Source organism: Shewanella sp. JNE2 (genome assembly GCF_023159115.1).
Classification (GTDB): Bacteria; Pseudomonadota; Gammaproteobacteria; order Enterobacterales; family Shewanellaceae; genus Shewanella; species Shewanella putrefaciens.
Genome location: NZ_CP096169.1, coordinates 749,728 through 807,398, shown reverse-complemented (window position 1 = coordinate 807,398; position 57,671 = coordinate 749,728). Strand labels below are relative to the sequence as shown.

Genomic DNA, 57,671 nt, shown 5'->3' with positions numbered 1-57,671 from the left:
GCTCATTGCCCCAACGGCTAGGCTTAAACCAAGACATTTCACCTGATTTACACTGCTTTGCTTCTTCATCAGTACTATAAATACACATCTTAGATTGATCTATTTGAGCCTTTTGATTACAACCTACTAAAGCAATTGCAGCCAATGTGATGAATGCTATTTTCTTCATTTTAACTCCATGTGGTGATTTAGCATTTGACGCCGCCAGTGCGTGCAACTTTGTAATGGAGGCGAAACTGCAACGGAAAAGATGTCACAGTGCATCGCTGTGTTATCGCTTTTTGATTTCACTGAACGAACCTGCCAATTGCTGGAGCTCTCCCGTTTCATGCAGCCATAAATACACAGTGTCGCCAAACGATTCGCCTTCTTTCAGAAAAACCATTTGATCTCCAAACCCATTACCTGCAATGGTGATCGCACTTTCTGGAAAGTAGCCGAAACCTTGGCATGACTCGGTTTCATTAATAATGTGGTTGCAAGTACGCGATAACCTTTTCCTATTCGAGATATCTTTAATAGGATAAAACTCCCAATCGTCTTCTTCTGTAGACGCCTCGCCTCCGTTATCTATTTTCATCGCTTCACGGTATTCGTGAGGCAATTTTGCTCCCAACTCTTCCTCGGTTCGCTTTAGCTGTTCTTCGGACAAGTCAAACGCCACTGCACTCTCCTTAGCTATAACACTTATATAATGTACAAGCTCATCTTTCACCTCAGTTTAGTGAAATCATGCTCATTAATTTTTTGATAATCTAACACTTAGCCAATATTGTCTAGTTCAATTTACCGTCCAAAGCACGCCTATTGTAGTGATAATATTTACGGGTAAGTTTCGATAATCAGACTTATAAGGTATGCCATTTGCTCTATCGAGGAGCGGCGAGGTGGGGAGATCTGCTGCTTTAAAATAATCACGCGACCAATAATAAATCATTAATCGTTAACTGAATTTGGCCACGACTTTAGGATCTAACCAAAAGCTGGATTCCCGCTCAAAAGCATTGCGGGAATGACGGTTCATGAATAGTGGATAGTGGACAACAAATAACGAATAACGAATAACGAATAACTAATAACTAATAACTAATAACTAATAACTAATAACTAATAACTAATAACGGCTCACAATGTAAACATCTTCATTAAAAACAAGGGCGAATTACTCCGCCCATTTGCCCATAGTGCATCTATCATTGCTGCCAAAATCACGCACTGTGGCGACATTTTCATAACCCAGTTCGATTAACTTACCTCTGAGTTTTACGGCCTGTTCAAAACCATGCTCGAGTAGGATATAACCATTAGGTTTTAAATAATCGCGGGCAGTTTTGGCGATATAGTAGAGATCGGCAAAGCCTTCCTCTGCGGCGGTTAATGCACTTTGCGGCTCGAAGCGTACATCGCCTTGGTGCAAGTGTTCATCGGCCTCATCGATATAGGGTGGATTTGAGACGATTAAGTCAAAATCCCGCGACTTTACGGCGCTAAACCAATCGCTCTGGAGGATTTCAACCTGCGGCAACTTTAAGTTTTCACGATTTGCGATAGCCAACGCGACAGCATCATCGACCTTATCGACAGCGGTAATTTCCCATGACTCACGCTCGGACGCCAATGCCAGTGCAATCGCGCCAGTGCCTGTGCCTAAATCGAGCACTTTAGCATAGGTCGATAGGGGTAAATTTAGCGCGGTTTCTACCAGAATTTCGGTATCAGGACGCGGGATCAAAGTAGTGTCGTTGACAATAAAAGGCAGCGACCAAAACTCACGTTCACCCACAATATGCGCAACGGGCACGCCTTTTTGGCGTTTTAGTACCATTTGCTGAAAGCGTTTCCACTGGTCAATCGTCAGGGCCTTTTCAGGCCAAGTATAGAGATAAGCACGATTTTTATTGAGGCAATATAGCAGAAAAACCTCTGCATCCAGATGAGCGGATTCAGAGGTTGATGCTAACTGCACATAGGCCCATTGTAGGGCTTCAGCGATGCTAGATTGATCGGACAAAGTTACCCCTGCTCGTCAGCCAGTGCGGCTAACAGATCGGCCTGATGCTCTTGCATCAGCGGTGTTAAAATCGCATCTAAATCGCCTTCCATCACTTCATTTAAGCGATACAAAGTGAGATTGATACGATGCTCACTCACGCGGCCTTGGGGGAAGTTGTAGGTACGTACACGCTCGGAACGGTCACCACTGGCAACCAGACTACGGCGGGTCGACTCTTCAGCACTACGACGTTTTTCATCCTCAACCGCTTGAATACGTGCAGCCAACACACTCATGGCTTGAGCACGGTTTTTATGTTGCGAACGTTGATCTTGGCACTCGACCACAATCCCCGTTGGAATATGGGTAATACGAATAGCCGAGTCAGTTTTGTTAACGTGTTGACCACCCGCACCCGATGATCGGAAAGTATCGACTTTAAGATCGGCAGGATTGATTGAAATCGCTTCAGCTTCTGGCACTTCATGCATTACCACTACGGTAACAGCCGAGGTATGCACACGCCCTTGTGATTCGGTTTCTGGCACACGTTGTACGCGGTGACCGCCCGACTCAAATTTCAGCTTACCGTAGGCACCTTCACCGCTGACTTTAACGATGATTTCTTTAAAGCCACCGTGCTCACCTTCGTTACAGCTCATCACTTCCATCTGCCAGCGATTGGCTTCGGCATAACGGCTGTACATACGGAACAGATCGCCCGCAAAAATCGCCGCTTCGTCACCACCGGCACCAGCGCGAATTTCGATAAAGGCGTTGGTATCGTCGTTAGGGTCTTTAGGGAGAAGCAGGATCTGCAATTCGCTTTCAAGGCGCTCTAATTCTGCTTTGGCAGCCTTCATTTCTTCCTGCGCCATCTCGCGCATTTCAGCATCATCTTCTTCCAACATTTCCTTGGCGGAATCAAGATCAGCCTGTGCTTGTTGGTAAGCTTTAAAGCCTGCAACCACTTCTTCTAACTGAGAATATTCTTTTGATAATGCACGAAAACGGTCTTGATCAGCGATAACAGATGCATCACCAAGCAAGGCCAAAACTTCTTCATTACGCTCGAGCAAGCCTTCCAGCTTGCGGATAACGGATTCCTTCATTTAACTCGCTAACCTTAGTTTTTATCTAATCCAAGCGCTGTTCTTAACTGACCTAGTGTATTCAAATCACCCTGACGGCTCGCCGCAGTGAGGGCTTGGGTTGGTGCGTGAATAAGTTTGTTCGTCAGGCGATTGGCTAATTCAATCAATACCTGCTCAGTATCGCCCCCTTGAGCTAATTTATTCAGGGCGCGTTCTACTAACTCATCTTTTATCGCCATACTCTGATTGCGATACTCGCGAATACTGTCGACCGACTCTAAAGAACGTACCCAATCCATAAACAGGTAAGATTGTTCTTCAGTAATTAATTCAGCTTGCTCGGCGGCTTCTTTTCGAGAAGCCATATTCTGTTCAATGATGCTATGCAGGTCGTCCACTGTATACAGAAACGCGTCATCCAAATCGGCGACTTCCGGCTCAATATCCCGGGGAACTGCTATATCAACCAATAACATAGGTTGATGGCGACGCTGCTTTAGCGCTTTTTCGACCATGCCTTTACCAAGGATTGGTAGCGGGCTGGCGGTAGAGGATATCACGATATCGGCTTTAGGGAGATAATCTGGTATTTGCGCCAGCGTAATTGCAGTCGCACCAAACTCTTCACACATGCCCTGAGCACGCTCTAAAGTACGGTTTGCCACCACCATGGAGGCCACACCATTATCTTTTAAATGCTTGGCTACCAATTCTATCGTTTCACCCGCACCAATCAACAGCACCTTAGTGGTCGACAGTGAGGAGAAGATATGCTTCGCCATACTCACAGCGGCAAAAGCCACCGACACAGCAGCAGCGCCAATTTCCGTTTCGGTGCGCACTTTTTTGGCAACGGAAAAGGTATTTTGGAAAAGGCGATCTATGGTTAAAGCAACTGTGCCCGCTTCCTTGGCTTTCGCGAAGGCTTGCTTCACCTGCCCTAGAATTTGCGGCTCACCTAAAATTAACGAATCAAGCCCTGAAGCAACACGCATCAAATGCTTAACCGCTGTTTGGCCGTGGTAATTGTATAGGCAAGGCGCCACATCTTTATGATCTAGGCCATGATATTCTTCAAGCCATTCAATGATGTCAGCCTCATCGCCATTGTTGCAATACAACTCAGTGCGATTACAGGTCGAGACAATAACGGCTTCACCCGAGCGCGTACGACTGGCCAGACTCTTCATGGCGTCATGAATTTTGTCTGGAGAGAAGGCAACTTTCTCACGCAGGTCTACCGTGGCTGTTTTGTGGTTAATACCGATTGCTACAAGGCTCATCTGACTCTTTCTAGATTCTTGGCGTCTATCTTAATAAGGGCATTCTACTGAATTGGCCCAACTAAAAACAGAATACGCTTAACAAAACCGAATAAAGGTCTAACTTGTTACCTAAATTTTCTATCAATCTAGATAAACATGGATTGGCGCTAAGAAGCGAATCCTAAGTGACCGCCGATGGAAATTTTACGATTGGCATTGGTATTATTCCCAAGCCCTCGTATCATAAGGACTTTGGTATATCAGTCATAGATGAATAATTTGAAGCGCTTCACAGAATCCATTTTCTCTTGTATTGCCTTGAGCACCCTGCTCTTTTTGGGTGGCTGCCAAACGCTGCCTCCTGCTGATGACTTAACCCCCATCACAGTAAGCCACCCAGACCAAGCAAAAGCATGGGAATTACAGGGCAAACTTGCCATAAAAACCCCTGAAGATAAGCTCAGTGCCAATCTTTATTGGCGCCATAGCGAAGAGCGTGATGAACTCACGCTCACGACAATGCTAGGCACAACGGTGTTAACCCTAGAAGCGACACCTAACTCCGCCCATTTACATATTGATGGCAAAGACTTTAAAGACAATAACGCCCAAGATTTACTTGAGCGCGTCAGCGGTTGGTCGATCCCCTTAGCTGATTTGCCACTTTGGATAACAGGCCAAATCGGCTCGCAGGATCGCGTGTTAAGCCGCGATAGTAAAGCGAATCCTAAACAACTGATTAATGATCAAACGCCACCCTCTTGGGTCGTCGAATTTTTAAGTTGGCAATTACAGAGCGGTGCTCATATCCCTCATCAATTAAAACTTGAACGCGGTGATTTACAACTCAAACTACAAATCAATCAATGGCAAGCCCTTGGCAAGGCCACAATAATGATTGGGGAAAAACCTTAGCATGTCAGCAGCTATCTCCCGTAATTGGCCCGCGCCAGCCAAACTTAATTTGTTTTTGCACATCAATGGCCGCCGCACCGATGGCTATCATGAGTTGCAAACCTTGTTTCAGTTTATCGATTACTGCGACATGCTGGATTTCAAGGTCACTGACAGCTCTGAGCTGATTTTGCATTCGAATATGGCTGGCGTTGTCGCAGATAGCGATAACTTAATTCTGCGAGCCGCAAAATCATTACAACAAATGACAAGCTTTAAAGGTGGAGCAGAAATCTGGCTAGATAAACGTCTGCCGATGGGTGGCGGTTTAGGCGGCGGTTCATCGGATGCTGCCACCACATTAGTGGCACTAAACACGTTATGGAACACCCAATTATCGACCGAAGAACTGGCTAAAATTGGTCTTAAATTGGGTGCCGATATTCCTGTTTTTATTCATGGTTTCGCGGCTTTTGCCGAAGGTATCGGTGAACGCTTACAAGTGGTATCACCACCAGAGCCTTGGTATTTAGTTATTGCACCAGATGCCCACGTTTCCACCGCTGAAGTGTTCCAAGATCCCCTTTTACCACGTAACACCCCAAAACTTGCCATCGATACTTTGATGAGTCAGGCGTGGATAAATGATTGCCAAAAACTGGTCGTATCTAAATACCCTCAAGTTGCCAAGGCCTTGGGCTGGCTGCTAGAATATGCGCCGTCGAGAATGACCGGAACAGGCGCATGCGTGTTTGGGGAATTTACACAACAGCAACAAGCTCTCGCAGCCTTGGCGAAATTACCGTCTGATATGCAAGGATTTGTTGCAAAAGGGATGAATATTTCGCCGCTTATCACGCGGCTCAATCATCCGTAAACTACTTTCTTCTAGGGTAACCACATACGATAACGCCTCGGGTCCTCCCGTCCCTACATCGTCGTTACTCTAGCCACTAAAATATAAAGCAAACGCCTGAGGTTCATACAGTGCCCGACATCAAGCTCTTTGCTGGGAACGCCACCCCCAGTCTCGCTAAAAAGATAGCCGATCGTCTATTTTGCAAACTCGGAGACGCAGTGGTTGGTCGTTTCAGCGATGGTGAAATCAGTGTCCAAATTAACGAAAATGTACGTGGAGCCGATGTGTTCATCATCCAATCCACTTGTGCGCCGACCAACGATAATCTGATGGAACTCATCGTTATGGTTGATGCTCTGCGTCGTGCATCTGCCGGTCGTATCACCGCCGTAATTCCTTACTTTGGCTATGCACGTCAAGACCGTCGCGTTCGTAGCGCACGTGTACCTATTACTGCAAAAGTGGTTGCCGATTTCCTGTCAAGCGTCGGTGTTGACCGTGTTTTGACATGTGACCTGCACGCTGAGCAAATCCAAGGTTTCTTCGATGTTCCTGTTGATAACGTATTCGGTAGCCCTGTGTTACTGGAAGATATGTTAGCGAAGAAACTCGATAATCCAGTGGTGGTTTCACCCGATATTGGCGGCGTTGTTCGCGCTCGTGCGGTTGCCAAACTGCTCGATGATTCCGATCTGGCGATTATCGATAAACGTCGCCCACAAGCGAACGTCGCTCAGGTTATGCACATCATCGGTGATGTTCAAGGCCGCGACTGCATTATCGTTGACGATATGATCGACACAGGCGGCACTCTGTGTAAAGCGGCAGAAGCCTTAAAAGAACATGGTGCAAACCGCGTATTTGCTTACGCAACCCACCCTGTGTTCTCAGGCAAAGCGGCTGAAAATATTACCAACTCAGTGATCGATGAAGTTATCGTTACCGATACAGTTCCTTTAAGTCCAGAAATGTTAAAAGTGGCTAAAGTCACTCAGTTGACAATGTCTGCGGTACTGGCAGAGGCTATTCGTCGCGTAAGTAACGAAGAGTCTATCTCTGCGATGTTTAGCCATTAATCTGGCGACTTGCAGTAAAAGAAACGCACTCATTTGAGTGCGTTTTTGTTTTCCCCAAAGGTTTAGATTTTAAAATTGCTTACTGCGCGATAGAGATACTCAGCCTGGGCCTTAAGCTCATCGGATGCTGAAGCGTTAGCATCAGCCGCTTTTGATGATTCTTCAGCAATATCACGGATCACGACGACGTTTTTGTTCACTTCAGCGGCAACCATACTTTGCTCTTCGATAGCTGCCGCAATTTGCGTGCTCATATCCATAATATTACGCACATCATTATTGATAAGTTTCAGCAGTGCACCGGCGGCGGCTGCCTGCTCCGCACTTTCTGTTCCTTGCTTTTGGCTGGCATCCATAAGCTGCACAATAGAACGGGTACGGCTCTGTAAGGTTTGGATAATATTGGCAATTTCCTGAGTCGATGATTGAGTTCGCATCGCAAGACTACGCACTTCATCAGCAACCACAGCAAAACCTCGACCTTGCTCACCAGCACGTGCAGCCTCAATCGCAGCATTTAGCGCGAGGAGATTGGTTTGCTCGGCAATGCCACGGATCACATCGAGCACACTGCCAATCGTTTCACTGTCACGCTCTAATTCATCCACAACCGATGCAGAACTATTGAGCTGCTCGGCCAGAGACTGGATCTTATGTATGGTTTGCTCAACTTCCAGTTGACCACTCTGCGCATTATCGTGGGTTTTACCCGCCTTAAGTGCGGCAAGCTCAGTGGTTTTGGCAATTTCATCTATGGTTGCCCCCATTTCAGTTATCGCTGTTGCTACCATATCGGTTTCATTGAGCTGCTGTGCTACACCTTCAGAGGCGAGCATGGCATTTTCAGATACGTGCTTACAGGATGTATTGATGGTCGCAACAGACTCAATAACTTGCTCGATCAACTGCTGAAAGCTCCCCACCATACTATTAAAATGTTCAGCTATCTTACCTAGTTCATCTTGGGTCGAAGCGTCACATCTTAAGGTCAAATCCTTGCTCTGCTCGATGCGAGAAATGACCTGAGTAATGCGCTCAACAGGGGTGATAATACTGCGGATAATCAGATAGGTGATAATAGACAGTAATGCTGTTATTAATAAAAACACCATCATACCAAGATTAACGCTGCTGCTCTTGGCTACCTCAATCGCTTTAAGTGCCAGACGATGCAACTCCTCGGCGCTTGCTTCGGTTAACTTATTTGCCTCAATCATCTGCGCCATGGTCCCATCTTGTTCTGTTAAACCAAGCTGTTGTTCTTTATTAACTAACACTTTGAAATCTTTTTGATATTGTTCAATAAGAACGGAAATTCTACCTTGGATATCGCTATCTAAGCCTGAAGAAAGCAAGCTATTGTTAAATGAAACAATATTGGTATCAAAGGTTTCCACATAGCGGAGTTCGCGGCGTAACATAAAATCTTTTTCATTACGTCTTAATTGCAGCATTGCAACCGCGAGAGATGCCTGCTCATATTCCTTCAGCAATGATTCTACGTTATGGACAGCAGTCCTTAGCGTACCGTAAAGTCCCGTTTGAGGGGTTAAACCTATTTCTTGCTGTAGTTTTACCACCTCGCTAAATGTTGACTGATATTGATTTAAGTGACGATAAAAATTATCTAAAGATTGCGTCGGGACATCATATTTTTTGAAGATTTGTTCCAATGCGGGGATAGATTGACTTATCTGACCATAAACCTGTTTATGGTTTTCAACATACTTTAAATCCTTACGAACAAAGAAATCCTTTTCATTCCGACGAAGTATAAGCGTGTCTCGTTCTAATTCGAGTATATTTTGCGCCAAATGGGAAAGCTCCGATTCGACAGAATTAGAATGAAGTTGCAAGCCAAACATCGCAATTAATGCCGAAATGGATACTGCCGCACTGAGTAACAACTTTGAGCGGATTAACATAAAAGTCCCCGATATCATTATTTTCTTCAAGGTATAAAAGCTCAGCCTATAAAAGCTGAACCATATACAATCATCACTTGTGGTGCCTATTCTGATGTCGGTATTCACACTCTTAATCAGCATTACCGCTTGCAATAACAAACCAGTATTCTTTTGAAAGTGGTGACATAGATTGCGCCTAAGAAAGTATAGTTCGAGTTTAATTGGCAGACAGCTTGAATAACGGCGAAAAATTAAAAATATTACTTGGATGTCATCATGTTATATGACACTTTTATGACAAAATAGCCAAATTCCCTATTAGTAAGACTCGCTGATAGCGGCTTAGATAAAATTTTTTCACTGACTCCAAACCTTTTGCACCCCTCAGGGCGTCAAATCTACAACATTCAATCAGCATGATAGGAAAGTACAGTGACGGCAGGGATACTCCCACTCAACAGCACAATGTCTGACTTTGATCTTGTCGCCCTCGCGAGCCAAGGAAATCGTGCTGCATTTAAGCAACTGTACGTAAACCATCATCAGCGTATTTATGCTCTGGCTTTACGCCTGTGTGGGCATGTCGCTCAGGCTGAAGAAATTACCCAAGAGTGTTTTATCCTCGTGTGGCAAAAATTGCCGCAATTTCGGGGGGATAGCCAATTTTCAACTTGGTTACATAGCATTTGTGTGAATCAAGCTTTAAGCAGTATTCGTAAACAGAAATCCTTTTGGGCGCGTTTTATTCCCATTGAAAGTGATATCGAACCCCATAGCACAGATGAAGGGTATCAAGGTTTGGATAAACTTATCCTCAAACTACCTGAACGGGCTCGCATGGTGTTCGTACTTTGCGCCATAGAAGGATACCAACATGAGGAAATCGCCAAGCTGCTTGGGATTGCCGTTGGTACCAGTAAAACGCAATATCACAGAGCGAAGCAATTACTACAGGAGATGCTGTAATGTCGTTACCACCGCGTTCCCGTGAAGAACAGCTCGAACAATTGATTGCTAATGCCCCTAAGGCGTTAGTACCCAAACAGGATCTTTGGCAAACAATTGAAAAACGTATGGATAAACCATTGCACCTTAATGTGAATACCCCTACGCCAACACGGCACCTATTGCCGCAATGGGCAATGGCGGCGGCAATGTTATTAGCCGTATTTTGGGGCTTCCAATACCAAAGAGAGGCACCAAATGCACCACTCACCGCACAGAGCACAAGTGCAGAAAGTGATAAAGCATTACAAACCCTACTGACACAAATTGCTGCCACACACCAAGGGCAAGTCGATGCTCTTGAACACTCAGTAAATGCCCCCCTCTGGCAAACGAGTCACTTTAGTGCACCGTTAGAAAAAGGGCTCGCAGAACTAAGACAAGCAGGTCTACAGATTTACCAGGCATTACAAGCAAATCCAACCGATAAACAGTTATGGCAACTCTGGCTTTGGGTGCAACAACGTGAACTCGATCTATTGCAACAAGGCCAAAAACTCCCTATTCAAAACTCAACACAAGGAAACACCCTATGAGCAACATTAATCTGACAAAAGCGAGCCTATTAGCTTCAGCACTCTATCTCGGTTTAATGGGCACTGTATTTGCGGCCCAAAGTGTGGACAAACAATTGAGCATAACTAGCGGTACCCAACTGCAAATTAAAGTCCAACGTGGTGATCTACAAATCCAGACTTGGGATAAAGATGAAGTCAGCGTAACAGGTACGCTCGACGAACTGAGTGAAGGTTTTGTTTTTGAACAAAAAGGCAATAACTTAACGATTGAAGATAAAATGCCTCGCCACTACAACGGCAGTGATGATAAAGGCTCAAAACTCACGATAAAAGTGCCTAAAACCGTCAAACTTAACGCTGATACTATCTCCGCAAATATGCAAATAGCCCAAGTCAAAGGTGAATTGGATTTAAATAGTGTCAGTGGCAATATTACCGCCGATGGTCTTGGTGGCAGTCCTTCGTTACACACAGTATCAGGTGACATCACCACGAAGGGGCTGGAAGGTAAAGTCATGTTAGAGACAGTTTCAGGAAAAATTCAAGACACTGAAAGTCAAGGTGAAATCAAGTATCGACTCGTGAGTGGTGATCTAAACAGTCAAACACTGGCCGAGAAAGTTAAAGTAGAACAAGTATCTGGTGAAATTACTGCTGATTTTAGTAAAGCAAAAGAGATTAGTGTCAGAACGGTAAGCGGCGATACTCAAATATCATTGGCAAAAACCTTCGATAAAGCCAATGTTGACAGCGTCAGCGGCGATATTACGCTTACCTTCCCAGAACAACCTGATGCCAACTTTGACTTAAACGGTGGCCCAAGTGGAAAAATCAAAAATGGCTTAAGCCAAGATATGCCTCAAAAACAAAAATACATATCAAATGAGTCACTCAGTTTCCAAACAGGTGCAGGTACTGCGGAGGTAAAAATGAACTCTATTAGCGGTAATCTTATCCTCAAAACACGTTAATCCCCTCCCGTGAACAACAATGCCGCCCACAGCTGGGCGGCATTGTTATGGAGTACTTCAGTTTATGGAGTATTTCAGATTGAAGCGATCTCTTCAGCGGTTAAGTAACGCCACTCACCTAGGGCTAAATCTGGATCTAACTCAATTTGCCCAATACGTTCACGGTGCAATCCCACCACAAGGTTACCAACAGCGGCGAACATACGCTTCACTTGGTGATATTTCCCCTCGGTAATGGTTAAACGAACCTGTTGCGGATCAATAATCTCTAAGACCGCAGGTTTTGTCAGACCATCTTCATTACGCAGTGCAACCCCTTTCGCAAAGACCTCAATTAGGCCGTCATCCACAGGGTCGGCTAGTTGCACTAAGTAACGCTTACCGCATTCTTTTTTAGGCGATGTGATTTTGTGTGACCACTGACCATCGCTGGTGATCAACACAAGTCCCGTCGTATCAGCATCTAAACGACCGGCAATATGCAAGGTTTCAGGCTTCGGGATATCGAGCAGACTTAACACTGATGGATAAGCCTCATCGATGGTTGAACAAATCGTATCAACGGGTTTATTGAGCATCACATAACGCTCACCCACTAAAACAATGGGTTCTCCCTCAAGGCAAATCTGCATTCCCTCAGTGACTTTAAAACCAGCGTCTTTAATAACCACGCCATCACAGGTGATATCACCGCGGTGCAACGCTTTTTTGGCCAATGAACGGGTGAGAGAGGTACTTTCACAAATAAATTTGTCTAAACGCACGTTAATACTCAACTTCAATAAAGAAAACTGCCGTATTATGAGGCCGATGACCTTAAAGGGCAATTCAACTGATTTAATGTTCGATACCCAACCTATCTCTACTCCTAAGTTTCAATATGTTAAGTTTATTTGCCTTTACCTATAAACAGAACTAAGTGTTCACTAACTTCAAAAGGCTTGCATACGGTAAGTTTGCACTTTTAGGCTATGTGACACTCGGTAGTAATTTTTAGTTACATATCACTGATAATAAATCTCACCTAAACCGTGTAACCACCTTGTTTCGCTTCCTAGTAAAGCATTAACATACATCTCGTTGCGCCTGAAGCGATCCCATTTAGACCAATAACAGCCCCAGATATGGGCACAATAATAAACTCGAAGGAAATGACATGAGAAAAGTACTCATTGGGGGACTTTGTGCCTCATTAATTGCAGGTCTGACTGCCTGTAATGATAAAACGGCTGAAGTTAAGACACCTGAACCCACCCAAACAGCCACTGCCGCCGCCGTCACTAAAGCCTTAGGCTCAGGTATTGAATTTGCTCATTTTGATAAAGCGGTTCGTCCACAGGACGATTTCTATAAGTATGTAAATGGCACTTGGTTAAAAAACACAGAGATCCCAGGGGATCGCACTAGTATTGGTGCCTTTTACGATCTACGTGAAAAATCCCGTGACGATGTAAAAGCCATCATCGAAGAAGTGGCTGCAACACCTAATTTAGCCGCTGGTACAGACGAGCAAAAAGTGGCCGATTTGTATCGCTCATTTATGGATACAGCCACACTCAACAAACTGGGCGTGACACCAATTCAGGGTGAATTGGATGCCATTAATGCTTTAAAAGATAAGAATGAATTAGTGAAATACTTCGCCCACAGCCAAATCGCTGGTGCGGGTACCCCTATGGCATTTTATATCGATATCGATGCTAAAAACTCTAGCCGCTATGCTACTCACCTATGGCAATACGGTTTAAGCCTGCCAGAAAAAGACTACTACTTTAACGAGTCAGAGCGTTTCGTGAATATCCGTAAGGCGTATTTAGCTCATATCGAAAAAATGTTTACCCTAGCTGGTCTTGCGAATCCTAAGGCTAGTGCAGAAGCTATCCTCGCCCTAGAAACGGCCATTGCTGCTAAACATTGGGATGTGGTCGAAACCCGCGATAGCACTAAAACCTACAACCTATATCAAGTGAAAGATCTACCAACATTAGCGCCAGATATTGATTGGGCTGGTTACTTAGCCGCTTTAGGTGCCGATAAGCAAACCGATATTATCGTTAATCAACCTAGCTATATCCAAGGTCTAAACGACATCCTCAAGACAACGGATCTCGCCACTTGGAAAACCTATATGCAGTGGCAAGTGCTAACACACGCTGCTAGCAATTTAAGTGAAGAACTCGATAACGAAAACTTTGCCTTCTTCTCTAAAACCTTGAACGGTCAAGAAGAACAAGAACCTCGCTGGAAACGCGGTGTAGCAACGGTTAACAATATTTTGGGTGAAGTCGTCGGCAAAGTGTATGTAAAACGCCATTTTGCCCCAGAAGCCAAAGAACGTATGCAAGCACTGGTTGAAAACCTACGTGGTGCATATGGCGACAGCATCAAAGAACTCACTTGGATGAGCGAAAGCACTAAAGTGGCTGCGGCAGATAAGTTAGCTAAATTCAACCCTAAAATTGGTTACCCCAACAAATGGGAAGATTACAGCAAACTGACCATCAAAGCGGATGACTTAGTCGGTAACGCTATGCGTGCCAGTGAAGTTGAACATGCCAAGTCATTAGCGAAACTGGGCGCGCCAATTGATAGAGACGAATGGCATATGACCCCACAAACCGTTAATGCCTACTACAACCCAACCATGAACGAAATCGTGTTCCCTGCGGCTATTCTGCAACCGCCATTCTTTAACATGGAAGCGGATGATGCCGTCAATTACGGTGGTATTGGCGCGGTTATCGGCCACGAAATGGGCCATGGTTTTGACGACCAAGGTGCTAAGTTCGATGGCGAGGGCAATATGCGTGATTGGTGGACAGAGCAAGATTTGAAAGAATTCTCTGCTCGCGGCCAAGCACTGATCGCACAGTACGATGGTTACGCAGTGTTTGACGATCTACACGTCAACGGCAGCTTAACTTTAGGCGAGAACATTGGTGACTTATCCGGTGTGACTATCGCTTATCGCGCTTACAAAAAATCGCTTAATGGTAAAGAAGCTCCCGTTATTGATGGTCTAACGGGCGATCAACGCTTCTTTATCGGCTTCACGCAAATTTGGCGCGCAAAAGCCAAAGAAGAAGCCATGCGTAACCGCGTAGCGACCGATCCACACTCTCCAGCAGAATTCCGCGCACTGGGTGCACTATCTAACATGCCAGAGTTCTACAGCACATATGATGTAAAACCCGGTGATGCCATGTATATCGCCCCAGAAAAACGCGTAAAAATTTGGTAAGCCAAATTTAAATCATTGCTCAACCATCTTGGCTGAGCCACTAAATGGCGCAATCTGTAATAGATAGCGCCATTTTTATTACCTAAAACTACTAGACGATAAATATGAACCGATGCGCAAGATGAACAAGTCTTCATGGTTGGTTCAGCTTTAATTAAGCAATAGAAGCCTATGGTGGATGCGTGACCTGTATAACTCACCCATAAGGAAGTAGGCCGCATGACTAAGTTATTTCGTACTTTTTTTATTTTTCTACTTTTATTATCAAGCCGAGCTACCGTTGCAAGCGCCTTAGATATCAATGACACGAAAACAGACCGCAGCAATTACAGTGCAAGACAAGTACAAAGTCATGATCTTCAAGGTCTGTATGCTCTAAGCAGCCAAACCTTCGATATACCACTCCAGACCTCAAGCAACCTAGCAAACTTATATTCACAGGCCCATAAAGCTCAAGCCGAGTTGAGTCAATTACTTGAGCAAATTACAACGCAATCTCAGGCACATATCATTATTCCTGAAGTCAAAAGTTATCAACGCGCGGCCGATAAAGTGGCGACAAAATTTAGCGGTGATGCCCGTAAAATTACGGATCTTGCCAGAGCCAGTATTGTTACCGATAGCATCCAAGAGCTTATGCAGGTTTATCAAGTATTGAGTGAACAAACCCAAATTGTTCAACAAAAGAACCGCTTTGCCACACCAAAAGCCTCTGGCTATCGTGACCTAAACTTATTAGTACGCTTACCCGAATCGGGCATGATTGCAGAAGTGCAATTACACCTACAGGATATCGCCGATATCAAAAGTGGTCCTGAACACAAGGTATATGAAAAAGTGCAGATGATTGAAGCCAATGCCATCAAACAACAGCGTCCATTGAGCGAGTTTGAGTTAGCGCAAATTGCCCAGCTGCGCCAAGAATCACACAAGCTTTATCATAAAGCGTGGCTTAACTATAAACGAGTCGATGAAGCCAGTTTATTAAAAGTCGCCGTAGCCTAACTCAAAAACAGCTTCCACTCTTGCGCTGGTTACCTGTAAAGGTGCCAGCGCCTTTTTATCTATTGATACCAACTGTGGTATAAAGCCGCTTTCTCGCATCTTCAGGTTGTTTGGGTATATAATCCCGCGCCATAGCCCTAACCGCAGGAAATGCCATGCACGACATTATTGAGCAACTCCAAGAACGCAGTGAAAGCGTGCCCGTTCCGCTCGAATTACCCACATTTGAACAACTCGTTGAAGTGGAAGAGCAGATCCTCATTTCATTGCCAAGGGAGCTAAAAGAATATCTACTTTACGCCAGTGATGTCATTTATGGTGCAATTGAACCGGTTACCGTTGCCGATCCCTATTCACACACTTATCTCCCCGAAGTGACCTGTTATGCTTGGTCAATCGGCATGCCAAGGGACATGATTGCCATTTGTCAGATGGGTGATGACTTTTATTGCATCGACCAAGAGGGTCAAGTGCACTTTTGGAAAAATGGTGACTTTGCCGATATCTATTGGGAATCCTTCTGGGAATGGGTTGAAGATATTTGGTTAAAAAACAAATACTAATTTTTTATTATCGAACTTGAGAACCGCATTATGTCTAAAAATATTGGCTTGAACGCCATTGAAATGAGCTACTTACGCCAATCGCTTAGCCTAAGCCCTGCTCAAGTAGGTCAACTGACTAATCATACTGAAGCCGACGTCTTAGCCTGGGAGAATGGTGAATCAATGGCGCCAGAGCTTGCCCAGAAGAAGCTGTTAGAAATCGACGATATTATTGAGATGCAAGTGCTCAATACCACTGATGGTATTGAAGCCTTGTTTAAAAAAGAACCTAAGCGCCAACTCGCCTTTGTGGTATATCCAACCCAAGCCATTTATAGCCAATATAATCCAGAATTTTTAAGCTCACTCCCACTGACGGAACTCTACAACACATCCGCATGGCGCATTAAGAAAGAGTGCAAACTGGTACTCGAAGTAGATGTCAGCTTAATCCCACTCGATGTTGAAGCCTATAAAGCCTACCGTGAGCAGCATGGTATGAGCGAAAGCCGCGAAAGCCGTGCAAAATGGGCAGCGACACAGCTTTAAAACCCAAAAACACACGAGACCAAGGGCAGATCTTGATATCTGCCCTTTTTATTTTTGAAGTATTCCCTCACAAAAGTCTTTCAAAACAACTAATACCAATCACATTAAATATCTAATCAGTTCAGAGCCTCACAGGCATCTCAATCCAAGGCGCATTGACGCAAAAATGGTCATTCCCTTTTAAGTTAATGCAACACGGGAGTGGGATGCCTGTGTGGCCCCGAAGGGCGGGTTTCAACGCGCTTTATACTGCGTTTAAGGCTTTTGACAGAGACCACTATGCCTTCAAGCCTTCGCCTTGTCTAAAGCGCGTTGAACTCCCGCTGAATGAACAGATATTTAATACGATTGGTATAGGTTGCCAAACCATAGGATAAAAAAGAATATCCTAATATGTTAAAAATCTGTATTTTCATTGAGAGATAACCCAAGATAATCATCCTTGTATAGCAGTACACACCACAGCCATATCATAAGCTTGAATAACGGGATTTATGGAGAAAGTATGGAAGACAACATCATTCACCAAGCTAAGTTTGCAGACAATTTAGGCTTATATTGGCTGCTATCGGGCGCCGCATATTTTAGCCTGAGTATCATAGGTATCCCCTTGTTATTGCTTTGGTTTCCAATTGGATTGTGGGGGACTCGTCGCTATATTAACAATATGAGTGCCCAGCTTACCCATAACAAACTTATCGTACGTCGCGGCATATTAACGCGCACCGAAAACACTGTGCCTTTAGATAAAATTACCGATATGGCGTTGATCCAAGGTCCAATTATGCGCTTATTTGGTTTACATAAGCTCACGGTTGAAACCGCTGGACAATCGGGTGCTGGTGCCCTAATTAGTTTAGTTGGCATTGTTGATGCACCTCAGTTTAGAACCCTTGTTCTTGAACAAAAAGAACGTCTTAGCCATCATATCCCCCAAGCACATTCACCAGCACAGTTGGACACTATCCTTCTACAAAATGTGGTCGAAATTGCTGCCAGTCTAAAACGAATAGAAGCCTTACTCGGTCAAAAATGAAATAAATAGCTTGAGTAAAATATTTTAGTTCAATACGTTAGGTCTTTTTGATAACAAGATGACAGAATCCTCAGTAACCTCCACATCATCCTCTTGGATGACACATCTGATGCTCGGCATTAAAGCCATGGGGCCCGGTGTTCTTATGGCTGCAGCCGCGATTGGGGCTTCCCATTTAGTTGCATCCACTCGCGCGGGCGCCGAATTTGGTTGGCAATTAGCTTGGGTTATTCTGGGGGTAAATTTACTTAAGTACCCCTTCTTTGCCGCTGGCGCCCGCTATACGGCCGCCACAGGGGAAAGTCTGCTACATGGTTACTTAAAACAGGGCCGAGGTTACTTACTGCTGTTTACTGGACTCAATGTTATCGCCGCCATCGCCAGCACAGCGGGCGTTTGCATGTTAACGGCGGCGATGTTGACCCAGTTTATTCCGCTGCCCATTGATTGGTTGGCCCTACTGGTATTGCTAAGTTCCTTGGCTTTACTGATTTTGGGTCATTATCAACTGCTCGATAGACTCACTAAGATCATCATGTTCGCCCTCACCCTAACCACTTTGATTGCCGTGGCTTTAGCTTGGGATCATGCTCAACCATTAGCGAGCAATTTTGTCTCTGCTTCACCTTGGCAATGGGCTCATGTGGGATTTCTCGTCGCCATGATGGGCTGGATGCCAGCACCGATTGAAGTCAGTGCTTGGAATTCTCTCTGGTTACTCGAGAAACAAAAGACCGAAAAAGTGACTCAATTCCAAGCGCTACTGGATTTCAACTTAGGCTATCTAGTCACCGCCATCCTCGCAATTGTATTCCTCGCACTTGGCGCATTGGTCATGCACGGCAGTGGAGAGCATTTTTCAGATTCGGGTGCGCAATTTGCGAATCAATTGATTAATCTTTACAGCCAAGTGATGGGCGGCGAGAGTCGTTATCTTATTGGTATTGTCGCGTTCCTGTGTATTTTTAGCACAACAGTAACAGTGATCGATGGTTATAGTCGCACCTTAGATATGGGCTGGCAGTTATTCACCTCAAAGACCTGTTCAGACAAACGCCTCACAGGGATCATGCTCGCCATCAGTGCCTTTGGCTTATTGCTGATCCTCTTCTTTAAAGGTGCACTCTTACCGTTACTCGAGTTTGTGATGATTTTGGCCTTTATGACCACCGTCATTTTTGCTTGGTTAAATTACCGCTTAATGACCAGCAAACAGCTCCCCGAGGCCGATAGATACGGCGCGAAGATGAAACTCCTCTCTTGGTTTGGCCTGAGTTACCTACTGATTTTTGCGGCACTGTTTATCTATTGGTACAACGTCATAAAAGGGTAATGAGTCAAATGGCCAAACTGCAACCAAGGCTTAAAAAAACATACCCAGTCAACGGCGCTAAATTCCCACTGAATTCTGCTTTTTGAAGCGCTTTGGGTATATAATACTGCCTCTTAAACCAGACCGCGCAGCCGCGCCAAGAGATGACCATGATTAATAATGATATTTTGCGCCGTTTGCGCTTCGTGTTTGATTTTAGCAATGCAAAAATGATTAAAATTTTTGCCAAAGCTGGAAGAGAAGTGCCTGTCGAAGAGATGATTGATCTTCTACGTAAAGAAGAGGAAGAAGGTTATAAAGCTTGTAACGACACGACCCTATGTCAGTTTTTAGATGGTCTTATTATAGAAAAACGCGGTTTACGTGAAGGTGCAGAAATTCCCGCCCCCGTTTCACGTTTAAACAACAACCTCATCTTTAAAAAGCTGAGAGTGGCTCTCGAAATGCGTGAAGAAGACATAGTCGCTACTTTGGCATTAGCCGAAGTGCAAATGTCAAAATCAGAGCTAAGCGCCCTGTTCCGCAATCCAGACCACAAGAATTTTAAAGAGTGTGGCGATCAAATACTGCGCAACTTTATTCGCGGCTTATCACTTAAGTATCGCGGCGTATAACGCTAAATCTATGACATCAAACGCAGCTTAGGCTGCGTTTTTTTTACCTCTACGTTTATCTATACTAAGCTTGCTTGGATACACACAAGCGCATCGCAATTCCACTTCAACAACCTCAAAAATCCTGTTTTAAACAGCGAACTTTTTTGCTGCTGTAAAAAAAACCACAAATACAGCTTTCCGCGGACAACAAAGATCACATTTCATGGTAACCTTACGTGACTTAAAGCACGTATTAACCACTTAAACAATAACTCAAAGGTTACCCATGGACGATAATAAACGCCCCCTCTATCTTCCGTTTGCAGGACCTGCCATTCTTGAAGCCCCACTGATTAACAAGGGCAGTGCATTTTCTGAAGAAGAGCGAATTTTCTTTAACCTCGAAGGCTTAGTCCCCTACGCCATTGAAACGATTGAGGAGCAGGCTTCTCGCGCCTACGATCAATTTAGAAGTTTTAATAACGACTTAGACAAGCACATTTACCTACGGAATATTCAAGACACAAACGAGACCTTATTTTATCGTTTAGTGCAAAATAACATCAGCGAGATGATGCCCATCATCTATACGCCGACAGTCGGTTTAGCTTGTGAGCGTTTTTCGAAAAACTATCGCCGCAACCGTGGTTTGTTTATCTCCTATCCGAACAAAGATAGGATCGATGACATCCTCAATAACTCGACTCGTCAAAAAGTTAAAATCATAGTAGTCACTGATGGTGAACGTATTTTAGGCCTTGGCGATCAAGGTATTGGCGGCATGGGGATCCCTATCGGTAAGCTGTCACTCTACACTAGCTGTGGCGGTATCAGTCCGGCTTATACTCTGCCCATTACCTTAGACGTAGGCACAGATAATCCGCAGTTGTTAGAAGATCCTATGTATATGGGTTGGCGCCATCCACGCATCGGTGGCGAAGAATATGCCGAGTTTATCGAAGCCTTTATGCAAGCCGTCCACGTGCGCTGGCCAGATACTTTGATCCAGTTCGAAGACTTTGCCCAAAAGAATGCCATGCCGATCCTAGAGCGTTATAAGGATCGCTATTGCTGCTTTAACGATGATATTCAAGGTACTGCTGCGGTTGCCGTTGGCTGTTTGCTCGCTGCGTGTAAGGCTGCGGGCACTGAATTAAATCAGCAACGTATCGCCTTCCTTGGTGCTGGTAGCGCCGGTTGCGGTATTGCCGAAGCTATCGTGGCACAAATGGTGTCTGAAGGGATCAGCGATGAGCAAGCTCGCACTCAAGTGTGTATGGTTGACCGTTGGGGCTTATTGCTCGACAACATGCCTAACCTGTTGCCATTCCAGCAAAAATTGGCGCAGAAATGCACCAACATCCAAAATTGGAGCAATTTCAGCGACAATATTTCACTGCTCGATGTGGTTAACAACGCCAAGCCGACAGTGCTGATTGGGGTATCTGGCGTTCCGGGTCTCTTCACCGAAGAAATCATCCGTGCTATGCACAGCCATTGTGCTCGGCCGATTATTTTCCCTATGTCGAACCCCACCAGCCGCGTAGAAGCGACACCTAAAGACATCTTGCATTGGACTTCGGGCCAAGCATTAGTGGCGACAGGCAGCCCGTTCGAGCCAGTCGTTGTCGATGGTGAAACCTATGAAATTGCCCAGTGCAACAACAGCTTTATCTTCCCCGGCATTGGTTTAGGCGTATTAGCATCAGGCGCACGTCATGTATCCGATGCCATGTTGATGGCGTCAAGCCGCGCACTTGCCGAATGTTCGCCACTGGCAATCGATGGTACAGGCCCATTACTGCCTAAACTGGAAGATATCCATGCGGTGAGTAAGCATATTGCTTTCGCAGTAGGCAAAGTCGCGGTAGAACAAGGGTTAACGCTGCCAATGAGCGATGAGATTTTGCAGCAGTCAATTGAAGGTAATTTCTGGAAACCAGAATACCGCCGCTATAAACGCACCTCATTCTAAGGCTGACCATTGCCGCTGCGCTCGTTGCGGCAAAACAGCTTAACTGAGTTTGTGCAAACCAGTAAAAAGCCCGCTACTTTACAGTAGTGGGCTTTTTAACTTCAGGCGCAATGTTAATTTCAACACTAGGTTAATTTCAACACTAGGTTAATTTCAGCACTAGGCTTGATTTCAGTGCAACGCTATGGCGCCATCACTTGCTTAAAGCTATTGAGCATAGAACGATCGGTGCGGGCTTTCTTTAATTTACGCAGGCTTTCTTTTAATGACTCATTAGCTAAACGCGTAAAAATACCATTGTATTCTTGCTCTTGGATTGCACTATCGGTATCGGCTTGCTCAGAAATCTCTTGGGCGACACGGCTTAATTGCAACCAAGCATTGGCAATATAGAAACCGTGGAATGCGGCTTGTTCCATCAAATTACGCGCACTGGCGGGTAAAGATGCCCACGCTTGGTTAAATTTACCTTCTCGGTCTTCCAAGAGTTCAGTGTATAAGCCTTGGTAAGCCTCCAACAAACTCTCTGGCAATGTCGCCATAGGGAGTACTTTATTGGCGACATTGAAAGAAACTTGCTCCGCAGTTTTGCGGTAACTATCTGATAAATAAATCATGCAAACTCTCTAATCAATGCGGTAATAACTTTTATGGCTAAAAATGACGGCAATATGCGAAAAATATCAGGTCGATAATAGTGTCATAATATGAAGAGGTTTATACCTTGATCGCCCTCTGAATGCAAAGTGACATCTTCTGGAGTTCCAAACGGCTTGAGTTAACTCACCGCATTGAGCGTAAAACTGGTATCATATTGCCACCTTACAATGCCATTTCACTATTTCCATGTCGCCCAGTATTTATCCTAAGTCCAATTATCCCGATGCCGCGATACTCTCTCGACTTGCGCAACAAATTAAAGGTTGGGGAAAAGCATTAGGATTTGCACGGGTTGGTATTTGCGATACTGATTTAACGAGTGAAGAAATTAAGCTCCAGACATGGCTAGACAAGGGTTATCACGGTGAAATGGCCTATATGGCTAGCCACGGCAAGATGCGTGCGCGCCCTCAAGAATTACATCCAGGTACAGTGCGTGTGATATCAGTGCGTATGGATTATTTGCCACCTGAAGCTGGCTTTGCAACCAACCTCACCGATCCCAACTTAGGTTATATTTCCCGTTATGCGGGTGGCCGTGACTATCACAAATTAATCCGTGCGCGACTTAAAAAACTCGGAGATCATATCAGTGCAGAGTTAATTGCACTGGGTTTTGATGCCGCTGATTTTCGTCCCTTTGTCGACTCTGCGCCGGTACTTGAGCGCCCCTTAGCCGAAAAAGCGGGTATTGGTTGGACAGGTAAACACTCTCTTATCCTCAACCATGATTCGGGAAGTTGGTTCTTTTTAGGAGAACTCTTTATTAATCTACCTCTACCCGTGGATATTCCTATTCAGGAAGCATGTAACACATGCGTTGCCTGTATGACCTCCTGTCCTACTGGGGCAATTGTAGAACCCTATGTCGTCGATGGCAGACGCTGCATTTCCTATCTCACCATTGAGCTACAAGGTGCTATCCCAGAAGAATTTAGACCGCTGATGGGAAATCGAATTTATGGCTGTGATGATTGCCAACTTGTATGCCCTATTAATCGTCAAGCGCCACTCACAACCGAAATCGACTTTCATATTCGTCCTCAGTTAAAACAACCTGATCTCCTTAGCCTTTTTGCATGGAGTGAGGCCGAGTTTCTTAAACAAACAGAAGGAAGCGCCATTCGCCGCATTGGCCATAAACGCTGGCTACGTAATATTGCTGTAGCACTGGGTAATGCACCTGCAAACCCCATTATTTTAGAGGCACTGACTAACCGTCAGGAAAGTGCCGACGTGGATGAAATGGTACTGGAACATATTCAGTGGGCCATCGATGCGCAGCAATCACGCCTTGCTGCCAGTAGCACTCTAGTGCAACAAAAATCACGTCGTCAAACAGCACGAATGGTACGAATTATTGAAAAAGGCTTACCCCGCGACGCCTAAGCGGAAGGAAAACTTAAGGTCAATCAGCCATGCGCTTTTAGCGCCTAGAAAATCTAGAAAATAAAAAACCTACTGCAAGCAGTAGGTTTTTTTATCAATATCAATTAACGATATTAGAAATCGTAACGTACACCGATAGAAACAACATCATCTTCAATTAGATCTTGTTTAACACCATTTTGTTTGAAATCACCTTCATAGTGTGCATAGTGTGCAAACAACAAGGTTGATTTGACTAAACGGTAATCAGCACCGATAGTGATTTGATCAACATTAACGTCATCCAAATCTACGGTCATATTGTTGTTAAGACCTGATGCATTTTTGAAGTAGCTACCGAAACCAGCTTCATCTTTACCGTATTCGGCTTTCAGATTCACACCGTTTTGTAGTTTGTACACTACGTTCACAAAGTATGAGTTACCATCACGGTTATCATTCACAATGCTTTCTGCATGTTGGAATAAACCGCCAACAGTAAAGTCACCAAACTTAGCCTGAGCCACACCACGGTATGCATCTACGCCACCAATAGCTTTGTTATAAGCAGCCGCTAAATAATAGTTTTGCTCTTTAAATGCTTTATCACCTAAAGTCGCACTTACGGCATACATGCTGTCTGAAGTGCCATAGTTATCATCAAATAAATAAGTCGCGTTCAGAGTCACTAAATCAGCAATTTTAGGTGAGTAGTACCATACGCCATCACCACTACGACCAGCAGCCGCTTGAGCGCTCACTAAACGGTCGATATCGGCGTTGGTGTTACCAAACACGTCAACATTACCTTCAGCTTGTTTAAATACGGTATCATTACGACCCGCTAACACTGTACCAGCAACCGTTTTAAAACCTAAGAAAGTGTTACGAGCATTGAATGTATCACTAGAGTTAGTAGTGTTATCAACACCAAACTCCATTTGGTAAACAATGTCTACGCCATCGGCAACTTTTTCAGAGCCTTTTACGCCTAACCATGAGAAGTTATTCTCAAGATAAGTACCGCTATCGCCATAATTTACAGGATTCTTTTTGTTAGTACTACCTTGTAGAGTAGTGCTTGAATCAGTAGTGGTCACTGCTAGATCTAAGCGACCATAGAAGCTTGGGCCTTCGGCTAGCGCACCGAATGAAGCCAATGCCAATACTGATGCAACTGATGCAGAGATGAATGTCTTTTTCATGTTTTGTGCTCCCTCGAACCTAAGTTCTTATCCATTTTTCATGGTTTTTGTGTGGTTTTACACATTTGTTACTGGTTATCGGTAACAAAGTTGCCGCCGATTTTTACAGTTTTACGACTTGCAGGCTGTGTCGTAGATCAAGTTTTTGGTTCTCCTTGCCTTTATTCAGACTTTTTTAGGATATTTCCCCATATCTTGACCACAATTTGGCATGAAAGCAGTAAAACAGCATATTTCACTTACTACTTAAGAGGTATAGCAGACGCATAGGCCTAAGTGAGTCGGCGACGCTAACTGTAGCATATACTAATGTTGTAGCAAGTTTGTCATAAAGCAGGTCTATGTATGTTTTTTAGCTATAAGTGGGTAAAAAAAGCGGTAGAAACAACTATTTTCACCTCAAACACAGTTTTAAAAAACTGAACAATTCAGTTTAAAATCAACATATAAACCTACAGTACATCCAATATCAGCTAAGCCCTATTTCGCATCAATTAACATAAGATTGCCGCTAAAACAGGTGGAGTAGCATAGACCATAGTATTAGAACTCAGACGCTAATTAACTCACACTGAACTAGCGATATTGCGCGGCAGAGTTTGCATAGACGGGATAAAGTAAAATGCGATACAGATCACAAACACTTAAAATGGCATGATTTTCATCATATTGATTTACATATTGAAAACACTATTTTGATACCTTTATTCAATAGTATGATCACAATATTCAGTTTACCTTCTTTATCATCAACTTATTAACATTCAAATCTTCATCAATACCGCTTTACAAGGGCTGAGATTGATTTCGAATTTTAGGCTAAATCGTTTAGAATCCACGACGCATTTTTAATGTTCAGCAATGACCTGTATCTTGGCCTTACCAAAGCCTTGATAGGGAGAGCGCTTTTTTAACGTCTTATAGAAGGTAAGTATTGATGACTGAAGCCTATCAGAATCGCTTTGGTGGAATTGGCCGTTTATACGGGCAAAAGGCGTTAGCAAAATTTGCCCGTTCCCATGTGGTGGTGGTTGGTATTGGTGGCGTAGGAACTTGGGCCGCAGAAGCATTAGCACGCAGTGGTATAGGGCAAATTAGCTTAATTGATCTAGATGATATCTGCGTGACCAACACTAATCGCCAAATTCATGCATTAACATCGACGATTGGTCGCTCAAAAGTTGCAGTAATGGCACAACGGATCCGTGATATTAATCCTGATTGCCAAGTTAATGAAATTGAAAATTTTATCACTATTGATAACCTAGGTGACTATTTACTTGGCGCCAAAGAAGGCGGCAACATCGATTATGTTATTGATTGTATTGATGCGGTGAAACAAAAAGCGGCCCTTATTGCTTGGTGTAAACGGCAAAAGATCAAGATAGTGACAGTCGGTGGCGCGGGTGGTCAAACCGATCCTACCCAAATTCAACTCGCCGATCTCGCTAAAACTTATCAAGATCCTCTGCTGGCTAAAGTGCGTAATATTTTACGCCGTGAATATCACTTCTCTAAAAACGTGCAACGTCGTTTTGCTATAGATGCCGTATTTTCCAGTGAACAGTTAGTGTATCCCCAAGCAGATGGTTCGGTATGTAACGCTAAGGCAACCGCCGATGGTAGCATGCGAATGGATTGTGCTTCCGGCTTTGGTGCTGTCACTATGGTCACAGGCACCTTTGGTTTTGTCGCTGCAAGCCGAGTATTATCAAGGTTGGCACACATTGCCAATGAGGCCGACCAATAAGATAAGCTAAACATCGCTTATATTTGAAACTCGTGATACTGATTAAGCGGAGCTAAGTCACATTGAGTAAAAGGAAGACTGATGTTGAACTGCGCACCACCTAAAGAGGCATCGGCTTGGTAACTCATAGTGCCATTTAATAAAGTTGCCGCATTAAATGCGGCTGATAGCCCTAATCCCGTCCCGCCCTTACTTCTACTCGTTGTAAAAAATGGCTCGAACATATGCTCTGCAACTTCTGGCGGTATTTTTACCCCATTGTTTTGTATGCTTATATGAACAAAACCTTCATCAATGCTCGCATCTATTTGAATAAGATTATCCTGTACGAGAGCAGCTTCTCGAGGTTGGAATGCATGGGTAAACGCATTGGAGAGAATATTGCTGACCATTTGATTAAGTAAACTTATGTTTGTTTTAATGTTTAACTCCGGCTCAACAAGGATATTTGCTTTAACCTCGATATTGGGATGCATCAGCAATGACGATTCAAAAATCTCATTAAGCTGCTCATGTAAGTTAAAGCATTGATGTTCTTCTTGACTGCGATCAATTGCAATCGTCTTAAATTTTTGGATCAAACTGCTTGCTTTGCTGATATTGCGAACAATCAACTCACAGCTCTGTTGGTATTCATCCAAAATGGCATTGATTTCATCCAAGGTTGCGTGCTCACTATGGATCAGTTCAATAAGCTCGTCGATATGACTAAGTTGTGCGCTCGCGGCAGTAAGACAAATGCCAATCGGTGTATTTATTTCATGGGCAACACCTGACACTAATCCTCCCAATGCCGCCATTTTTTCTTGTTCAACCAATACCTGCTGCGCACGTTTTAATGCTGCAAGGGATTGTTCTAATTCGAGGGTTCGTTCTTTAACTTGCCTTGCGAGTTCTTCTTTGTAACTACGTTCCAGTTTGAGGAGTCGCTCTCTATCTTCTAAGGCAATTTGTAAGTCGGCTTTAGAGTTTTTAAGTGCATCAAAGGAATGCCTCAATTGGTTCTGCATATTATTGATAGCATCAGCAACCTACTTAAACTCATCAGCTTTTTCTTTTCGATCAAATTGGAGGGGCTCATATTCAACGTCAAGGTTGATCTGCTTACAGTAATGACTCAATTTATCGAGATGTTTGGTTATGTTGTACCACACTAAGAAAAGAATAAACCCAGCAACTAAGAAGGTCTTAATGCCATTAGACAATAGGATAAGGATTGCTTTGTCATAGAGGCGCTGAAAAATCGCATCCATATCCACTTGAACTTCTAGCATACCAACATTGATATTTTCAGTTGGTGATTTGTAGACTAAAGGAAAAACCCTATCGAGGGACTGCTCAGACTGCCGTGTTCCAGAACTCCAAGACTGGCCACTATCATCCCTAACCGAAATATAGTTAATATCAGGCAATTGGATAAGCCCATTTAACTGGGTATTAATTAACCGCTCATCTATCACCCACACACTTGCAGCCAACACATCTAAATTGGCCTTTTCAATGTTAGAAAAAACTCTATCGATACGATGAATATCACCTTGGTAATCGTTTACCAGTTGATAGGCTGTCGTCACTAAAGTGATCAAAGAGCTAAAGAGGATGATAGACAGAGTAAGATGCCTGCCTATCGGGCTTTTGATTAATTGGCTAAAGAATGTCAGCATCTTAAATTTTCTATGCACGAGAGCGGCTTGAGATGTTTATAAGCATAGACCCGATGCTTTAAATTGTGCATTTTATCCACCGTAAAAATCCATCAATTACATTCCAACAAATGGCATTGAATTTGCTTATTAGTCAACAAGTTCAATTTTTTGTCACTGGGATAATGCTATGTTAAAACTCAAACTTGATTCAGTTAAGTTCTTTAGCCCTAAGAAAATGATGTTCAAAATCATGCTGTGGTTAATGGTGAGTTGTGTCGTTTTATTATCTATTCCACTCAATGTGTTAGAAATACTGGCACTTGATAAATTTGTACCTGAACACGCGCATTTTGTAGGTTTAGGACTCATCATTTCTATTGCTTATTTTTTAAGCCAATTGCTGAACTTAGGGCTAGATGAATCGATTCGCCATTTGAGTGATAAGCGTATTACCGAAACTATAGAAGCTAAAGTGAATTTGCTTGACCGCGCAGAGCGAGCACTTTTACGTGAGTTCTTCTTACAAGGTGCCACTATTTTGACTCTACCGCAAAATGAACCTGCTGTGAAAAGTTTGCTAAACGCCTGTATCTTAGAAAACCTTGGTAACGAACGTCATTACGCCATTCAAGGCCCTACGGCTGACTATAAAATTTCGATGAAAGCGCGCATCTATTTAAATCGTGATGTACTTCGGCTACCCGCAGGCGAACCAAGCCAAGAAGAAATGCAGCATTTGATCAAAGCAAGACCACAATTTTTGAATGGTCTAGTACAAAATCGTAAACATGCTATCTAGCACCAACAAACAATGTGTAGGTGTAGATTACGGACATAAAAAATGGGGGCTATCTAAGACCCCCATAATAATGTGCAATTTGTGACAAAGAATATAATAAACAATGGAAGCAAAAACTACGGCTGTTGTGCTGACTTCACAATAAACATCCAAGTGATATAAGAAATTATCCCTATTGTGCTAAAGATAACAATCATTGAGAGTAAACCGATAGGGTTACCAAACATTAAATCTAACCAAAATGCCATGACTGAGATCCTCGTTCCTGTGAAGTCCCCTCTAAACTAGCTTTCCTTATTTAACTAAACACTGATCCTGATCAATAAAAAACCAACATTGCCATACAAAACGCTAATCTTGGAAAAATTGTGTGACACGAATCAAGTTTGACCAAGAAAGTATTTAGTCATAGATCAAGGTATTACCTTTGTTTCTTATTGCGTTAACCGCTAGGATTAACTATCTCAGCCATCGAGATGCTAAAGAGACTGGTTCTGACACATAGATTCTCTCATTTCCGCCAATCAGTCCCATTTTTGAAGGAGCCAAAAATGACAGTTCAAAAGAACACGATCATATATCGTTCAACCTTCTTTCCTCTGTTGCTACTCGTTTATCCCCTTTATTGTCTAATCATAGATCGACATATCATTGCTACACTCTGCCTACTCCTGCTTGCAGCAGTATTATTTTTTTATATTTATAAACTGTTTAATAACCTAAGCAAACTTGAACATGCGGCCCGTCATCTAGGAGATGGGGATTTAAGTTACCAGGTAGATGAAAAAGATGCAGGCGTGTTTATCAAGGTTGTGCGTAGTATCAACCGCATGGGAGAAGACGTTAGTCGTACTATTTTGTCTCTGTCAGATACCTGCGAAGGAATGAAAAATGTTGCCTCAGATATCAAAGTTATCAGTGAGCAAGCAAAACAAGGCGTATTAGAGCAAGAACATCAAACTGAGCTCGCTGCGACAGCAATAACACAAATGGTTTCAACGGTACAAGCCGTCTCACAAAACGCGGCCAGCACAGCTAAGGCCGCTGATATGGCTCAGAACTCAGCCAAACAAAGTGATCACATCATGGGAAATATTGTCCATAAAATTAATGGAATGACAAAGCAACTCCATGACACTAAAAATGTTATTGAAAATTTAGCCGCCGATACAAATAACATCAGCAGTATTATCGAAACCATTTCACAAGTCGCAGAACAGACTAACCTACTCGCTTTAAATGCTGCCATTGAAAGTGCGAGAGCAGGTGAGCATGGCCGCGGCTTTGCCATTGTCGCAGATGAAGTGCGTAATCTTGCAAAGAGAACTTCAGAAGCCACGGTCGAAATTCAGCAACAGATTGCAGGATTACAAAAAGGAGCCCATAGAGGGCTTGAAGTCATGTTGCACAATGTCAGTCTTGCAGATGAAACAGCATTGATGGTTAACCAAGCACACCACGCCCTCAATGATATTGCCGTTCAAGTTAATACTATTACGGATATGTCTCACCAAATAGCCACTGCCTCTGAAGAACAATATAAAGTTGCAGAAGAAATTAATAACAATATCTGTGCTGTAGCAAAACTCGCTCTAAACAATGCACATCGTACAAATAACACGAATTTATCAAGTCTTAAGGTGTATAACATGTCGCAGGAAATTGGCTCGTTACTACATCGATTCCATGTGGATAAAGCGTTATTTAATTCAAACCAAGCATTAAGTAAGTTATTTGTCACATGGGGGCAAGAACTTGATATAGGTATGCCAGAAATTAACCGTCAACACCAAAGGTTAGTCTCACTTATCAATGAATTACATAGGACATTAAGTGAAGATTATGGCCTAGAAGCAATAAAACGCATAGTACAAGGATTGGTGGATTACACTGCAAACCATTTTTCCTATGAAGAAGAACTATTTGAGCGTTTTGGTTATCCTCAAAGTGAAAGTCATAAAGAAAAACACGGGCAACTTGTGGGCCAAGTTCTTGATTTTCAGAAACGTGTAGGAAAAGGAGAAGATGTTGCCGATGAGCTAATGTCTTTCTTGCGATCTTGGCTCGTTAATCACATCCAAAAAAGTGACAAGGAATATACGACATTTTTACTCTCACATGGCGCAGAATAATCTCAAGAGCATGATTTTTGAGCGGTTAAATCTAATTTATATGTTTGCCTAGGTAAAAGGCTTGCCATTGTCATGGGCAAAGGTATAATTCCCAGCACTTAGCGGTAGCAAGATATTGTTGTCTCTAAGTGTAATAATGCCAGTGTGGTGAAATCGGTAGACACAGCGGATTCAAAATCCGCCGCCCTTAAAAGCGTGCCAGTTCGAGTCTGGCCACTGGTACCAATTCTTCATTAGAAGAATATAAAACCGACTAAGCGTCGGTTTTTTTGTATCTAAAATTCAGCTAATAATAGATGCGAATCCAGTGGTTGACTCACTTTCTCGCTTGATGTTTACTGCGACATCTTACGCATTTATAAAATGAGTTTATTAACATCTATAAAAAAGCCACCGAGCAGAAATAGCGTCAGTGGCCCTCGAATATACACAATCATTAGATGCTAAGTGATGGTTCTCCACCCTCACCTAATTCAACACTATCAACACGCTGCAAGCCACGCGGTAATTTAGCCCCACGACGACCACGTTCCCCTCGATAGTGTTCAAGATCACTCGGCTTTAAGGTCAGTTTTCGTTTACCCGCCCAGAGAGTCACAGAAGTATCACTCGGCACGAGTTGTAGGTGTGTCATTAGCTCATCACGACTCTTCGCACGCTCAGAGGGGATACCGATAATCTTATTGCCTTTGCCCTTAGATAACTGCGGTAATGCCTCAAGGGAAAATAACAACATGCGTCCTTCGTTAGTAATCGCAAGGAGTGACATTTCCCGATTGCGATCGATTAACTTAGGCGTCAATGATTTAGCATTCGTTGGCAGGCTCAGTAATGCTTTACCTGCTTTATTACGTGACACCATATCGTTGTAGGTACAAATAAAACCATAACCCGCATCAGTGGCTAGCAGATAACATTGCTCCTCTTCACCCATGATCACGTGTTGCATCGTTTCACCAGGCGCCATATTAAAGCGGGTGGTGATTGGCTCGCCTTGGCTCCGAGCCGATGGCAGAGTATGGCTATCCGTTGCAAATGCTCGCCCTGATGAATCAATGAATACGGCGGCCTGATTGCTGCGACCCATGGCACTACACAGATATTGATCGCCTGCCTTATAGGATAAGGATAACGGATCGATATCATGCCCCTTAGCACAACGCACCCAGCCTTTCTCAGATAATACAACGGTTACAGGCTCACTCGGCGTTAGCTCTTGCTCGGTTAAAGCCCGTGATTCATGGCGCTGCACTATGGGCGAGCGACGATTATCACCATAGGTTTCAGCATCTTGAATTAATTCTTTCTTGATCAAGGTCTTTAACCGCCGCTCAGAACCTAATAACTGTTCCAACTTTTCGCGCTCAGCTTCGAGTTCATTCTGCTCGGCAGTGATCTTAAATTCTTCTAACTTGGCTAAATGGCGTAACTTTAATTCGAGGATCGCTTCTGCTTGCTTATCAGTTAGCGAAAAACGCGCCATCAACTCGACTTTTGGTTCATCGTGGAAACGAATGATTTCAATCACTTCATCGATATTGAGGAAAGCGATCATCAAAGCTTCGAGTATGTGTAACCGAGAAAGCACTTTATCTAAGCGATATTCAAGCCGGCGTTTAACCGTGTCTACGCGAAATTCTAGCCATTCGGTTAAGAGTGTTTTTAAACCTTTCACCCGTGGGCGACCGTCTAGGCCAAGTACGTTTAAGTTCACTCTGAAGCTTTTTTCTAAATCTGTGGTGGCAAATAAATGTGCCATTAGCTGATCACAATCGACACGGTTTGAACGTGGCACCACCACTAAACGCACTGGATTCTCGTGATCCGACTCATCGCGTAAATCGGCCACCATAGGCAATTTCTTCGCCTGCATTTGACCTGCGATTTGCTCTAAAATCTTGCCGCTACTGGCTTGATGTGGCAAAGCGGTGATAATAATTTCACCACTTTCAACAGTATAAACCGCACGCGCTCGCAATGAACCACGACCGGACTCATAAATTTTTGCGATATCGGCAGACGGGGTAATAATTTCGGCTTCTGTCGGATAATCAGGTCCTGGCACATAGCTCATCAATTGTTCAAGTTCGAGCTTTGGATCATCGAGCAAGGCTACGCAGGCAGAAACTAATTCTCTGACATTATGAGGCGGAATATCCGTCGCCATTCCCACGGCAATGCCTGTAATACCATTAAGTAAAATATGCGGTAAACGAGCCGGCAATACTTTGGGTTCTTTCAGTGTTCCGTCAAAGTTTGCCCCCCAATCAACAGTGCCTTGGCCCAGTTCACTGAGTAACACTTCTGAAAACTTAGATAAACGCGCCTCGGTGTAACGCATCGCTGCAAATGACTTAGGATCATCGGGCGCCCCCCAGTTACCTTGTCCATCAACTAAGGGATATCGATAGGAAAATGGCTGCGCCATCAACACCATGGCCTCATAACAGGCACTATCACCATGGGGATGGTACTTACCTAATACGTCACCCACAGTACGGGCTGATTTTTTATGCTTAGACTGAGCCGATAAACCTAGCTCACTCATGGCGTAAATAATTCGGCGCTGTACTGGTTTAAGCCCATCACCGATATGCGGTAAGGCCCTGTCCATAATGACGTACATGGAATAGTTCAGATAAGCCTCTTCGGTAAAGCGCCGCAATGGCATTTGCTCTACCCCATCTAAACTTAACTCGATTGCGTCACTCATTTTCTTCTAGTTCCTGTGGTTCTTCAGTACTATCGCCACCTTTAAAGAACAAGCGATATACGTTACCTTTTAAATCATCTGATATGTACATAGCCCCATCATCGGCTGATAACAACGCATAAGGGCGAGCAACGGGGAATTCTCCGTCGAGAAAACTGACTACGGTTTCACGACTCACAACCTGTTGATTTTCAATCTTAAGCATCACAACTTGGTAACCCACTTTACTAGAGCGGTTCCAAGAACCATTTTCGGCGATAAATAATTGATTGTGGAAAACTTCTGGAAATTGGACGCCGCGATAAAAAGCCAGCCCTGTCGGTGCTACATGGGCAGGTAACTCATAAATAGGAACACTAATTTTTAAGTTTTTAGGCTTTTCGTAAGCGGGCTCAATAACAGAGGTGGCATGTAAATAAGGAAAACCATAGTGGCTTCCGATAGAATCAACACGGTTGATTTCATCGGGGGGTAAATTATCCCCCATCCAATCCCGCCCTTGATCGGCAAACCACAGTTTACCGTCGATGGGCGACCAATCAAACCCAGTTGTATCACGGACTCCAGAGACAATCTGCTCATTTGCTCCTGTATCGACATTAATCGCGATTATGCTGCTGTAGGGGGCTGGTGCTTCACACACATTACAGGGTGCGCCGATAGAGATATAAAGACGACCATCGGGACCAAAATTCATTGCTCTGGTACTTTTTTTATCAGAGGCAGGCAGATCGCTGTAGATTTCTTTCGGGCGACTAGGACGACGCAGACGCTGCTCTATATCAATAAAGCGCATAACCCGATTCTCGGTTGCCACAAACAGATCGCCATCGTAAAAGGCAATTGCTTCAGGAGATTTTAAACCTTTTGCAATCACATAACGCTTATCAACTCGGCCATCTTGGTTACTATCGACCAAGGCATGGATGGTGCCACTTTTATGAGAGCCCACAAATAAGGTGCCATTTGATCCCATCGCTATCTGTTTGGCATCCCCCAAATCAGAGGCGTAAAGGGATAAACCAAATCCCTTCGAAACGGTAATCATCACCGATTGAGATGCAGCTACCGCGCTGTGAATGGGGAGTAAAATCACAGAGACGAATAGAACTGTATAGGCTGAGAACACCTTTAAATAATTATAATTATTGGTTTTTATATACAACATTGTAATTTTCTTTATGCCTATGTTTTATCGTTATCGGCAATAATGCACAACATTAAAGTAAAGCCATGTCACCCTTATCTTCGAGCCAAGATTTACGGTCCGGAGAACGTTTTTTCGCAAGTAACATATCCATCAAAGAATCGGTTTCTTCCACATCATCTATCGTCAACTGTACTAAACGACGGGTATTAGGATCCATGGTTGTTTCACGAAGCTGTAAGGGGTTCATCTCACCCAAGCCCTTAAAGCGCGTCACTTGAACTTTTCCTTTTTTATTTTCAGCGCTAATACGGTCAAGAATACCTTCTTTTTCAGCCTCGTCTAAGGCGTAGTATACGTCTTTACCTATATCGATACGAAAGAGTGGCGGCATAGCAATATACACATGACCCTGTTCGACCAATATACGGTAATGCTTCAAAAATAGCGCACAGAGTAAGGTGGCAATATGCAACCCATCGGAGTCCGCATCCGCCAAAATACAAATCTTGCCATAACGCAACTCTGAAATATCATTGCAATCGGGATCACAACCAATAGCCACTGAAATATCATGCACTTCTTGAGAAGCCAATACTTGAGAAGCGTCAACTTCCCAAGTGTTAAGGATTTTACCACGCAGCGGCATAATCGCTTGAAACTCACGATCCCGAGCCTGCTTCGCACTACCGCCTGCGGAGTCCCCTTCGACGAGAAATAATTCGCCCCGCATCGGATCTTGCCCGCTACAATCCGTCAATTTCCCTGGTAATGCGGGGCCTGACGTCACCTTTTTACGCGCCACTTTTTTTGCAGCTTTAAGACGACGCTGGGCATTGTTAATGCATAATTCTGCTAAAGATTCAGCTAATTCCGTATTCGAGTTTAACCAGAGTGAAAAAGCATCCCGTACTATACCTGAAACAAAAGCGGAACACTGGCGGCTGGAGAGTTTCTCTTTAGTTTGCCCAGCAAATTGCGGATCCTGCATTTTTACCGACAGAATAAACGCGGCTCTGTCCCAAATATCTTCTGGTGATAATTTAATGCCACGGGGGATCAAATTACGGAACTCACAGAATTCCCGCATAGATTCGAGCAAACCTTGACGAAATCCATTCACATGGGTGCCACCAAGTGGGGTAGGAATGAGGTTAACATAACTCTCATTGATGGATTCACCCCCCTCTGGCAACCAAGTAATGGCCCAGTCGGCTGCTTCAATTTTCCCCTTAAAACTGCCAACGAAGGGCTCTTCGGGTAACATGACGTTATCACCAACAGCAGCCTTGAGATAATCGGTTAAACCGCTTTCGTAAAACCATTCATGGACTTCATTGGTCTGCTTATTGGTGAATTTTATCCGCAATCCAGGACACAGTACGGCTTTAGCTCGCAACAGATAAATGAGTTTTGAGTTGGAAAAATTTGCAGAGTCAAAATAGCTCGCATCGGGCCAAAAATGCACGCGCGTGCCGGTATTACGACGACCACAGGTTCCTGTGACTTTTAACTCTTCAACCTTAAAACCATGTTCAAAAGCAATATCATAAACTTGACCATCACGACGCACTGTAACTTCAACACGGCGCGATAAGGCATTAACAACCGAAATACCAACACCATGTAAACCGCCTGAGAACTGATAATTTTTATTGGAAAATTTTCCGCCTGCATGCAGTTTAGTCAGAATAAGCTCAACCCCTGGAATACCTTCTTCAGGATGAATATCCACAGGCATACCACGGCCATCATCAGTCACTTCAAGGGAGTTATCGAGGTGTAAAACAACTTCAATTTTGGTCGCATGACCCGCTAAGGCTTCATCGACACTGTTATCTATGACCTCTTGGCCTAAATGGTTAGGTCTGGAGGTATCGGTATACATACCTGGACGGCGTTTAACAGGATCGAGTCCGTTAAGGACTTCAATGGCGTCAGAGGTGTATTGATTCGTCATAGTGTACGCTATAAGTTGTTATATCCGGCCATGTTGCGGCTCTGGATGTCGGTTTGTCAAGGTAAGTGTAAAAATTGGCTTATAGTTTGCAGATAGTGCTCGTAACCTACAAAACTGTGATCTCCAGCCGCTTCAATCCGTAATTGGCAGTGATGGTATTTACTCAGTGCTTCACGGTAATCGAGCACTTCATCGCCGCTTTGCAATAGTACCAAAAAACGATCTGGATTACGGATAACTGGCGTATTAAATTCAGCGACCTCCATCTTATGTTCAGGCAATACTTGGTAGTTTTCTCCTGTATAAGGATTAAACTGTGGCCCCATGAACTCATCAAACAACTCAAAAGGTTTTACCGCAGGGTTAACTAATACCGCTCGGCCACCATAATGTTCGGCTAAATAACTGGCGAAATACCCACCCAATGATGAACCAATATAGGTAAGTGGTTCACCATCCTTCAATGCCGCTTCCACATATTCCAGTAAAAGTGCCATTGCGGCCTTAGGAGTATTCGGTAATTGGGGTTGATGAAAGAGAACGGACGGATGATGCTGCGCCATATATTGCGCAGTCATTATCGCTTTATCTGAAAAAGGTGAACTGTTGAATCCGTGAATATAGAGCAGCATAGTTCCTCAAGCTGCGGTCACTCGCGTTAATAACCGCTGGAATCATTATCGGGGAAAAAATGGTTACCCGGTACGCGATAAACATTAGTGCCGATGCTACCATCGGCCTTCAACTCCAGCAAACGATAACCGGGTTGCAAACCATCTAAGGCAAAATAAGGTGATAAAGGCTTAAATTGGATACAGGTAGAAGGCGTCGCCATAAGCTGTAGCGCACCATGCGGCCCTTCATAGTGAGTATCAATTCGCTGATGCACATGCCCCCAGAGTAATCCCTTAACTTGAGGATACATTGCCACACGCTCTAAAAACTCAGCACCATTATCCATGCAATGTTGATCTAACCAAGTACAGTTAACCAAAATCGGATTATGGTGCATCACCAGTAAAGTGTAACATTCAGGGTGTGCCGCAATGGCCTGTTCAATAAGTTCAAACTGGCTCTGCGCCATATGACCACCGGGTTTTCCACGAACCGTGGAATCCAGCATTAAAATTTGCCACTTGCCAGCAAGGATACGCTGCTGCCCAAAAATCTGCTCACCTTGCATATGCAGATACATAATACGCGGATCATCATGATTTCCGGGAAGATAATGACAAGGCAAACCTACCGGCGTAACAGCTCTAACAAACTGCTGATAAGACTCAGCCGAATAATCTTGGCTTAAATCTCCCGTGGCTAACATGATATGTGCCGGATAATCGACCGCCCGAATGGTATTAAGCACAGCAGCAAAACTTTTGCTGGTGTTGACTCCAAGTAGCTGGGCCTCAGGATCGGCAAAGAGATGCGGATCAGTGACCTGCACTATACGCACACTTTCCCCTTCAGCTATGGAGTAAGAGACTGCCTCTTTCAGCACATTGAATACCCAAATTCTAAGACTGGCATACTAAACGTTGTTGGTTACCAATCTTCAACAACTCCTCCAGGAATGCATTTACCTGGTACTTTTCATCACTATGATACATGCGTAAATTGGGATAATCATACACTGGGCGTAATTGGTAAATCTGTTGACCAGTTAACACTTCTGCTAATTTAGCATCGTGATAAATTCTCACTAACACCTTGGGAGTATTGACAAACTCGCCTGTTGCAAGCGGACGAGATATCTCAACCAATTGAGTATATTTGGTATTTTCTAAAATACGCACCACTAATATACCAAACTCACCTTTTAGCTGCCATGATTGACCGATAGCAATATCCAGCGGTAACCATTTCAGCATATAGCCATAATTGCGGCCGCAAAGAGCCAAGAAATCACTGACATTCGGTCGATAGCGTGGTTTTTGATGCGAAGTGGAGGTAGCCACATTATTTCCCACTTAAACGAGTTGCTGATAGTTTAATTGCAACCATTGCAATCCAATAACGGTCGATGCATTGTCGATTTCTCCCGCCACCACACTATGATAAGCGTGCTCACGGCTCACAACATGCAATCGGATATCTTCATGTTCTTCAGCTAATCCATGCAATCCACAGGCTTGGGTTGAATCCACTTCAGCCCAATAAAAATAAAAACGCTCAGTACTGCCACCAGGGCTCGCTAAGTAGCTGTTAACAAAATGAATACTTCTAGCAACAAGGCCCGTTTCTTCAAGCAGCTCACGATGAGCAACATCGATTGCTGTCTCTGTGGGCGCAATCATACCCGCGACTAACTCCATAAGCCAAGGAGATTTAGTGGTCGCTAATGCAGGAAAGCGCACTTGTTCAATTAACACAACTTGATCGCGCTGAATGTCATAGGGCAATACCACCACAGCGTGACCCCGCTCGAATACCTCGCGGATGACAGGTTGACTCCAACCACCGGCAAAAAGTTTGTGCTTAAAAGTGAACTGTTCTAGCGCAAAAAAGCCTTGATATAGGGATTTTTTATCGAGAATTTCAATATCCATTTGCGAAAAAACAGGGGGTTTCATACTCTATCCTTAAAAGTTAAATTTGCGCCTATTATCAAGGCAATTTGACACATTTTTAAAATAAAATCTGTTACACTTCGCATTTGACTTGCCAGTGTCAGAGTTTTTAGACTCTACATCATTAAGTTTTAGCTGTATCGGGAAGCGTCGGGAAGCGCAAACCGCCTTGGTAAAGGCATTACTTAGTCTAAACGAAGTTAAAATATTTCTCCTTTGGGAGATTTTGTCTAATAAGGACAGCAAATGAAATTTAAGATCCGTTCTTTATGCGCAGCATTAACTCTCGCAGCTTCCGCTCAAGCGGTACAAGCAGATGATTTACTGCAAATTTATCAACAAGCACTGACTAACGACCCTCTCGTGTTACAAGCTCAGGCGCAACGTGATGCTTTATTTGAAAAGATTGAGCAAAACCGTGCGCCTCTGTTACCAACACTGAGTGCAAACGTAGGGTATGACAAAGCCTGGAATGACCCTAGGGATAATACCAGTGGTTTAACGGGTGGTCTTAAGTTAAATCAGGTCATTTATGACCACAGTGCTTGGGTAGGTTTAAGCCTTGCAGAGAAAGCCGCTTCTCAAGCTGATTCAAACTATGCATCAACGCTACAAACCTTGATTACTCGCGTGACTAAAGCCTACTTCGATGTGTTAACGGCCAAAGATAACTACGAGTTCCAAGGTGCAGAAAAACGCGCTATTGAACGTCAACTTGAGCAAACAAAACAACGCTTTGCTGTAGGTCTAACAGCAATAACAGATGTACATGAAGCTCAAGCTCAATATGACCTAGCGTCTGCCAGCGAGATCCTTGCTGAAAACGATCTTGCCAATAGCTACGAAGCACTGCGTGAAATCACTGGTATCGATCACAAGACTCTTAATGTGCTAGATACAAATCGTTTCTCAGCCGTGACTCCGGCCCCTTCATCACCAAGTGAATGGTTAAAGATCGCTGAATCAAACAGTGTTGATCTAATGACCCAACGCATTGGTAAAGATATTGCTCAGGAAACCATCAGCCTTTACAAAGCGGGCCATATGCCATCCTTGAGCTTAAGTGCAGGTTATAATAAAGGGCTTGAGCAAAAAACAGGCAGTGTTAACGATCCTGATTTTGATAATGTCAATGTGGGCTTAAATTTAAGCATTCCCATTTTTGAAGGCTTTAAAGTGACCTCTCAAGTCAATGAAGCACAATATCAATATGTTGAAGCCAGTGAGAAACTTGAGCAAACCTACCGTAGTGTTGTCAAGAATGTACGCAATAACTACAACAACGTAGGCGCCTCAATTAGCTCAATTCGTGCCTATGAGCAATCGGTCATTTCATCAGAAAGCGCATTAAAAGCGACTCAGGCGGGCTTTGAAGTCGGTACTCGTACTATCGTTGACGTACTAAACCGTACCCGTGACTTGTATGACTCAAAACGTAAATTGTCTGATGCACGTTACAGCTACATTAATTCGATCGTTGCCCTAAAGAAAGCAGCAGGCACACTTAACGAAGATGATGTTATTGCCATCAATAGCGGCCTAAAAGCTGAGTAAGATTAGCACTAATGTCATTAAATAAAAAAACCGCCAATTGGCGGTTTTTTTATTTTCAGAATAAAGCTTAAAAAGTAATTTCTACACCTGCAAAATAGCCATCAAACTTAGTATCAGCACTGATCCCAGAAAAACTATTTACATCGAATAAAAACTCACGGTAGCCCACACGTACACGTGTATCTACTGCTAGGCCATCAAACTCCCACCCCAGACCTATGGCATAGTCATGGACATTCGATTCATTCACACCCAACATTAAATCCGCAAACCCAAATAAACCAAATCCAGGCATACCGATATGGGTGCTGGCATACCCCATAAAAATACCACTATCGACATCTTTTTCTTCTGGATGACCGGGATCTTGTACTCGCAATGATCCATTCATTAACTTGTAGGCTGCACCGAGATCGAATGACAAAATATCGTTATCTAACAACTCGTAATACAGCACAAAATCTGTGTTACTTAAATCGGTATAGCTAGTCACATTACCGGAAAAGTCATGCCCATTAAAGGTAAAGTCAGCACCTGACATTTTTCCTTTTTGATCAAGACTATTTTCACGAATTTTAAGGTTTGGTACAAATGGCAATGGATGTTCAACAGCAATCCAATAACTACCCTGAGCCGATGAACTGTAATTAAAAGTTTGCTGTGGTTGCCCTTTATCTGCAAAAGTACCACTGGTATCTGCACGCCAGTAGTCACCGCCAAGTTTAAAACCAACCACTGTTGCTGCCTGGGCCGATGTGGCCATCAAAAATCCTAATACAGCACTGGCAAGGAGTGTCTTTTTCATAATTAACCTTGAGATAGCAAGTTCGTTAAATCAATCACCGCGGCATTCGCACGGGATACATAGTTAGCCATAACCAATGAATGATTAGCGACTAGACCAAAACCACTGCCATTTAGTACAACAGGGCTCCAGACGGTTTGCTGAGTCGCCTCCAATTCACGAATGATTTGTTTTAAGCTCACTTCAGCATTTTTCTTCTTTAAAACATCAGCAAAATCGACTTCTACTGCACGCATAAAATTCAGGAGTGCCCATGAAGCACCACGACTTTCATAAAACACATCATCAATCTTCCACCAGCTTGTTTTTATCTGATGGCTTGCCAAATTAGGCGTCGATTGACGCGCAGAGTTATCACCAGCTAAGTCCGTGTTCAATCTTTCCTGACCCACACTCGCCGATAAACGCTGTGACATACTGCCTAAACGTTTTTGAATTTCTTTTAACCATTCGTTGAGATTGTCAGCCCGTGCATAGAACTGTGCATCTTGATTGTTAGGGTCCATCATGCGTGCACGATACAGTTTTAATAGTTTGACTGCATCACGGTATTCACTTTCTGCACTCGGCACTAACCAACTTGTATGGTCGATATTCAGTTTAGATTGTGCCTCACCCAAATCTTTATCCGCAGTAGACTGAGACTGTGAACGGCTAAACTCTTTACGCATGATAAGTGCTAAATCGCGAACTTGCTCTAACGCGCCAAATTCAAAGGCAGGCATATTATCCATAAAGATAGAAGGCGGTATCACATCGTTAGATAACCAACCGCCTTGTTTATCCAATAACGTTTCAACGGTTAAGATCAGCGATGTGGTGGTAGCAAAACCAACAACATTCTTATCTGTTGCAGTGAGTTCTTGAGGCGTAAGCGTATCGGGTTCAATACTCCACCACACACTCACTGCATAGCAGATTAAGACTAAAAATAAACCGACTCCGGTGACTTGCTTCCATGTTATTTGCATCAAGCGACTCCTTAATGATGATGGTGATGATGCTCTTGCTCAGCATTGTTTTCTGCTTGCTTATTGACGGGTAGTGTTATCGCCATGTTTTTGCCATCGTCAAACTGCAATAGCAATTCAACTTGTTGTTCTAAGACAAGAGGTGCTTTTAAACCAAGTAACATGACATGATTACCCGATGGCGTTAACGTCAATTTGCCATGGGATGGAATATCAAATCCCTCAACATGTCGCATTTTAACCATGCCTTGCTCTTCAATAATGGTGTGAAGTTGTGCTTCTTTTGCTACATCAGTTTGTACGCCAACAAGACGAAGCGCTTTATCTGTGTGGTTTTCAAGCGTAAAGTAAGCGGCGGTATTGGGCACTGTATCTGGCATAGCTCGTACATGCCCTTCGGTCACAACCACACTCGCCAACACAGAAAAAGATGCACAGGATAGTGCGAGACAATTAAACATCTGTTTGAATATTGGTTTCAATGTCTTAAACTCCATGTCTACCCAATGTCGTCGTAAAGGAAAACAACCCATGAGTCATATACAGGTTCAGGATGATCAAGGTGTCCGTATTATCAGCTTTAATCGCCCTGATAAACGCAATGCACTTGATCTTAATATGTATAAACAACTGACAGAATACCTGATCGAAGGTCAAGCAGACAACGACATTCGTGCCTTTATGCTCCATGGACAAGATAATTGTTTCACCTCAGGGAATGATATTGCAGACTTTTTGAAAAATAGTGACTTAGGGCCTAATCATCCCGCTGTACGTTTTTTATTTTGTCTACTCGAACTGAAAAAGCCACTCGTAGCGGCTGTGTCTGGTTCCGCCGTGGGTATAGGTACAACGGTTCTATTACACTGTGATCTTGTGTATGCCGATAACACTGCCAAATTTCAACTACCCTTTGTTAATCTGGCACTCGTGCCTGAGGCTGGTGCCAGCTTACTCTTACCTGAACTCGTTGGTTATCAAAAAGCGGCAGAACTACTCTTACTCGGAGAGAGTTTTGATGCCAATACAGCCTATCGACTTAACATGATTAACGAGATTATCGCTCAGGAAGATTTACTCAGTTACACTCTTAATCAAGCCAAAAAACTCGCTAACCAACCGCCACAAGCTCTGCAAATGACTCGCCAGTTGATGCGTCCACATAAGAATCGAGTACAACATCAAATGCATCAAGAGTTGGAACAATTTAGCGCTAGGCTAAAGAGTGATGAAGCAAAAGCCAGATTCCAGACTTTTCTAAAAAAATAATGTCACTAAACCGTTCAGTGCTCACTATTTGCATGAGGGTCAAGTGCCCTCTTTTTGATGGATTAAGCATTAACGCTTATAAGCTGTTTATAAGGTAATCTCTCAAACCAACTTAAATAGACTTCTTCCACTGGGTCACTAACAACGCTAATACAAAGTAAACCAATAAGCTGACACCAGGCATCAAGAGGATAGCGACAGCCCACACTGCTCTTGTCCAAAAACAAGACCAACCAAATTGCCATGCCATTCCGGAAGCAACACCGCAGACTAAACGATCTGCATTTTCCATACGCATTTGAACTCGTTTCATTTTAAACTCCCTCATCACTTAAATACGCGCTTATTTTTCGCTGCAACAGTGCCACTGAAACCAGCAGATAATTCCTGAAAACAACGCGAGGCTAATCACTGGTAGCAGTAGCAAAGTCACTAGATGGGCTACAAACCACATAGGCAGATCCTACTACTTCGCACTATATTCAACGGCTGCGGCCGATTCAGTTTTATTGTCAGCACTTAAGCTAAGTTGGTTATTAAAGTCGTAGATACTTTCTGCAAGTTGTGTGTGTAGTGACAGCACTAACTCACGTTTAGCACTCACTAACAACTCTTGAGCCTGCGTTGTGAGTGTTTTTTCAATTGCAACCGCCACATCTGACATTGGGGCTGCTTGGGCATGCACCATAGCACTACTGATTAATCCAACACATAACACACTCATTTGAACTGATTTTTTAAGATTTGAAGTAAACATGATGTCTTCCCTTTCGATTAATTAACTTGACAAAGGGAGTATTACAAATGACGTGCCAACTTTAAAAAAAACGAATAACACACTGAAAATAAATAAATTTATTTAAGGTGAATTTAGAGAGGTAAAAATTAAAAATAAGAAGTGGTGAAAAAAACTACTCACTTTAGCTAATTTCACCATTTTTTATCAGAACAAAAATCACACAGTCATTTCTGTCTGGATACTTTGAAAGGCCTGCCTAACAGTCTCGATCCCTGCACCATTTTTATGGGCGTTTTCACTTAAATAACGACGCCAAGCCCGAGCACCTGGTAACCCTTGAAATAAACCAATCATATGGCGAGTGATATGATTTAAGCGTCCACCCGCCTGCAAATGCGCTTCAATATAGGGCAACATAGCCTCAATGACATCCTCACGGCTAATTACCGCTCTTTGACTACCGCAAAGCACTTGATCAACCCGCGCAAGTATATAAGGATTTTGGTACGCCTCACGCCCCATCATCACTCCATCAAGTTGTGCTAAATGCCCTTGCGCTTGCTCAAGTGTTGTAACTCCACCATTAATACTGATATTCAGCACGGGATAATCACGTTTAAGTTGATATACTCGCTCATAATCAAGTGGTGGGATCTCGCGATTTTCTTTTGGACTCAATCCTTGTAACCAAGCCTTACGAGCATGAATAGTAAAATCCGTGCATCCCTTGGCGTTGACAATATCGATAAAGTACGTGAGAAATTCATAACTGTCTTGCTCATCAATACCGATGCGGGTTTTGACTGTAACTGGAATATCAACAACTTGCTTCATGGCATCCACACACTCAGCCACAAGCTCAGGCTCAGCCATTAAACAAGCACCGAAACGACCATTTTGCACGCGATCTGAAGGGCAACCTACATTGAGATTCACTTCATCATAACCGCGCTCCGCCGCGAGTTTAGCGCAACGCGCTAAATCCTGCGGGTTAGAACCACCTAACTGCAGTGCCAAAGGATGCTCTTCTTGGTTATAGGCCAAGTAATCACCACGACCATGCAGTATCGCCCCTGTAGTCACCATTTCTGTGTATAACAATGCCTTAGCCGACATTAAACGTGCAAAATAACGATAGTGCCGGTCCGTCCAATCCAACATAGGCGCAATGGAAAAGGTTCTATCGAGTGAGTAAGTATCAATATTGTTATTTTTCAAAGTATTAACATCTATTCTGTGTTGAGACATGATGGACTCTTTCCAAGTGGCTTCTTGCCTAGCTAGCCATTGTAAAATTGAAACATTGTAAGCTCACGCTCAAGTTAACCCATGACTAGATTGACGATAACAACGCAAAAAGCACAGACAGAAATAGCCATTGCCCTTTCGTGCTCACAATATATTAGCCGCGCATTATACCGCTAATCGCGTATATTGTGGAAATTAAGGCGGCGGAGAATAAGCAAAGACCCCCTTATCAATATGCTTAGTATCGTAAACGAAGATCGCGATTTATCTCCCTGTGAATAAGCAACGGACTTCTTTTTCAGCAAACACGAGATAACAAGGTATTTGGAATGCCTCCTCCCTAGCAATATTCAAATAAAGGATAAGAAAATGGTCAAATTAGCCGTACATTTATATCGAGTTCATCTAAGCTGATAGAGTGTGATCCTAGTTGCGGCGATTAAACCACTTTTCGACTAGTCTTAAATAAGCCACAACCGACAGGCTTAGAGCTAAAAGAGGACAAATTTAGGCATGAACGTCAATTTTATTAACCCTTTCCTACAATCTCTACTCAATGTTATTTCAACAATGGCGAGTATGGATTTGACGCCGGGCAAGCCCCAAATAAAAAATGATAACTTAGCCAAAGGAGATGTTTCCGGATTGATCGGTATGGTTGGGCCACAGACTAAAGGATCCTTGTCGATTACATTTGAGCAAACGCTTGTACTACAGATTATGCAGAATATGCTCGGTGAGAACCCTGGCAAAATTAATGAGGAAGTCACCGATTTGGTCGGTGAAATCACCAATATGGTCACAGGTGGCGCTAAAAATCTTTTAGGGCAAAAAGGATATGAATTTGAAATGGCTACGCCTATGGTCGTATCAGGAAAAGGCCATACAATTTCCCATAAAGCCAATGGCACCAAAATTATTATGCCTTTTACTAGCCCACATGGTACTGCTTTTATTGAAATCTGTTTTGAAAGCTAACAGTGAGTAAATCGCTACTGTTATTAAAAGAAAACGGCACATACGTGCCGCTGATTAACCTAAAAAACGCTATCTAAGCTAAACATACCGCCACCCTTGGCGTGAGTTTAGTCACCAACTCATAAGCGATAGTGCCGATCCTTTCTGCCACTTCTTCGACAGGTAAGTCCTGCCCCCAAAGTAGAACATCATCACCGACTTTATCAGTCGCATCTTGGCCTAAATCCACAGTGAGCATATCCATAGAGACACGGCCAACGATGGGCACTCTACGGCCATTAACCCATACAGGTGTACCTTCGGGCGCATTACGAGGATAGCCATCGCCGTAACCAATAGCGACTACACCTAAACGGGTATCTTGTTTGGCCGTCCAATAACAGCCATAACCGACTGGCTGATTGGCTTTATGATCACGCACGGCGATAAGGCGCGAAACGAGATTCATCGCGGGGATAAGCCCATGATTTGTACCACAATCGCCAGCAACGGGAGACACTCCATAAAGTGCGATACCGGGTCTAATCCAATCACCTTGGCTTTTGGGCCAATAAAGCGCTCCTGCAGAATTAGCTAAGGTTCTAAAACCCGGTAAGCCCGCCGTCAATTCATTAAAAGCGGCCATTTGTACATCTGTATAATGGTTATCCGGTTCATCGGCACAGGCAAAATGCGTCATCAGATGAATGGGTTTTGCGATATTAGGGCAAGCCATCAATCTTGCATAAACGGTGGCAAATTGCTCAGGCGTGACCCCTAATCTGTGCATGCCAGAATCCACTTTAAGCCAGACGGTGACAGGTTTAGTGAGCTTAACCTGCTCTAACATCTCTATTTGCGATTCATGGTGAACCACAGTGTCAATATCGTGGGCAACCAGTAAAGGTAAGTCCGTGCTACGAAAGAATCCCTCGAGTAACAACAGTCGCGCCTTTACACCACCCGCTCGTAATTCTAGCGCTTCTTCTAAACGCGCCAACCCAAAACCATCGGCGTTCACAAGACAATTGGCCACATTCAGTAATCCATGGCCGTAACCATTGGCCTTAACAACAGCCATCACTTGGCTTGCGCTGGCCTGCTGACGCAGCACTGCTAAGTTGTTTTGCAGTGCACTACTGCTAATTTCTGCACGGGGAAAAGGTTTCAAAATTTACCTTGCCTATTCTGGAAAAAGTCAGGAAATAAAAAGCCAGAGAAATAAAAAGAATACATAAGCGTTGCTTATCTTCTATCACCATCAACTTGTTCTTGTAAAACTCACTATCTATATGCTCAGACACGTCAATCGCTTAATCTTCTTCAAACTGAGGGCCTGCATAATTATCGAAGCGAGAATACTGACCTTGGAAGGTTAAGCGTACCCGTCCAATAGGACCGTTACGCTGCTTACCGATAATAATTTCGGCCGTGCCTTTGTCTGGAGAATCGTTGTTATACACTTCATCACGGTAAATAAACATGATGAGATCCGCATCCTGCTCGATAGATCCCGATTCACGTAAGTCTGAGTTGACCGGACGTTTATCGGCTCGTTGCTCCAGTGATCGGTTAAGCTGAGACAGGGCAATAACAGGGATCTCTAGTTCTTTCGCCAAGGCTTTAAGTGAGCGAGAGATTTCGGCAATTTCAAGCGTTCGGTTTTCAGATAAAGCGGGCACTTGCATCAACTGTAAGTAGTCGACCATGATCATAGATAAGCCACCGTATTCACGAGCAATACGACGGGCGCGGCTACGCACTTCCGTCGGCGTTAAACCAGAACCATCGTCGATATACATTTTACCCTGCTCGAGCATAATCCCCATGGTCGATGACACCCTCGCCCAATCTTCATCATCAAGTTGACCAGTACGGATTTTAGTCTGATCGACGCGGCCTAATGAGGCGAGCATACGCATCATAATTTGTTCGGATGGCATCTCGAGACTGAAAATAAGTACGGGTTTATCTTCATTCATCGCTGCCTGTTCGCAGAGGTTCATCGCAAAGGTCGTTTTACCCATGGATGGACGTGCCGCCACGATAATCAAGTCGCCAGATTGGAAACCTGCGGTCATTTTATCGAGATCACTAAAACCACTCGATACCCCAGTTACACCGTTGTGCGGGTTGTTATAGAGTTTCTCAATCTTATCGACGGTTTTTTCAAGAATGGTTTTGATGCCTTCAGGGCCTTCGTTGGCATTGGTGCGTTGCTCAGCAATCTTAAAGACTTTGCTTTCGGCTAAATCGAGCAAAGCACTGGAGTCTCGGCCTTCGGGGTTATAACCCGCATCGGCAATTTCATGGGCGACGCGGATCATCTCTCTGACTACTGCACGTTCGCGAACAATCTCAGCATAGGAGACAATATTGCCAGCACTGGGAGTATTCTTAGCAATTTCACCTAAGTAGGCAAATCCACCAGCCTCTTCAAGCTGATTTTCAAGCTCAAGTTGCTCAGAAACCGTGATCAAATCGATGGGCTGACTGGTTTCCACTAGGCGGTGCATCGCCGCAAAAATCATCCGGTGCGAGCGCGAGTAAAAATCTTCTTTTACGACCGTTTCAGCCACCTTATCCCAAGCATCGGCGTCCAACATTAGGCCGCCTAATACCGATTGTTCAGCCTCAATAGAATGCGGTGGCAGCTTGAGTCCATCTAGCTGCAAATCTCTTGGCTTACTTTTAGGCTTAAAAGCACCTTGTTGTGACATTAACACTCCCGATTTCCAACAACTTAACAAAATATGATATAAAACCCGCGTTAAGCAACAGGTGGTTTACCTGTTATCCTGTTCCAACGGACACTCTAACAATCAATAAGGAAAAGACATGCGTATTGCACTGGTTGCGACCTTAGTATTGACATCCGGCATAGCGAATGCCGACGAAGGGCAATGGCAACCTTATCAAATGCCTTCAATTGCAGACAAACTCAGTGAACGCGGAATCGACATTTCTGCCGAAAAACTGGCCGATCTAACTAGCTATCCAATGAATGCCGTTGTCGGGCTGGGCTATTGTACCGCCAGTTTTGTCTCCCCCCAAGGGCTAGTTGTGACAAACCATCATTGTGCCTACAAAGCGATACAATATAACACTAAGCAAGAACATAACTATCTAGAACAAGGCTTTTTAGCCACATCAATGGATAAAGAACCTTCGGCTGGGCCGAACGAGCGTTTATATATTACCGAAGCCGTCACCGATGTAACCAAGGACGTCACTAAAGAGTTAAGCCAAGATCCCCTCACCCGCTATGAAGAAATTCAAAATAATAGCAAAGCACTCATAAAAAACTGTGAAGTGGATGATAACTATCGCTGTAATGTCCGTAGTTTTCATAACGGCTTAGAATACTACTTAATCAAGCAATTGATGATCCGCGATGTACGTTTAGTCTATGCACCGCCAGAAAGTGTTGGCGGCTACGGTGGTGATATCGATAACTACGAGTACCCACGCCACTCGGGGGATTTTGCCTTCCTACGGGCTTACGTGGGTAAAGATGGTAAGCCCGCAGCCTATGCGGAGGATAACATTCCCTACAAACCGAAAAGCTACCTTAAAGTGAATGCCGATGGCGTTAAGGCTGGTGATGGCGTGTTTGTTGCGGGTTATCCCGGAACGACTAGCCGCTATAATCTCACTAGTGAGCTTAAATTTGCCAGTGATTGGCTCTATCCAACCCAAGCCAAACGCTATCAATTACAGATTGATACCATCGACGCTATGGGGCAAGAAGATGCAGATATCGCCATAAAATACGCTGGTAATATGGCCTCAATGGCCAACCGAATGAAGAAACTTAATGGTTTGTTAGCGGGCTTTAAAGCCACGGATATCATTGGCATTAAGCAAAGCCGTGAAGATAACTTTTTAGCTTGGCTTAAACAAAACCCTAAACTAAATCAAAATCTTATTGCAGAACTAGAAGTGTTACTCGCCGAGCAGCAACAAGTATTCCAGAGTAATTATTACTTTACCAATGCCCAATCGAGCACACTGTTAACCGCCGCTAACAGCCTTTATCGCCTTGCGAAGGAAAAACAAAAGAGCGATGCTGAACGCGAAATTGGTTATCAAGAGCGTGATTTGGCGATGTTTAGCTCGCGCTTAAAACGTATCGATTCAAGCTTTCACGTTGACGTAGATAAGACCCTATGGCGACAAGACCTCACAGCGTATCTTGCTCAACCGAATCGCATAGCAGCCCTTGATGATGCACTGGATCTCAACAATAAAGAGACAAATCTCGAGGCCAAACTCGATGGTTTGTATTCACTCACGACGCTCACAGACCAAGCCCAGCGTCTCGCCTGGATGGATGCCGATACGACAACCTTCGAAACCAGTACCGATCCCTTTATTCGTTTAGCCGTTGCGCTCTACGATACCAATATGGCACAGGAGAAAGCGGAAAAAATACTCGATGGTAAGTTATCGACTGCGCGTCCTGACTATATGGCCGCGGTTATCGAGTATTACAAAGCCAATAACTGGCCTGTCTACCCTGATGCCAACGGTACACTTCGTATCAGCTACGGTATGGTGGATGGTTATCAATCCCGTGATGCACTCTATAAACAGCCGTTTACTCGTCTGGATGGCATAGTGGCTAAACACACAGGAGCCGAACCCTACAATGCCCCCAAAAAACTGCTCGATGCGATTCACGAGCAACGCTTTGGCGATCATCTTGTGAAGTCAGTTTATCAAGATCCCCGCGGCTGGATTTGCAAGCTATTTTCTTGTTTAGACAAGCCTGAAGAATTTAACTCAGTACCGGTTAACTTCTTATCGAGTGTAGATACCACAGGTGGCAACTCAGGTTCACCCGTCTTTAACGGTAAAGGGGAATTGGTGGGCCTTAACTTCGACTCTACCTATGAAGCGATTACTAAGGATTGGTTCTTCAATCCGACAATCACCCGCGCCGTACACGTGGATATCCGTTATATCCTGTGGATGATGGATAAAGTTGACCATGCCGATAATCTGATTAAAGAACTGGATTTAGTGAGAAATTAATCTTCTAAGCTAAATCAGTTGCTATAGACAAAAAACCGCTCACTGTTATGCAATGAGCGGTTTTTATTTAAGCGAGCTTAGCCACTTATGTAGTTTAAGATTGAATGTGTACCGATTACTTACCGCATTCATTCCCTATCAAAACTTGCTCAAGCCATAACATGGCGCCCAACACTGAATTTCAACCATAAAAAAAACACCGCCGAAGCGGTGTTTTTTTAGTTTAAAGCAGTATGTAATTAAGCTTCTGCAACGATAGAAACTTTAACAACAGCTTTAACTTCAGTGTGTAACTGAACTTCAACTTCGAAGTCGCCAGTAGTACGCAGAGCGCCTAATGGTAAACGAACTTCTGATTTAGCCAGCTCAACACCAGCAGCAGTTACTGCATCAGCGATGTCACGGTTGCCAACTGAACCAAACAGTTTGCCTTCATCACCCGCTTTAGAAGCGATAACAACCGCTTCCAGTGCAGTAATTTTCTCAGCGCGTTGGTTAGCAGCAGCTAATTCAGCAGCTAATTTAGCTTCTAATTCAGCGCGACGAGCTTCAAATACTTTAACGTTGCTTTCGTTAGCAACAACAGCTTTACCTTGTGGCAGCAGGTAGTTACGAGCGTAACCAGCCTTAACTACAACTTGGTCACCCAAGTTACCTAGGTTAGCGATTTTATCAAGCAGAATAACGTTCATTATCAAATCCTCTATATTCGATTAGGAATACTGCAATTACTGATGTAAATCAGTGTATGGCAGTAGAGAAAGATAACGAGCACGCTTGATAGCGCGAGCTAGTTGGCGCTGATATTTAGCACTAGTACCAGTGATACGGCTTGGAACAATTTTGCCGCTTTCAGTGATGTAGTTCTTTAAAGTAACGATATCTTTGTAATCAATCTCTGCAACACCTTCAGCGGTGAAACGGCAGAACTTGCGACGACGGAAATAACGTGCCATGTGACAGTCTCCTAAGTTTTCAATTCGACATTTTCGGCATGGATAACTAAGCGGTTTTGACCATTTCGCCCTTGTTGGAGCGTCATAAAGCCTTGCACTTGCACTTCCACACCTGCTTTCAGATTGTCTGCGACGCTTTCAAAGCGCGGGCCACTCAATATCACTTGTATTTGTACGTAGACGTTGCGGAGCATATCTGCTTCATAACGCTGCGATTTGTGTTCCAGCATAATCACACTGTGTGCAATCCCTGCTGGGCTTTTAAAGCGTCTGGAACGGGTTATGGTTCCGGACAACACCAAGCTATTGGTGGTCACAGATAAACTTACTCACCGATTTCTTCAGCGTGAGCTTCATCGTATGAGCGTTCGCCAGCTGGGCCACGACGTGAATCGCGCTCATCTCTAGCTCTAGCCATTGGAGATGCTTCAGTAACGGCAACTTTAGTACGCATTACCATGTTACGCAGAACTGCGTCGTTGAAACGGAAAGCTGTTTCTAGCTCTTCGATCGTTTCTGCAGGTGCTTCAACGTTCATCAGAACGTAGTGAGCTTTATGCAGATCTTGGATTGGGTAAGCCAATTGGCGACGGCCCCAATCTTCTAAACGGTGGATTGTGCCGTTAGCTTCGGTGATAACACCTGTGTAACGCTCAATCATACCTGGTACTTGTTCACTTTGATCTGGGTGAACCATAAATACGATTTCGTAATGACGCATTTATTGCTCCTTACGGTTATGTAGCCTCGGTATTGGCTCAGTCAAACCAAATAGAGGCAAGGAACGAAAATTAGTGACTGATTTGAGCGCGAGATAGTACAGAAAGCAGACGCGAAACTCAAGCAATAACTTTGCCTCGCTTGCCAATACAGGTATGATGACGCCTCGCCCCCATTCGGATATCTGAAATCAGCCAACCAAGAATAAAATACAATGCTAAAAGTTACCGCTCTTATCAGTTTATGTTCTCTTTCAATGCCAGCATTTGCGCTCGTCCCCCCCGACTATCAGGAGCCTCCTAGCGACTTTACGGCTGAAGTCGAAGCAGGATTACAGCTAAACACAGGTAATACCGAATCGAGTAGTTTTAATGGCCGAACCCAGCTCATTTACGACACGAAACAAACCAAACAAGAAGCCACATTAAAAGCTTACTTTGCATCCGAAAAAAGCCAAACCACTTCAGAAAAATATGAACTGCAATTGCAGTCAAACTATAAGCTCAATAAAGGGTATGTTTTTGGCCGTGGGGACTTTACGTGGGACCAATTTGGTAGCTATACCCAGATATCAACACTTTCAAGTGGTTATGGTTTTAATGCTATTAGTAATCATAAAACAAAGCTGAGTCTCGAAATAGGTCCTGGTTACCGTTATAACTTACCCGCTGAGTCTACTTCTGTTCCCGATCCAGACGCAGAAAAAGATGCCATTTTACGTACAGCGGCGAAGTTTTCTCAAAAACTACAGGAATACACGAGTATCAATGCCGATCTCACCGCTGAAGTTGGGGAAAATAACAACACACTGACTTTAGATATGAGCTACAAAAACCTCGTATTTCAGGATTGGGCGTTTAAAATTGGAATGAACATTAAATACACTGAAGTGGTTCCCGAAGGGAGTCAGCAAACTGATACGATAACGACATTCAATCTACTCTATACATTTAGGTAAATTGTTTGGATTAATGGACCATCGATTAACCTTGGTTAAACCCAAACTCCTTGTGCAAAACCGCCATTATCTCCGTGTAATCTGAAGCACCATTTATGCTTCTGTGGTCATAATTTAGTGACCCATACACAAAAACGAAAAATAAATCGATAATCACCAACAATTTGCAACACTCTACAAACACCAACCCCTGATATACTAGCCAAGAATTATCTTGTTTGCGTTTTTGGCTGTGTTGGTGTTTAGAGTGATTTGACACTTTTTTATACAAGGCAGACAAAATTCAACATCGGAAAGTTAACACGCCTTAGGAGTAGTATATGGCAAACCCGCTACGCACTTTCGCCTCTTTATATAGCACAACGCTCTTAACTGTGTTGGCAGGTGGCTTACTTACCACTTATTTAGGACTTAGGCTCTCTGTAGCGAATGTGCCACAACTTTGGATTGGTAGCATGATGTCTGCCTATTACGTCGGCCTCGTTGCTGGCTCCAAGATAGGGCATAAACTTATCGCTCAGGTCGGCCATATTCGTGCATTTGTGGCAAGTGCGGGTATCGTTGCGGCATCGGCATTATGTCACGCTCTCGTTAATGATCTATTTATATGGATACTACTTAGACTTATCGTTGGCATGGGGATGATGTGCCAATATATGGTGCTTGAAAGCTGGTTAAATGAACAAGCGGAAAATAGTCAACGTGGCACTGTATTCGCGAGCTACATGATCGTCTCTTACTTTGGCTTAATCCTCGGACAGGGGGCCATTAGTATCTATCCCGAACTGGGTTTAGAACCCTTATTGCTTATCGCCATTTGTTTTGCACTGTGTATTGTACCTATTTCACTTACCCGCCGAATTCACCCTGCGCCACTGATACCAGCGCCACTGCAAATTACTCATTACTGGAAAAAAGCCCCACAGGCCCTCACCACCATTGCAATAGGCAGCATGATCGTCGGCTCCTTTTATGGTCTCGCTCCCGCCTATGCCAGTAATTTAGGATTACCACCGGAGAAAGTCGCAACCTACATGACTGCCACTATCCTTGCAGGACTTTTGGCACAATGGCCGATGGGCAAACTGTCCGACATTATGCCCCGCAGCAGGCTTATTCGTATCAACTGCGTGCTCCTCGGTATTTTAGCTCTGGGCATTGCACTCACACCCTATCACCCCCTCATTTCATTGGTGATGACTTTCCTTTTTGGGATCCTTGGATTTACTTTTTATCCATTGGCAACAGCCTTAGCTAACTCTCGGGTAGAGCAAAGTGAACGCGTGGGTTTGTCAGCCACAATCTTACTCACCTTTGGTCTGGGTGCCAGTATCGGTCCATTAATCGCATCCACCCTAATGCAATGGCTAGGCAATAACATGCTCTATGGTTTTATGTCCGCCTGCACGTTAGTACTCTTTTTACGCTTACGTTATGTCAACTCACTGCAAAAAACGGAAACAAATATCACCCAAGACTACATAATGGCGACAGGGGATTTAGTCTCGTCTCCACTGGCTGCAGCACTTGATCCTCGGGTGGACGTCGAGTCAATTCAGGAGCATATGACTCCGAATCCAGAAGAATATGAGGATCAAGAAGATTTAGGTGCAGATGCGATAACGAGTGATGACGAAGATGATGATCAACAACTTGCCTTTAGTTTCGATATGGAACCCGTTCGCACTTTCGCCTCACAAATGGAGACGATAGTGCCGCTTGATGAACAAGTCTGCGAGACAAAAGATTTAGCTAAACCTATTTAATTAATCAATTAATAAAAAAGACGGAAAATATCCGTCTTTTTATGGCTTATAACGAGTAATTTAATTAGCTACGGCGTTGACGCACTGCTTCAAATAAGCAAATACCTGTCGCGACCGAGACATTCAAGCTAGACACGCTTCCCGCCATAGGGATAGAAATAAGCGAATCACAAGACTCACGACTTAAACGGCGTAAGCCTTTATCTTCAGCGCCCATAGCAATCGCCAATGGCCCTTTAAGATCCGCTTGATAAAGCTCGCAATCAGCCTCGCCCGCCGTGCCCACAATCCACACACCTTTATCCTGTAGATGGCGCATCGTGCGCGCAAGATTAGTGACTTGGAATAAAGGGACGGTTTCTGCCGCGCCACATGCCACTTTACTCACTGTCGCCGTTAAGCCAACCGAGTTATCCTTAGGGACGATAATACCTTGCACGCCCGCCGCATCGGCATTACGTAGGCAAGCACCTAAGTTATGGGGATCGGTCACACCATCCAAGATCAACAGGAATGGTTGCTCAGTGTTAGCAAGTAGCACATCTAAATCTTGCTCATTCAATACTTTTGCCGCTTTGACGCGCGCGACTATGCCTTGATGTTGGCTGCTTTCCGCTTTGTCATCCAAGGCTTTACGAGAAGCCACTTGAATCGTCGTACCAAAGGCCTTAGCCTGATCGGCAAGCACAGTTAAACGCTCATCATCACGACCTTGTAACAGCCACAACTCAATAATGCGCTCAGGGCTGTGTTTTAACAGGGCTTCAACTGCGTGGATCCCAAAAATAATATCTTGTTTTTTCATTTATTTCTTTCTCGTGCTCCGCTTCGCGGCTTTTGGCTTTTTAGCCGGATCTTTTACAGTTGCTTTTTTGGCTTTAG

Annotated in this window: 55 protein-coding genes, 1 tRNA gene and 1 pseudogene (2 of these 57 only partly in view); 25 read left to right on the top strand and 32 right to left on the bottom strand. The window is 43.9% G+C overall.

Features of this window, described 5'->3' with window-relative positions:
* The 5 genes from MZ182_RS03670 to hemA form a co-directional block, all read right to left on the bottom strand.
* Positions 1-169, bottom strand: the 5' portion of a protein-coding gene (locus MZ182_RS03670; protein WP_227498122.1) for a hypothetical protein. It extends 113 nt beyond the left edge of the window; 169 of the gene's 282 nt are visible here — the first part of the coding sequence; its start codon is at positions 167-169; its stop codon lies off the left edge, out of view.
* Between the two features lie 102 nt (positions 170-271).
* Positions 272-664: an SMI1/KNR4 family protein gene (locus MZ182_RS03665; RefSeq protein ID WP_011790628.1), complete on the bottom strand. Its 393-nt coding sequence runs from the start codon at positions 662-664 to the stop codon at positions 272-274.
* A gap of 498 nt (positions 665-1,162) precedes the next feature.
* A complete protein-coding gene (gene prmC / locus MZ182_RS03660; protein WP_011790629.1) occupies positions 1,163-2,011 on the bottom strand; it encodes a peptide chain release factor N(5)-glutamine methyltransferase in 849 nt (282 codons plus the stop codon).
* Positions 2,012-2,013: 2 nt separating this feature from the next.
* Positions 2,014-3,105, bottom strand: a complete 1,092-nt coding sequence (gene prfA / locus MZ182_RS03655; protein WP_011790630.1) for a peptide chain release factor 1 — start codon at positions 3,103-3,105, stop codon at positions 2,014-2,016.
* 14 nt (positions 3,106-3,119) lie between these two features.
* Positions 3,120-4,370 carry a glutamyl-tRNA reductase gene (gene hemA, locus MZ182_RS03650; RefSeq protein ID WP_011790631.1) on the bottom strand — a complete coding sequence of 417 codons (1,251 nt, stop codon included), beginning with the start codon at positions 4,368-4,370 and terminating at the stop codon, positions 3,120-3,122.
* A 252-nt stretch (positions 4,371-4,622) separates the two neighbouring features.
* Between hemA and lolB the strand changes: the two genes are divergently transcribed.
* The 3 genes from lolB to MZ182_RS03635 all read left to right on the top strand — a co-directional run bounded on the left by lolB (position 4,623) and on the right by MZ182_RS03635 (position 7,181).
* Positions 4,623-5,267: a lipoprotein insertase outer membrane protein LolB gene (gene lolB, locus MZ182_RS03645; protein ID WP_011790632.1), complete on the top strand. Its 645-nt coding sequence runs from the start codon at positions 4,623-4,625 to the stop codon at positions 5,265-5,267.
* A 1-nt stretch (position 5,268) separates the two neighbouring features.
* On the top strand, positions 5,269-6,123 hold the full coding sequence (ispE, locus tag MZ182_RS03640; RefSeq protein ID WP_011790633.1) for a 4-(cytidine 5'-diphospho)-2-C-methyl-D-erythritol kinase: 855 nt from the start codon (positions 5,269-5,271) through the stop codon (positions 6,121-6,123).
* A 110-nt stretch (positions 6,124-6,233) separates the two neighbouring features.
* On the top strand, positions 6,234-7,181 hold the full coding sequence (locus MZ182_RS03635; RefSeq protein ID WP_011073601.1) for a ribose-phosphate pyrophosphokinase: 948 nt from the start codon (positions 6,234-6,236) through the stop codon (positions 7,179-7,181).
* A 62-nt stretch (positions 7,182-7,243) separates the two neighbouring features.
* On the opposite strand, the gene MZ182_RS03630 is transcribed toward MZ182_RS03635, so the two are convergent.
* Positions 7,244-9,106, bottom strand: coding sequence for a methyl-accepting chemotaxis protein (locus MZ182_RS03630; protein ID WP_248066257.1), 1,863 nt, complete (start codon positions 9,104-9,106; stop codon positions 7,244-7,246).
* 414 nt (positions 9,107-9,520) lie between these two features.
* On the opposite strand from MZ182_RS03630, the gene MZ182_RS03625 reads away from it, so the two are divergent.
* Genes MZ182_RS03625 through MZ182_RS03615 form a run of 3 tightly spaced genes read left to right on the top strand, consistent with a single transcriptional unit; the run spans position 9,521 to position 11,582 of the window.
* Positions 9,521-10,054, top strand: a complete 534-nt coding sequence (locus tag MZ182_RS03625) for an RNA polymerase sigma factor (RefSeq protein ID WP_011790635.1) — start codon at positions 9,521-9,523, stop codon at positions 10,052-10,054.
* Positions 10,054-10,629 carry a hypothetical protein gene (locus tag MZ182_RS03620; protein ID WP_025007854.1) on the top strand — a complete coding sequence of 192 codons (576 nt, stop codon included), beginning with the start codon at positions 10,054-10,056 and terminating at the stop codon, positions 10,627-10,629. Before MZ182_RS03625 ends, MZ182_RS03620 begins: the two co-directional genes overlap by 1 nt.
* Positions 10,626-11,582, top strand: a complete 957-nt coding sequence (locus tag MZ182_RS03615; protein WP_011790637.1) for a DUF4097 family beta strand repeat-containing protein — start codon at positions 10,626-10,628, stop codon at positions 11,580-11,582. The genes MZ182_RS03620 and MZ182_RS03615 overlap by 4 nt, the downstream gene beginning before the upstream one ends.
* A gap of 74 nt (positions 11,583-11,656) precedes the next feature.
* Here MZ182_RS03615 and rsuA read toward each other — a convergent pair whose 3' ends face one another.
* Positions 11,657-12,409: a 16S rRNA pseudouridine(516) synthase RsuA gene (rsuA, locus tag MZ182_RS03610; RefSeq protein ID WP_025007855.1), complete on the bottom strand. Its 753-nt coding sequence runs from the start codon at positions 12,407-12,409 to the stop codon at positions 11,657-11,659.
* A gap of 329 nt (positions 12,410-12,738) precedes the next feature.
* Here rsuA and MZ182_RS03605 point away from each other — a divergent pair, with 329 nt between their 5' ends.
* The 8 genes from MZ182_RS03605 (at position 12,739) to MZ182_RS03570 (ending at position 21,862) form a co-directional block, all read left to right on the top strand.
* Positions 12,739-14,823 carry a M13 family metallopeptidase gene (locus tag MZ182_RS03605; protein ID WP_061782820.1) on the top strand — a complete coding sequence of 695 codons (2,085 nt, stop codon included), beginning with the start codon at positions 12,739-12,741 and terminating at the stop codon, positions 14,821-14,823.
* Positions 14,824-15,042: 219 nt separating this feature from the next.
* Positions 15,043-15,828 carry a RelA/SpoT domain-containing protein gene (locus MZ182_RS03600; protein ID WP_011790640.1) on the top strand — a complete coding sequence of 262 codons (786 nt, stop codon included), beginning with the start codon at positions 15,043-15,045 and terminating at the stop codon, positions 15,826-15,828.
* A 155-nt stretch (positions 15,829-15,983) separates the two neighbouring features.
* Positions 15,984-16,391, top strand: coding sequence for an SMI1/KNR4 family protein (locus tag MZ182_RS03595; protein WP_011790641.1), 408 nt, complete (start codon positions 15,984-15,986; stop codon positions 16,389-16,391).
* A gap of 30 nt (positions 16,392-16,421) precedes the next feature.
* Complete coding sequence (locus tag MZ182_RS03590; RefSeq protein ID WP_011790642.1) at positions 16,422-16,922, top strand: DUF4447 family protein; 501 nt, start codon at positions 16,422-16,424, stop codon at positions 16,920-16,922.
* A gap of 505 nt (positions 16,923-17,427) precedes the next feature.
* Positions 17,428-17,958: a PH domain-containing protein gene (locus MZ182_RS03585; RefSeq protein WP_025007857.1), complete on the top strand. Its 531-nt coding sequence runs from the start codon at positions 17,428-17,430 to the stop codon at positions 17,956-17,958.
* Between the two features lie 58 nt (positions 17,959-18,016).
* A complete protein-coding gene (locus tag MZ182_RS03580) occupies positions 18,017-19,291 on the top strand; it encodes an Nramp family divalent metal transporter (RefSeq protein WP_248066254.1) in 1,275 nt (424 codons plus the stop codon).
* 149 nt (positions 19,292-19,440) lie between these two features.
* The gene (locus tag MZ182_RS03575; RefSeq protein WP_014609922.1) at positions 19,441-19,905 is read left to right on the top strand and encodes a DUF1456 family protein; all 465 of its coding nucleotides are present in this window, start codon (positions 19,441-19,443) and stop codon (positions 19,903-19,905) included.
* 268 nt (positions 19,906-20,173) lie between these two features.
* Complete coding sequence (locus MZ182_RS03570) at positions 20,174-21,862, top strand: NAD-dependent malic enzyme (protein ID WP_061782818.1); 1,689 nt, start codon at positions 20,174-20,176, stop codon at positions 21,860-21,862.
* 182 nt (positions 21,863-22,044) lie between these two features.
* Here the strand turns inward: MZ182_RS03570 and MZ182_RS03565 are convergent, their stop codons facing one another.
* A complete protein-coding gene (locus MZ182_RS03565) occupies positions 22,045-22,479 on the bottom strand; it encodes a DUF3069 domain-containing protein (RefSeq protein ID WP_011790647.1) in 435 nt (144 codons plus the stop codon).
* A 229-nt stretch (positions 22,480-22,708) separates the two neighbouring features.
* Here MZ182_RS03565 and queG point away from each other — a divergent pair, with 229 nt between their 5' ends.
* Entirely contained in the window at positions 22,709-23,911 is a 1,203-nt protein-coding gene (gene queG, locus MZ182_RS03560; protein ID WP_248066252.1) for a tRNA epoxyqueuosine(34) reductase QueG, read from the top strand.
* A gap of 113 nt (positions 23,912-24,024) precedes the next feature.
* Here queG and MZ182_RS03555 read toward each other — a convergent pair whose 3' ends face one another.
* The gene (locus MZ182_RS03555; RefSeq protein ID WP_248066251.1) at positions 24,025-25,095 is read right to left on the bottom strand and encodes a porin; all 1,071 of its coding nucleotides are present in this window, start codon (positions 25,093-25,095) and stop codon (positions 24,025-24,027) included.
* A 937-nt stretch (positions 25,096-26,032) separates the two neighbouring features.
* Between MZ182_RS03555 and tcdA the strand changes: the two genes are divergently transcribed.
* Positions 26,033-26,845 (top strand): tRNA cyclic N6-threonylcarbamoyladenosine(37) synthase TcdA, encoded by an 813-nt coding sequence (gene tcdA / locus MZ182_RS03550; protein WP_248066248.1) that lies wholly within the window; start codon positions 26,033-26,035, stop codon positions 26,843-26,845.
* 17 nt (positions 26,846-26,862) lie between these two features.
* Here the strand turns inward: tcdA and MZ182_RS03545 are convergent.
* A pseudogene (locus tag MZ182_RS03545) lies at positions 26,863-28,509 on the bottom strand (ATP-binding protein).
* A 169-nt stretch (positions 28,510-28,678) separates the two neighbouring features.
* Between MZ182_RS03545 and MZ182_RS03540 the strand changes: the two are divergent.
* Positions 28,679-29,290, top strand: a complete 612-nt coding sequence (locus MZ182_RS03540) for a superinfection exclusion B family protein (RefSeq protein ID WP_011790652.1) — start codon at positions 28,679-28,681, stop codon at positions 29,288-29,290.
* 116 nt (positions 29,291-29,406) lie between these two features.
* Here MZ182_RS03540 and MZ182_RS03535 read toward each other — a convergent pair whose 3' ends face one another.
* Positions 29,407-29,538, bottom strand: coding sequence for a DUF3149 domain-containing protein (locus MZ182_RS03535; RefSeq protein WP_011790653.1), 132 nt, complete (start codon positions 29,536-29,538; stop codon positions 29,407-29,409).
* 303 nt (positions 29,539-29,841) lie between these two features.
* Between MZ182_RS03535 and MZ182_RS03530 the strand changes: the two genes are divergently transcribed.
* Both MZ182_RS03530 and MZ182_RS03525 read left to right on the top strand, forming a co-directional pair.
* The gene (locus tag MZ182_RS03530) at positions 29,842-31,422 is read left to right on the top strand and encodes a bacteriohemerythrin (RefSeq protein ID WP_248066247.1); all 1,581 of its coding nucleotides are present in this window, start codon (positions 29,842-29,844) and stop codon (positions 31,420-31,422) included.
* Between the two features lie 138 nt (positions 31,423-31,560).
* Positions 31,561-31,647 (top strand) — tRNA-Leu (locus tag MZ182_RS03525).
* 211 nt (positions 31,648-31,858) lie between these two features.
* Here the strand turns inward: MZ182_RS03525 and parC are convergent.
* Genes parC through nudF form a run of 7 tightly spaced genes read right to left on the bottom strand, consistent with a single transcriptional unit; the run spans position 31,859 to position 39,812 of the window.
* Positions 31,859-34,135 carry a DNA topoisomerase IV subunit A gene (parC, locus tag MZ182_RS03520; RefSeq protein WP_248066244.1) on the bottom strand — a complete coding sequence of 759 codons (2,277 nt, stop codon included), beginning with the start codon at positions 34,133-34,135 and terminating at the stop codon, positions 31,859-31,861.
* Entirely contained in the window at positions 34,128-35,303 is a 1,176-nt protein-coding gene (locus MZ182_RS03515) for a PQQ-dependent sugar dehydrogenase (RefSeq protein ID WP_011790656.1), read from the bottom strand. Before MZ182_RS03515 ends, parC begins: the two co-directional genes overlap by 8 nt.
* A 52-nt stretch (positions 35,304-35,355) precedes the next feature.
* Complete coding sequence (parE, locus tag MZ182_RS03510; protein WP_011790657.1) at positions 35,356-37,242, bottom strand: DNA topoisomerase IV subunit B; 1,887 nt, start codon at positions 37,240-37,242, stop codon at positions 35,356-35,358.
* 56 nt (positions 37,243-37,298) lie between these two features.
* Positions 37,299-37,874: a YqiA/YcfP family alpha/beta fold hydrolase gene (locus MZ182_RS03505; RefSeq protein ID WP_025007909.1), complete on the bottom strand. Its 576-nt coding sequence runs from the start codon at positions 37,872-37,874 to the stop codon at positions 37,299-37,301.
* A 26-nt stretch (positions 37,875-37,900) separates the two neighbouring features.
* Positions 37,901-38,740 (bottom strand): 3',5'-cyclic-AMP phosphodiesterase, encoded by an 840-nt coding sequence (gene cpdA / locus MZ182_RS03500; protein WP_011790659.1) that lies wholly within the window; start codon positions 38,738-38,740, stop codon positions 37,901-37,903.
* Positions 38,741-38,756: 16 nt separating this feature from the next.
* On the bottom strand, positions 38,757-39,197 hold the full coding sequence (locus MZ182_RS03495) for a DUF1249 domain-containing protein (protein WP_025007910.1): 441 nt from the start codon (positions 39,195-39,197) through the stop codon (positions 38,757-38,759).
* A gap of 12 nt (positions 39,198-39,209) precedes the next feature.
* Positions 39,210-39,812 carry an ADP-ribose diphosphatase gene (gene nudF, locus MZ182_RS03490; protein ID WP_011790661.1) on the bottom strand — a complete coding sequence of 201 codons (603 nt, stop codon included), beginning with the start codon at positions 39,810-39,812 and terminating at the stop codon, positions 39,210-39,212.
* 243 nt (positions 39,813-40,055) lie between these two features.
* Between nudF and tolC the strand changes: the two genes are divergently transcribed.
* Positions 40,056-41,363: an outer membrane channel protein TolC gene (gene tolC / locus MZ182_RS03485; protein ID WP_011790662.1), complete on the top strand. Its 1,308-nt coding sequence runs from the start codon at positions 40,056-40,058 to the stop codon at positions 41,361-41,363.
* Positions 41,364-41,430: 67 nt separating this feature from the next.
* Here the strand turns inward: tolC and MZ182_RS03480 are convergent, their stop codons facing one another.
* The 3 genes from MZ182_RS03480 to MZ182_RS03470 are packed head-to-tail and all read right to left on the bottom strand — an operon-like array spanning position 41,431 to position 43,636.
* A complete protein-coding gene (locus MZ182_RS03480) occupies positions 41,431-42,168 on the bottom strand; it encodes a TIGR04219 family outer membrane beta-barrel protein (protein ID WP_014609870.1) in 738 nt (245 codons plus the stop codon).
* A gap of 2 nt (positions 42,169-42,170) precedes the next feature.
* Positions 42,171-43,139 carry a DUF2333 family protein gene (locus tag MZ182_RS03475; protein ID WP_011790664.1) on the bottom strand — a complete coding sequence of 323 codons (969 nt, stop codon included), beginning with the start codon at positions 43,137-43,139 and terminating at the stop codon, positions 42,171-42,173.
* A gap of 11 nt (positions 43,140-43,150) precedes the next feature.
* Positions 43,151-43,636 (bottom strand): copper chaperone PCu(A)C, encoded by a 486-nt coding sequence (locus MZ182_RS03470; protein WP_011790665.1) that lies wholly within the window; start codon positions 43,634-43,636, stop codon positions 43,151-43,153.
* A 34-nt stretch (positions 43,637-43,670) separates the two neighbouring features.
* On the opposite strand from MZ182_RS03470, the gene MZ182_RS03465 reads away from it, so the two are divergent.
* Positions 43,671-44,408: an enoyl-CoA hydratase-related protein gene (locus MZ182_RS03465; protein ID WP_248066242.1), complete on the top strand. Its 738-nt coding sequence runs from the start codon at positions 43,671-43,673 to the stop codon at positions 44,406-44,408.
* A 112-nt stretch (positions 44,409-44,520) separates the two neighbouring features.
* Here the strand turns inward: MZ182_RS03465 and MZ182_RS03460 are convergent, their stop codons facing one another.
* The 3 genes from MZ182_RS03460 to dusA form a co-directional block, all read right to left on the bottom strand.
* The gene (locus MZ182_RS03460) at positions 44,521-44,721 is read right to left on the bottom strand and encodes a PspC domain-containing protein (protein ID WP_011790667.1); all 201 of its coding nucleotides are present in this window, start codon (positions 44,719-44,721) and stop codon (positions 44,521-44,523) included.
* A 153-nt stretch (positions 44,722-44,874) separates the two neighbouring features.
* A complete protein-coding gene (locus tag MZ182_RS03455) occupies positions 44,875-45,165 on the bottom strand; it encodes a hypothetical protein (RefSeq protein ID WP_011790668.1) in 291 nt (96 codons plus the stop codon).
* A gap of 198 nt (positions 45,166-45,363) precedes the next feature.
* On the bottom strand, positions 45,364-46,395 hold the full coding sequence (gene dusA, locus MZ182_RS03450) for a tRNA dihydrouridine(20/20a) synthase DusA (protein ID WP_011790669.1): 1,032 nt from the start codon (positions 46,393-46,395) through the stop codon (positions 45,364-45,366).
* A 513-nt stretch (positions 46,396-46,908) separates the two neighbouring features.
* Here dusA and MZ182_RS03445 point away from each other — a divergent pair.
* Positions 46,909-47,373, top strand: a complete 465-nt coding sequence (locus MZ182_RS03445; RefSeq protein WP_011790670.1) for a chemotaxis protein CheX — start codon at positions 46,909-46,911, stop codon at positions 47,371-47,373.
* 73 nt (positions 47,374-47,446) lie between these two features.
* On the opposite strand, the gene alr is transcribed toward MZ182_RS03445, so the two are convergent.
* Positions 47,447-48,523, bottom strand: coding sequence for an alanine racemase (alr, locus tag MZ182_RS03440; protein ID WP_011918693.1), 1,077 nt, complete (start codon positions 48,521-48,523; stop codon positions 47,447-47,449).
* A gap of 142 nt (positions 48,524-48,665) precedes the next feature.
* Entirely contained in the window at positions 48,666-50,072 is a 1,407-nt protein-coding gene (dnaB, locus tag MZ182_RS03435) for a replicative DNA helicase (protein ID WP_011790672.1), read from the bottom strand.
* A gap of 118 nt (positions 50,073-50,190) precedes the next feature.
* On the opposite strand from dnaB, the gene MZ182_RS03430 reads away from it, so the two are divergent.
* Positions 50,191-52,389 (top strand): S46 family peptidase, encoded by a 2,199-nt coding sequence (locus MZ182_RS03430; RefSeq protein WP_248066239.1) that lies wholly within the window; start codon positions 50,191-50,193, stop codon positions 52,387-52,389.
* Positions 52,390-52,628: 239 nt separating this feature from the next.
* Here the strand turns inward: MZ182_RS03430 and rplI are convergent, their stop codons facing one another.
* The 4 genes from rplI to rpsF are packed head-to-tail and all read right to left on the bottom strand — an operon-like array spanning position 52,629 to position 54,066.
* Complete coding sequence (rplI, locus tag MZ182_RS03425) at positions 52,629-53,081, bottom strand: 50S ribosomal protein L9 (protein WP_011790674.1); 453 nt, start codon at positions 53,079-53,081, stop codon at positions 52,629-52,631.
* A gap of 36 nt (positions 53,082-53,117) precedes the next feature.
* Positions 53,118-53,345: a 30S ribosomal protein S18 gene (gene rpsR, locus MZ182_RS03420; RefSeq protein WP_006083042.1), complete on the bottom strand. Its 228-nt coding sequence runs from the start codon at positions 53,343-53,345 to the stop codon at positions 53,118-53,120.
* Positions 53,346-53,356: 11 nt separating this feature from the next.
* Positions 53,357-53,662, bottom strand: coding sequence for a primosomal replication protein N (gene priB / locus MZ182_RS03415; protein WP_011790675.1), 306 nt, complete (start codon positions 53,660-53,662; stop codon positions 53,357-53,359).
* 8 nt (positions 53,663-53,670) lie between these two features.
* Complete coding sequence (gene rpsF / locus MZ182_RS03410; protein WP_011790676.1) at positions 53,671-54,066, bottom strand: 30S ribosomal protein S6; 396 nt, start codon at positions 54,064-54,066, stop codon at positions 53,671-53,673.
* 213 nt (positions 54,067-54,279) lie between these two features.
* On the opposite strand from rpsF, the gene MZ182_RS03405 reads away from it, so the two are divergent.
* Together MZ182_RS03405 and MZ182_RS03400 are read left to right on the top strand one after the other, a co-directional pair.
* Complete coding sequence (locus MZ182_RS03405; RefSeq protein ID WP_011790677.1) at positions 54,280-55,023, top strand: YdiY family protein; 744 nt, start codon at positions 54,280-54,282, stop codon at positions 55,021-55,023.
* A gap of 320 nt (positions 55,024-55,343) precedes the next feature.
* Entirely contained in the window at positions 55,344-56,789 is a 1,446-nt protein-coding gene (locus MZ182_RS03400; RefSeq protein ID WP_248066237.1) for an MFS transporter, read from the top strand.
* Between the two features lie 64 nt (positions 56,790-56,853).
* On the opposite strand, the gene rlmB is transcribed toward MZ182_RS03400, so the two are convergent.
* Positions 56,854-57,594, bottom strand: coding sequence for a 23S rRNA (guanosine(2251)-2'-O)-methyltransferase RlmB (gene rlmB, locus MZ182_RS03395; protein WP_248066235.1), 741 nt, complete (start codon positions 57,592-57,594; stop codon positions 56,854-56,856).
* Positions 57,595-57,671 carry the end of a ribonuclease R gene (gene rnr / locus MZ182_RS03390; protein ID WP_248066233.1) on the bottom strand. It continues 2,347 nt past the right edge of the window, so 77 of the gene's 2,424 nt are visible here — the last part of the coding sequence; its start codon lies off the right edge, out of view — the gene reads right to left on this strand; its stop codon occupies positions 57,595-57,597.

Excerpts from the sequence above, each read along its gene's own strand:
- prfA (WP_011790630.1), bottom strand. The coding sequence starts at position 3,105 with ATGAAGGAATCCGTTATCCGCAAGCTGGAAGGCTTGCTCGAGCGTAAT.
- hemA (WP_011790631.1), bottom strand. The coding sequence starts at position 4,370 with ATGAGCCTTGTAGCAATCGGTATTAACCACAAAACAGCCACGGTAGAC.
- lolB (WP_011790632.1), top strand. The coding sequence starts at position 4,623 with ATGAATAATTTGAAGCGCTTCACAGAATCCATTTTCTCTTGTATTGCC.
- ispE (WP_011790633.1), top strand. The coding sequence starts at position 5,269 with ATGTCAGCAGCTATCTCCCGTAATTGGCCCGCGCCAGCCAAACTTAAT.
- MZ182_RS03630 (WP_248066257.1), bottom strand. The coding sequence starts at position 9,106 with ATGTTAATCCGCTCAAAGTTGTTACTCAGTGCGGCAGTATCCATTTCG.
- MZ182_RS03620 (WP_025007854.1), top strand. The coding sequence starts at position 10,054 with ATGTCGTTACCACCGCGTTCCCGTGAAGAACAGCTCGAACAATTGATT.
- MZ182_RS03615 (WP_011790637.1), top strand. The coding sequence starts at position 10,626 with ATGAGCAACATTAATCTGACAAAAGCGAGCCTATTAGCTTCAGCACTC.
- MZ182_RS03605 (WP_061782820.1), top strand. The coding sequence starts at position 12,739 with ATGAGAAAAGTACTCATTGGGGGACTTTGTGCCTCATTAATTGCAGGT.
- MZ182_RS03600 (WP_011790640.1), top strand. The coding sequence starts at position 15,043 with ATGACTAAGTTATTTCGTACTTTTTTTATTTTTCTACTTTTATTATCA.
- MZ182_RS03595 (WP_011790641.1), top strand. The coding sequence starts at position 15,984 with ATGCACGACATTATTGAGCAACTCCAAGAACGCAGTGAAAGCGTGCCC.
- MZ182_RS03590 (WP_011790642.1), top strand. The coding sequence starts at position 16,422 with ATGTCTAAAAATATTGGCTTGAACGCCATTGAAATGAGCTACTTACGC.
- MZ182_RS03585 (WP_025007857.1), top strand. The coding sequence starts at position 17,428 with ATGGAAGACAACATCATTCACCAAGCTAAGTTTGCAGACAATTTAGGC.
- MZ182_RS03580 (WP_248066254.1), top strand. The coding sequence starts at position 18,017 with ATGACAGAATCCTCAGTAACCTCCACATCATCCTCTTGGATGACACAT.
- MZ182_RS03575 (WP_014609922.1), top strand. The coding sequence starts at position 19,441 with ATGATTAATAATGATATTTTGCGCCGTTTGCGCTTCGTGTTTGATTTT.
- MZ182_RS03570 (WP_061782818.1), top strand. The coding sequence starts at position 20,174 with ATGGACGATAATAAACGCCCCCTCTATCTTCCGTTTGCAGGACCTGCC.
- MZ182_RS03565 (WP_011790647.1), bottom strand. The coding sequence starts at position 22,479 with ATGATTTATTTATCAGATAGTTACCGCAAAACTGCGGAGCAAGTTTCT.
- queG (WP_248066252.1), top strand. The coding sequence starts at position 22,709 with ATGTCGCCCAGTATTTATCCTAAGTCCAATTATCCCGATGCCGCGATA.
- MZ182_RS03555 (WP_248066251.1), bottom strand. The coding sequence starts at position 25,095 with ATGAAAAAGACATTCATCTCTGCATCAGTTGCATCAGTATTGGCATTG.
- tcdA (WP_248066248.1), top strand. The coding sequence starts at position 26,033 with ATGACTGAAGCCTATCAGAATCGCTTTGGTGGAATTGGCCGTTTATAC.
- MZ182_RS03540 (WP_011790652.1), top strand. The coding sequence starts at position 28,679 with ATGTTAAAACTCAAACTTGATTCAGTTAAGTTCTTTAGCCCTAAGAAA.
- MZ182_RS03535 (WP_011790653.1), bottom strand. The coding sequence starts at position 29,538 with ATGGCATTTTGGTTAGATTTAATGTTTGGTAACCCTATCGGTTTACTC.
- MZ182_RS03530 (WP_248066247.1), top strand. The coding sequence starts at position 29,842 with ATGACAGTTCAAAAGAACACGATCATATATCGTTCAACCTTCTTTCCT.
- parC (WP_248066244.1), bottom strand. The coding sequence starts at position 34,135 with ATGAGTGACGCAATCGAGTTAAGTTTAGATGGGGTAGAGCAAATGCCA.
- MZ182_RS03515 (WP_011790656.1), bottom strand. The coding sequence starts at position 35,303 with ATGTTGTATATAAAAACCAATAATTATAATTATTTAAAGGTGTTCTCA.
- parE (WP_011790657.1), bottom strand. The coding sequence starts at position 37,242 with ATGACGAATCAATACACCTCTGACGCCATTGAAGTCCTTAACGGACTC.
- MZ182_RS03505 (WP_025007909.1), bottom strand. The coding sequence starts at position 37,874 with ATGCTGCTCTATATTCACGGATTCAACAGTTCACCTTTTTCAGATAAA.
- nudF (WP_011790661.1), bottom strand. The coding sequence starts at position 39,812 with ATGAAACCCCCTGTTTTTTCGCAAATGGATATTGAAATTCTCGATAAA.
- tolC (WP_011790662.1), top strand. The coding sequence starts at position 40,056 with ATGAAATTTAAGATCCGTTCTTTATGCGCAGCATTAACTCTCGCAGCT.
- MZ182_RS03480 (WP_014609870.1), bottom strand. The coding sequence starts at position 42,168 with ATGAAAAAGACACTCCTTGCCAGTGCTGTATTAGGATTTTTGATGGCC.
- MZ182_RS03475 (WP_011790664.1), bottom strand. The coding sequence starts at position 43,139 with ATGCAAATAACATGGAAGCAAGTCACCGGAGTCGGTTTATTTTTAGTC.
- MZ182_RS03470 (WP_011790665.1), bottom strand. The coding sequence starts at position 43,636 with ATGGAGTTTAAGACATTGAAACCAATATTCAAACAGATGTTTAATTGT.
- MZ182_RS03465 (WP_248066242.1), top strand. The coding sequence starts at position 43,671 with ATGAGTCATATACAGGTTCAGGATGATCAAGGTGTCCGTATTATCAGC.
- MZ182_RS03460 (WP_011790667.1), bottom strand. The coding sequence starts at position 44,721 with ATGAAACGAGTTCAAATGCGTATGGAAAATGCAGATCGTTTAGTCTGC.
- MZ182_RS03455 (WP_011790668.1), bottom strand. The coding sequence starts at position 45,165 with ATGTTTACTTCAAATCTTAAAAAATCAGTTCAAATGAGTGTGTTATGT.
- dusA (WP_011790669.1), bottom strand. The coding sequence starts at position 46,395 with ATGTCTCAACACAGAATAGATGTTAATACTTTGAAAAATAACAATATT.
- MZ182_RS03445 (WP_011790670.1), top strand. The coding sequence starts at position 46,909 with ATGAACGTCAATTTTATTAACCCTTTCCTACAATCTCTACTCAATGTT.
- dnaB (WP_011790672.1), bottom strand. The coding sequence starts at position 50,072 with ATGTCACAACAAGGTGCTTTTAAGCCTAAAAGTAAGCCAAGAGATTTG.
- MZ182_RS03430 (WP_248066239.1), top strand. The coding sequence starts at position 50,191 with ATGCGTATTGCACTGGTTGCGACCTTAGTATTGACATCCGGCATAGCG.
- rplI (WP_011790674.1), bottom strand. The coding sequence starts at position 53,081 with ATGAACGTTATTCTGCTTGATAAAATCGCTAACCTAGGTAACTTGGGT.
- rpsR (WP_006083042.1), bottom strand. The coding sequence starts at position 53,345 with ATGGCACGTTATTTCCGTCGTCGCAAGTTCTGCCGTTTCACCGCTGAA.
- rpsF (WP_011790676.1), bottom strand. The coding sequence starts at position 54,066 with ATGCGTCATTACGAAATCGTATTTATGGTTCACCCAGATCAAAGTGAA.
- MZ182_RS03405 (WP_011790677.1), top strand. The coding sequence starts at position 54,280 with ATGCTAAAAGTTACCGCTCTTATCAGTTTATGTTCTCTTTCAATGCCA.
- MZ182_RS03400 (WP_248066237.1), top strand. The coding sequence starts at position 55,344 with ATGGCAAACCCGCTACGCACTTTCGCCTCTTTATATAGCACAACGCTC.
- rlmB (WP_248066235.1), bottom strand. The coding sequence starts at position 57,594 with ATGAAAAAACAAGATATTATTTTTGGGATCCACGCAGTTGAAGCCCTG.